Origin of the sequence: Sinimarinibacterium thermocellulolyticum, from assembly GCF_040327995.1 — a bacterium.
In the GTDB taxonomy this organism is placed as follows: Bacteria; Pseudomonadota; Gammaproteobacteria; order Nevskiales; family Nevskiaceae; genus Solimonas; species Solimonas thermocellulolyticum.
On record NZ_JBEPIJ010000002.1, the window covers coordinates 169,270 to 223,810 of the forward strand.

57 protein-coding genes, 2 tRNA genes, 3 rRNA genes and 1 riboswitch (2 of these 63 running past the window's edge) are annotated in these 54,541 nt (G+C 66.0%); of the genes, 36 read left to right on the forward strand and 26 right to left on the reverse strand.

Annotated features, from left to right (window positions below):
- Positions 1–400, reverse strand: partial view of a M16 family metallopeptidase gene (locus ABSH63_RS02615; protein ID WP_352887197.1) — the 5' portion only. 2,360 nt of this gene lie to the left of the window's left edge; the window shows 400 of its 2,760 coding nt (coding positions 1–400); it begins with the start codon at positions 398–400; its stop codon lies off the left edge, out of view.
- A 41-nt stretch (positions 401–441) separates the two neighbouring features.
- Between ABSH63_RS02615 and ampD the strand changes: the two genes are divergently transcribed.
- The 3 genes from ampD to ABSH63_RS02630 are packed head-to-tail and all read left to right on the forward strand — an operon-like array spanning position 442 to position 2,729.
- Entirely contained in the window at positions 442–1,023 is a 582-nt protein-coding gene (ampD, locus tag ABSH63_RS02620) for a 1,6-anhydro-N-acetylmuramyl-L-alanine amidase AmpD (protein WP_352887198.1), read from the forward strand.
- 9 nt (positions 1,024–1,032) lie between these two features.
- The gene (gene ampE, locus ABSH63_RS02625) at positions 1,033–1,896 is read left to right on the forward strand and encodes a regulatory signaling modulator protein AmpE (RefSeq protein ID WP_352887200.1); all 864 of its coding nucleotides are present in this window, start codon (positions 1,033–1,035) and stop codon (positions 1,894–1,896) included.
- A complete protein-coding gene (locus ABSH63_RS02630) occupies positions 1,896–2,729 on the forward strand; it encodes a helical backbone metal receptor (RefSeq protein WP_352887201.1) in 834 nt (277 codons plus the stop codon). The genes ampE and ABSH63_RS02630 overlap by 1 nt, the downstream gene beginning before the upstream one ends.
- On the opposite strand, the gene ABSH63_RS02635 is transcribed toward ABSH63_RS02630, so the two are convergent.
- Positions 2,713–3,249: a cob(I)yrinic acid a,c-diamide adenosyltransferase gene (locus ABSH63_RS02635; protein WP_352887202.1), complete on the reverse strand. Its 537-nt coding sequence runs from the start codon at positions 3,247–3,249 to the stop codon at positions 2,713–2,715. The two genes, ABSH63_RS02630 and ABSH63_RS02635, sit on opposite strands and share 17 nt — an antisense overlap.
- Before the next feature lie 56 nt (positions 3,250–3,305).
- The gene (locus ABSH63_RS02640) at positions 3,306–5,117 is read right to left on the reverse strand and encodes a TonB-dependent receptor domain-containing protein (RefSeq protein WP_352887203.1); all 1,812 of its coding nucleotides are present in this window, start codon (positions 5,115–5,117) and stop codon (positions 3,306–3,308) included.
- A gap of 55 nt (positions 5,118–5,172) precedes the next feature.
- Positions 5,173–5,406: riboswitch (cobalamin riboswitch) on the reverse strand.
- Between the two features lie 41 nt (positions 5,407–5,447).
- Here ABSH63_RS02640 and ABSH63_RS02645 point away from each other — a divergent pair.
- Entirely contained in the window at positions 5,448–6,254 is an 807-nt protein-coding gene (locus ABSH63_RS02645; protein WP_352887204.1) for an inositol monophosphatase family protein, read from the forward strand.
- A gap of 25 nt (positions 6,255–6,279) precedes the next feature.
- Here the strand turns inward: ABSH63_RS02645 and ABSH63_RS02650 are convergent, their stop codons facing one another.
- Positions 6,280–6,933 (reverse strand): histidinol-phosphatase, encoded by a 654-nt coding sequence (locus tag ABSH63_RS02650; protein ID WP_352887376.1) that lies wholly within the window; start codon positions 6,931–6,933, stop codon positions 6,280–6,282.
- 108 nt (positions 6,934–7,041) lie between these two features.
- Between ABSH63_RS02650 and ABSH63_RS02655 the strand changes: the two genes are divergently transcribed.
- The 3 genes from ABSH63_RS02655 (at position 7,042) to bfr (ending at position 8,474) form a co-directional block, all read left to right on the forward strand.
- Complete coding sequence (locus ABSH63_RS02655) at positions 7,042–7,554, forward strand: RNA pyrophosphohydrolase (protein ID WP_352887205.1); 513 nt, start codon at positions 7,042–7,044, stop codon at positions 7,552–7,554.
- 6 nt (positions 7,555–7,560) lie between these two features.
- Complete coding sequence (locus ABSH63_RS02660; RefSeq protein WP_352887206.1) at positions 7,561–7,860, forward strand: (2Fe-2S)-binding protein; 300 nt, start codon at positions 7,561–7,563, stop codon at positions 7,858–7,860.
- 131 nt (positions 7,861–7,991) lie between these two features.
- A complete protein-coding gene (bfr, locus tag ABSH63_RS02665) occupies positions 7,992–8,474 on the forward strand; it encodes a bacterioferritin (protein WP_352887208.1) in 483 nt (160 codons plus the stop codon).
- 45 nt (positions 8,475–8,519) lie between these two features.
- Here bfr and hemJ read toward each other — a convergent pair whose 3' ends face one another.
- Positions 8,520–8,936: a protoporphyrinogen oxidase HemJ gene (hemJ, locus tag ABSH63_RS02670; RefSeq protein ID WP_352887209.1), complete on the reverse strand. Its 417-nt coding sequence runs from the start codon at positions 8,934–8,936 to the stop codon at positions 8,520–8,522.
- Between the two features lie 100 nt (positions 8,937–9,036).
- On the opposite strand from hemJ, the gene argC reads away from it, so the two are divergent.
- From argC to erpA, 4 genes are read left to right on the forward strand one after another with little or no spacing between them, the layout of a single operon-like run.
- Positions 9,037–10,071 (forward strand): N-acetyl-gamma-glutamyl-phosphate reductase, encoded by a 1,035-nt coding sequence (gene argC / locus ABSH63_RS02675; protein WP_352887210.1) that lies wholly within the window; start codon positions 9,037–9,039, stop codon positions 10,069–10,071.
- A 7-nt stretch (positions 10,072–10,078) separates the two neighbouring features.
- Positions 10,079–10,834, forward strand: coding sequence for a DUF6776 family protein (locus tag ABSH63_RS02680; RefSeq protein ID WP_352887212.1), 756 nt, complete (start codon positions 10,079–10,081; stop codon positions 10,832–10,834).
- 2 nt (positions 10,835–10,836) lie between these two features.
- Entirely contained in the window at positions 10,837–11,343 is a 507-nt protein-coding gene (locus tag ABSH63_RS02685; RefSeq protein ID WP_352887213.1) for a bactofilin family protein, read from the forward strand.
- Between the two features lie 23 nt (positions 11,344–11,366).
- Positions 11,367–11,699: an iron-sulfur cluster insertion protein ErpA gene (gene erpA, locus ABSH63_RS02690; protein WP_352887214.1), complete on the forward strand. Its 333-nt coding sequence runs from the start codon at positions 11,367–11,369 to the stop codon at positions 11,697–11,699.
- A 17-nt stretch (positions 11,700–11,716) separates the two neighbouring features.
- On the opposite strand, the gene ABSH63_RS02695 is transcribed toward erpA, so the two are convergent.
- Together ABSH63_RS02695 and ABSH63_RS02700 are read right to left on the reverse strand one after the other, a co-directional pair.
- Complete coding sequence (locus tag ABSH63_RS02695) at positions 11,717–12,823, reverse strand: anhydro-N-acetylmuramic acid kinase (protein ID WP_352887216.1); 1,107 nt, start codon at positions 12,821–12,823, stop codon at positions 11,717–11,719.
- 161 nt (positions 12,824–12,984) lie between these two features.
- Positions 12,985–14,280: an OapA family protein gene (locus ABSH63_RS02700; protein ID WP_352887217.1), complete on the reverse strand. Its 1,296-nt coding sequence runs from the start codon at positions 14,278–14,280 to the stop codon at positions 12,985–12,987.
- Between the two features lie 296 nt (positions 14,281–14,576).
- On the opposite strand from ABSH63_RS02700, the gene tyrS reads away from it, so the two are divergent.
- From tyrS to ABSH63_RS02735, 7 genes are all read left to right on the forward strand, one after another.
- On the forward strand, positions 14,577–15,785 hold the full coding sequence (tyrS, locus tag ABSH63_RS02705; protein WP_352887219.1) for a tyrosine--tRNA ligase: 1,209 nt from the start codon (positions 14,577–14,579) through the stop codon (positions 15,783–15,785).
- A 374-nt stretch (positions 15,786–16,159) separates the two neighbouring features.
- Positions 16,160–17,689, forward strand: a 16S ribosomal RNA gene (locus tag ABSH63_RS02710).
- 100 nt (positions 17,690–17,789) lie between these two features.
- Positions 17,790–17,866: transfer RNA gene (locus tag ABSH63_RS02715), tRNA-Ile, on the forward strand.
- A 33-nt stretch (positions 17,867–17,899) separates the two neighbouring features.
- Positions 17,900–17,975, forward strand: a tRNA-Ala gene (locus ABSH63_RS02720).
- A 214-nt stretch (positions 17,976–18,189) separates the two neighbouring features.
- A 23S ribosomal RNA gene (locus ABSH63_RS02725) occupies positions 18,190–21,044 on the forward strand.
- Positions 21,045–21,155: 111 nt separating this feature from the next.
- Positions 21,156–21,270 (forward strand): 5S ribosomal RNA (gene rrf / locus ABSH63_RS02730).
- Together the 16S, 23S and 5S rRNA genes with 2 tRNA genes alongside form the textbook arrangement of a ribosomal RNA operon.
- A 184-nt stretch (positions 21,271–21,454) precedes the next feature.
- Positions 21,455–22,306 (forward strand): DUF4382 domain-containing protein, encoded by an 852-nt coding sequence (locus ABSH63_RS02735; protein WP_352887220.1) that lies wholly within the window; start codon positions 21,455–21,457, stop codon positions 22,304–22,306.
- Positions 22,307–22,321: 15 nt separating this feature from the next.
- On the opposite strand, the gene ABSH63_RS02740 is transcribed toward ABSH63_RS02735, so the two are convergent.
- Both ABSH63_RS02740 and ABSH63_RS02745 read right to left on the reverse strand, forming a co-directional pair.
- Entirely contained in the window at positions 22,322–23,530 is a 1,209-nt protein-coding gene (locus tag ABSH63_RS02740) for an acyl-CoA dehydrogenase family protein (RefSeq protein WP_352887222.1), read from the reverse strand.
- Positions 23,531–23,638: 108 nt separating this feature from the next.
- On the reverse strand, positions 23,639–24,430 hold the full coding sequence (locus ABSH63_RS02745) for a glutaminyl-peptide cyclotransferase (protein ID WP_352887223.1): 792 nt from the start codon (positions 24,428–24,430) through the stop codon (positions 23,639–23,641).
- Between the two features lie 156 nt (positions 24,431–24,586).
- On the opposite strand from ABSH63_RS02745, the gene ABSH63_RS02750 reads away from it, so the two are divergent.
- The 4 genes from ABSH63_RS02750 to rpoZ all read left to right on the forward strand — a co-directional run bounded on the left by ABSH63_RS02750 (position 24,587) and on the right by rpoZ (position 26,850).
- Positions 24,587–24,763 carry a hypothetical protein gene (locus ABSH63_RS02750; RefSeq protein ID WP_352887224.1) on the forward strand — a complete coding sequence of 59 codons (177 nt, stop codon included), beginning with the start codon at positions 24,587–24,589 and terminating at the stop codon, positions 24,761–24,763.
- Between the two features lie 232 nt (positions 24,764–24,995).
- Positions 24,996–25,862, forward strand: a complete 867-nt coding sequence (locus ABSH63_RS02755) for a YicC/YloC family endoribonuclease (protein ID WP_352887225.1) — start codon at positions 24,996–24,998, stop codon at positions 25,860–25,862.
- 4 nt (positions 25,863–25,866) lie between these two features.
- On the forward strand, positions 25,867–26,529 hold the full coding sequence (gene gmk, locus ABSH63_RS02760) for a guanylate kinase (RefSeq protein ID WP_352887227.1): 663 nt from the start codon (positions 25,867–25,869) through the stop codon (positions 26,527–26,529).
- A 57-nt stretch (positions 26,530–26,586) separates the two neighbouring features.
- Complete coding sequence (gene rpoZ / locus ABSH63_RS02765) at positions 26,587–26,850, forward strand: DNA-directed RNA polymerase subunit omega (protein ID WP_352887228.1); 264 nt, start codon at positions 26,587–26,589, stop codon at positions 26,848–26,850.
- A gap of 64 nt (positions 26,851–26,914) precedes the next feature.
- Here rpoZ and ABSH63_RS02770 read toward each other — a convergent pair whose 3' ends face one another.
- A complete protein-coding gene (locus tag ABSH63_RS02770; protein ID WP_352887230.1) occupies positions 26,915–27,622 on the reverse strand; it encodes an esterase/lipase family protein in 708 nt (235 codons plus the stop codon).
- Between the two features lie 103 nt (positions 27,623–27,725).
- Here ABSH63_RS02770 and ABSH63_RS02775 point away from each other — a divergent pair, with 103 nt between their 5' ends.
- The 7 genes from ABSH63_RS02775 to ABSH63_RS02805 all read left to right on the forward strand — a co-directional run bounded on the left by ABSH63_RS02775 (position 27,726) and on the right by ABSH63_RS02805 (position 34,788).
- A complete protein-coding gene (locus ABSH63_RS02775; RefSeq protein WP_352887378.1) occupies positions 27,726–28,694 on the forward strand; it encodes an MBL fold metallo-hydrolase in 969 nt (322 codons plus the stop codon).
- 28 nt (positions 28,695–28,722) lie between these two features.
- Positions 28,723–29,703, forward strand: a complete 981-nt coding sequence (dusB, locus tag ABSH63_RS02780; RefSeq protein ID WP_352887231.1) for a tRNA dihydrouridine synthase DusB — start codon at positions 28,723–28,725, stop codon at positions 29,701–29,703.
- Positions 29,704–29,844: 141 nt separating this feature from the next.
- Positions 29,845–30,582: an SRPBCC family protein gene (locus tag ABSH63_RS02785; protein WP_352887232.1), complete on the forward strand. Its 738-nt coding sequence runs from the start codon at positions 29,845–29,847 to the stop codon at positions 30,580–30,582.
- Positions 30,579–31,448, forward strand: coding sequence for an FAD binding domain-containing protein (locus ABSH63_RS02790; RefSeq protein ID WP_352887234.1), 870 nt, complete (start codon positions 30,579–30,581; stop codon positions 31,446–31,448). The genes ABSH63_RS02785 and ABSH63_RS02790 overlap by 4 nt, the downstream gene beginning before the upstream one ends.
- A 70-nt stretch (positions 31,449–31,518) precedes the next feature.
- Entirely contained in the window at positions 31,519–32,016 is a 498-nt protein-coding gene (locus ABSH63_RS02795; protein WP_352887236.1) for a (2Fe-2S)-binding protein, read from the forward strand.
- Positions 32,009–32,329 (forward strand): hypothetical protein, encoded by a 321-nt coding sequence (locus tag ABSH63_RS02800; RefSeq protein WP_352887239.1) that lies wholly within the window; start codon positions 32,009–32,011, stop codon positions 32,327–32,329. Before ABSH63_RS02795 ends, ABSH63_RS02800 begins: the two co-directional genes overlap by 8 nt.
- Complete coding sequence (locus ABSH63_RS02805; protein WP_352887240.1) at positions 32,293–34,788, forward strand: xanthine dehydrogenase family protein molybdopterin-binding subunit; 2,496 nt, start codon at positions 32,293–32,295, stop codon at positions 34,786–34,788. The genes ABSH63_RS02800 and ABSH63_RS02805 overlap by 37 nt, the downstream gene beginning before the upstream one ends.
- Here the strand turns inward: ABSH63_RS02805 and ABSH63_RS02810 are convergent.
- Positions 34,754–36,001, reverse strand: a complete 1,248-nt coding sequence (locus tag ABSH63_RS02810) for a GGDEF domain-containing protein (protein WP_352887242.1) — start codon at positions 35,999–36,001, stop codon at positions 34,754–34,756. The genes ABSH63_RS02805 and ABSH63_RS02810 overlap by 35 nt on opposite strands.
- 19 nt (positions 36,002–36,020) lie before the next feature.
- On the reverse strand, positions 36,021–36,572 hold the full coding sequence (locus tag ABSH63_RS02815; protein WP_352887243.1) for a glutathione peroxidase: 552 nt from the start codon (positions 36,570–36,572) through the stop codon (positions 36,021–36,023).
- Positions 36,573–36,661: 89 nt separating this feature from the next.
- On the opposite strand from ABSH63_RS02815, the gene ABSH63_RS02820 reads away from it, so the two are divergent.
- Both ABSH63_RS02820 and ABSH63_RS02825 read left to right on the forward strand, forming a co-directional pair.
- Positions 36,662–37,672, forward strand: coding sequence for a hydrolase (locus ABSH63_RS02820; RefSeq protein WP_352887245.1), 1,011 nt, complete (start codon positions 36,662–36,664; stop codon positions 37,670–37,672).
- Between the two features lie 133 nt (positions 37,673–37,805).
- A complete protein-coding gene (locus ABSH63_RS02825; protein WP_352887246.1) occupies positions 37,806–40,682 on the forward strand; it encodes a PAS domain S-box protein in 2,877 nt (958 codons plus the stop codon).
- On the opposite strand, the gene ABSH63_RS02830 is transcribed toward ABSH63_RS02825, so the two are convergent.
- From ABSH63_RS02830 to ABSH63_RS02870, 9 genes are all read right to left on the reverse strand, one after another.
- Positions 40,679–40,867, reverse strand: a complete 189-nt coding sequence (locus tag ABSH63_RS02830) for a hypothetical protein (protein ID WP_352887247.1) — start codon at positions 40,865–40,867, stop codon at positions 40,679–40,681. The genes ABSH63_RS02825 and ABSH63_RS02830 overlap by 4 nt on opposite strands.
- A 221-nt stretch (positions 40,868–41,088) precedes the next feature.
- Positions 41,089–41,754 (reverse strand): hypothetical protein, encoded by a 666-nt coding sequence (locus ABSH63_RS15760; RefSeq protein ID WP_434223239.1) that lies wholly within the window; start codon positions 41,752–41,754, stop codon positions 41,089–41,091.
- A 35-nt stretch (positions 41,755–41,789) separates the two neighbouring features.
- Positions 41,790–42,176, reverse strand: coding sequence for a lactoylglutathione lyase (gene gloA, locus ABSH63_RS02840; RefSeq protein WP_352887249.1), 387 nt, complete (start codon positions 42,174–42,176; stop codon positions 41,790–41,792).
- 81 nt (positions 42,177–42,257) lie between these two features.
- Complete coding sequence (locus tag ABSH63_RS02845) at positions 42,258–42,809, reverse strand: DNA-deoxyinosine glycosylase (protein WP_352887251.1); 552 nt, start codon at positions 42,807–42,809, stop codon at positions 42,258–42,260.
- Positions 42,806–43,633: an SDR family NAD(P)-dependent oxidoreductase gene (locus tag ABSH63_RS02850; RefSeq protein ID WP_352887253.1), complete on the reverse strand. Its 828-nt coding sequence runs from the start codon at positions 43,631–43,633 to the stop codon at positions 42,806–42,808. The genes ABSH63_RS02845 and ABSH63_RS02850 overlap by 4 nt, the downstream gene beginning before the upstream one ends.
- Before the next feature lie 128 nt (positions 43,634–43,761).
- Positions 43,762–44,508, reverse strand: a complete 747-nt coding sequence (locus ABSH63_RS02855) for an SDR family oxidoreductase (protein ID WP_352887254.1) — start codon at positions 44,506–44,508, stop codon at positions 43,762–43,764.
- A gap of 22 nt (positions 44,509–44,530) precedes the next feature.
- Positions 44,531–45,223: a histidine phosphatase family protein gene (locus ABSH63_RS02860; protein ID WP_352887255.1), complete on the reverse strand. Its 693-nt coding sequence runs from the start codon at positions 45,221–45,223 to the stop codon at positions 44,531–44,533.
- A gap of 9 nt (positions 45,224–45,232) precedes the next feature.
- On the reverse strand, positions 45,233–45,727 hold the full coding sequence (locus ABSH63_RS02865) for an alpha/beta fold hydrolase (RefSeq protein ID WP_352887257.1): 495 nt from the start codon (positions 45,725–45,727) through the stop codon (positions 45,233–45,235).
- 227 nt (positions 45,728–45,954) lie between these two features.
- Complete coding sequence (locus ABSH63_RS02870) at positions 45,955–46,851, reverse strand: recombination-associated protein RdgC (protein WP_352887258.1); 897 nt, start codon at positions 46,849–46,851, stop codon at positions 45,955–45,957.
- Positions 46,852–47,160: 309 nt separating this feature from the next.
- On the opposite strand from ABSH63_RS02870, the gene ABSH63_RS02875 reads away from it, so the two are divergent.
- Positions 47,161–47,373 (forward strand): cold-shock protein, encoded by a 213-nt coding sequence (locus ABSH63_RS02875; RefSeq protein WP_110264042.1) that lies wholly within the window; start codon positions 47,161–47,163, stop codon positions 47,371–47,373.
- Positions 47,374–47,443: 70 nt separating this feature from the next.
- Here the strand turns inward: ABSH63_RS02875 and ABSH63_RS02880 are convergent, their stop codons facing one another.
- Positions 47,444–47,875: a hypothetical protein gene (locus ABSH63_RS02880; protein WP_352887261.1), complete on the reverse strand. Its 432-nt coding sequence runs from the start codon at positions 47,873–47,875 to the stop codon at positions 47,444–47,446.
- Between the two features lie 158 nt (positions 47,876–48,033).
- On the opposite strand from ABSH63_RS02880, the gene ABSH63_RS02885 reads away from it, so the two are divergent.
- The 3 genes from ABSH63_RS02885 (at position 48,034) to pal (ending at position 50,772) form a co-directional block, all read left to right on the forward strand.
- Positions 48,034–49,416, forward strand: coding sequence for an ATP-binding protein (locus tag ABSH63_RS02885; RefSeq protein ID WP_352887263.1), 1,383 nt, complete (start codon positions 48,034–48,036; stop codon positions 49,414–49,416).
- Positions 49,413–50,138, forward strand: coding sequence for a response regulator (locus tag ABSH63_RS02890; protein WP_352887266.1), 726 nt, complete (start codon positions 49,413–49,415; stop codon positions 50,136–50,138). The genes ABSH63_RS02885 and ABSH63_RS02890 overlap by 4 nt, the downstream gene beginning before the upstream one ends.
- Positions 50,139–50,259: 121 nt before the next feature.
- Complete coding sequence (gene pal, locus ABSH63_RS02895) at positions 50,260–50,772, forward strand: peptidoglycan-associated lipoprotein Pal (RefSeq protein WP_352887268.1); 513 nt, start codon at positions 50,260–50,262, stop codon at positions 50,770–50,772.
- Here pal and ABSH63_RS02900 read toward each other — a convergent pair.
- A complete protein-coding gene (locus ABSH63_RS02900; protein WP_352887270.1) occupies positions 50,714–51,073 on the reverse strand; it encodes a hypothetical protein in 360 nt (119 codons plus the stop codon). The two genes, pal and ABSH63_RS02900, sit on opposite strands and share 59 nt — an antisense overlap.
- 47 nt (positions 51,074–51,120) lie before the next feature.
- Entirely contained in the window at positions 51,121–51,606 is a 486-nt protein-coding gene (locus ABSH63_RS02905) for an SET domain-containing protein (RefSeq protein ID WP_352887271.1), read from the reverse strand.
- 136 nt (positions 51,607–51,742) lie between these two features.
- On the opposite strand from ABSH63_RS02905, the gene ABSH63_RS02910 reads away from it, so the two are divergent.
- Positions 51,743–52,306 (forward strand): hypothetical protein, encoded by a 564-nt coding sequence (locus ABSH63_RS02910; RefSeq protein ID WP_352887272.1) that lies wholly within the window; start codon positions 51,743–51,745, stop codon positions 52,304–52,306.
- A gap of 30 nt (positions 52,307–52,336) precedes the next feature.
- On the opposite strand, the gene ABSH63_RS02915 is transcribed toward ABSH63_RS02910, so the two are convergent.
- Together ABSH63_RS02915 and ABSH63_RS02920 are read right to left on the reverse strand one after the other, a co-directional pair.
- Complete coding sequence (locus ABSH63_RS02915; RefSeq protein ID WP_352887274.1) at positions 52,337–52,795, reverse strand: flavodoxin family protein; 459 nt, start codon at positions 52,793–52,795, stop codon at positions 52,337–52,339.
- A protein-coding gene (locus tag ABSH63_RS02920) for a hydantoinase B/oxoprolinase family protein (protein ID WP_352887276.1) crosses the window boundary here: on the reverse strand, positions 52,792–54,541 show its 3' portion. 1,862 nt of this gene lie beyond the right edge of the window; the window shows 1,750 of its 3,612 coding nt (coding positions 1,863–3,612); its start codon lies off the right edge, out of view; its stop codon occupies positions 52,792–52,794. The genes ABSH63_RS02915 and ABSH63_RS02920 overlap by 4 nt, the downstream gene beginning before the upstream one ends.

Consider the following 54,541-nt stretch of genomic DNA (forward strand, 5'->3'; position numbering starts at 1 on the left):
GGGCGAGGTCGAGCGCATTGGTCGGCACGTTCTGGAAGTAGTTGGTACGGTCGTACCAGGTCGTGCCGTTGAGCTTGGTCGCGCCCGCGGCTTCGAGCGGGCGGAAGAACTCGTCGTTGTGGTTCTCCGAGCCGTTGAACATCAGGTGCTCGAACAGGTGGGCGAAGCCGGTGCGCCCCGGCCGTTCGTCCTTGCTGCCGACGTGGTACCAGACGTTCACGGCGACGATGGGGGCCTTGCGATCCTCATGGATCAGCAGCGTCAGGCCGTTGGGTAGCACGTGCCGCTGGTAGCTGATGCGGATGTCGGGAAACGCGTCCACGTCCGCTGCGCGTACACCGGACGCGACGAGCGCAAACGCCAAGACCGCGGTGACGGCCGCCATCCACTGCTTCATCATGAGCCCCAATCCTGTTCCTTCTTCCGCGTATTTATACGCCCATGAGTGCAAAGACGCGCGCGACCGGCAAAGGTTCCGCGGCGATCGTCGGCGAGGGCTGGCTCGCCGGCGCGCGCCGCCTGCCTTCGCCCAACTGCGATGCGCGCCCGCCGCGCGAACGCATCAGCCTGCTGGTGATCCACGGCATCTCGCTGCCGCCCGGCGTGTTCGGCGGGCCGTGGATCGATGCGCTGTTCCGCAATCGTCTCGACGCGTCGGCGCACCCGTACTTCGCCGAGATCGCCTCGCTGCGCGTGTCCGCGCATCTGCTGATCCGCCGCGACGGCCGGCTGACGCAGTACGTGCCCTTTAGCCGTCGCGCCTGGCATGCAGGGGTGTCGCGTTTCGGCGGACGCGAGCGCTGCAATGACTTCTCGATCGGCATCGAACTCGAAGGCACCGACACGCAGCCGTACACGACGCGACAGTACCGCCGCCTGGCGCGTGTGATCGCACAGATCCGCGCGCGCTACCCGGCGATCACGCCATCGAGAATCGTCGGCCACAGCGACATCGCGCCCGGACGCAAGACCGATCCGGGGCCGTCCTTCGACTGGCAGCGCCTGCACGCACTGCTCGCGTAAAGTAGCGGCATGAGCTTGATCGGCATCCTGCTCGCGCTGCTGCTGGAACGCGTGCTCGGTCAACTGCCCGGGTGGGGGCGGCCGGTGGTGTTCCTCGCGGCGATGCGCGCCCTGCATGCGCTCTCGCCGGCGCGGCTGTGGCGTTCGGTTCTGCTGCCGCCGCTCGTCGTCGCGCCGCCGGTGATCCTGACCTGGTGGGCGTTCGGCCGCATCGAAGGGCCGATCGTTTCCCTGCTGTTGTCGGCGACGGTGTTGCTGCTATGTCTGGGGCCGCGCGATCTGGCCGAAGACGTGCACGAATTGCTGCGCGCGCGCGCCGACGGCGACGAGGCACGCGCCGCCCAGCTCGCGCGCGCCCTGCAGCACGGACCCAATCCCGGCGAGACGCATCGCTCGCTGGTCGGCGCGCTGTTCGTGCAGTCGCACGAAAAACTGTTCGGCGTACTGCTGTGGTTCTTCGCATTCGGGCCGGCCGGCGCGGTGTTGTACCGGCTCGTCAGCCGCCTGCCGCGTTTCTTGGACGAAACCGCGCCGGGCTCGCCGGCGTTGCAGCTCGCAGACTGGCTGCACGCGGTGTCGGCGTGGCTGCCGGCGCGCATCACCGCACTGGTTTTCGGGCTCGCGGGCAGCCTCGACGATGCGCTCGCCGCCTGGCGTCAGCTCTGGCGTGAGCCCGAACACGGCTGGCGCACGCAGACCTGGGCCGTGCTCGCCGAAGTGCCGTCGGCGGCGCTGGGCGCCGAGGAGCAGGGCGGCGCCGTGGTGCCGGCCAGCCTCGAAGCGATGCTCGGCGAGGTGCTGCGCATGCAATGGCGGGCTTTGCTGATCATGCTGGCCGCGTTCGCGTTGACCGCGACCGGACAACTGCTCTGATGCGCTGGCTGCGTGGGCTGCTGCTGGTGCTGTGCTGTGCCGGCGCGCACGCGAGCGAGCGCATCGTCGCGCTCGCGCCGCACCTCGCAGAACTGACGTGCGCGGTCGGCGCCTGCGAACGTCTGGTCGGCGTCGTCGCCTATACCGATGCGCCGGCCCAGGCGGCGCGCCTGCCGCAGGTCGGCGATGCCTACGGCGTCAACCTCGAAGCGCTGCTGCGCCTGCAGCCCGATCTGGTGCTGGCCTGGGATGGCGGTACGCCGGCAGCCGTGATCGAGCGTCTGCGCGGACTCGGACTCGCCGTGGAGACGGTGGCGATCCGCGACCTCGATGGCATCGGCGCGGCCATGGTCCGGATCGGCGAGCGTATCGATGCGCCAGATACCGCGCGAGCGGCGGCGGACTATCGTCGGCGCCTGCACGAACTACGCGCGCGCTATCGCGACCGGCGCCGGCTGCGCGCCTTCTACCAGACCGAGACCGCACCGGCGTTCAGCATCAACCGGCGTAGTCCGATTCACGAAGCCCTGTCGCTGTGCGGCGCAAAGAACGTGTTCGCCGATCTGCCGGCGCTGGCGGCGGCCGTCAGCCTGGAGGCCGTGATCGCCGCGCGACCCGAGGTGGTCGTGCACACCCAGCAGGAAGACCAGCAGGCGATGGCGCGCTATTGGGCGCGTCTGCCGCAACTGCCGCCGTCCGATCCGCGGCGCCGCGTGGTCGTCGACGGCAACACGCTGACCCGGCAGTCGCCGCGCATGCTCGACGGCATCGCCGAGTTGTGCGAAGGGCTGGACCGCGTGCGCGCCCTGGAGCCGTTCAACGCTGCCAAGTGATCTCGCCGCCGTGATCGCGCGCGAGGTGGCGCGCGATCACGAACAGTAGATCCGACAGGCGGTTGAGGTAGCGCAGCGACGCGGCGTTGACGGTGGATACCTCGTTCGCGCGCCACAGCGCGCGCTCGGCGCGGCGTGCGATCGCGCGCGCCAGATGCGCCTGCGCGCCCAGCGGCCCACCGCCCGGCAGCACGAACTCCTTGAGTGGTGGCAGGTCGGCGTTGAAGTCGCTCAGCCAGGCATCGAGCTTGGCGACGTGTTCGTCGCCGATGACGGCGTACTCGGGCATGGCGATCTCGCCGCCGATATCGAACAGGCGATGCTGGATCTGCTGCAGTACGTCGACGAAGCGTGCGGGCGGCGACAGCGCCAGCAGCACGCCGATGGTGCTGTTGAGCTCGTCGAGATCGCCCATCGCCGCGAAGCGCACATCGGTTTTGGGCAGGCGCTCGCCGGTGGCCAGGCCCGAGGTGCCGCCATCACCGGTGCGTGTTGCGATCTTGCTGAGTCGGTGGCCCATGGTTCGTGTTCGGACGAGCCGCAGCAGCCGAAAGGGCTGCCGCGGCGTGGCGAGATCTACAGGCTAGCGCGCAGGCCGACGTAGATCGAGGCATCCGCTTGGTTGAAGCCGGCTGCCGTCTGGTACTCCTTGTCGAGCACGTTTTCGGCCCTGAGTCTCAGCTCGACCGACGAGCCCAGCCGGACGCCGGCCTGCAGGTTGAGTAGCGCGTAGCCAGGCGCGGTGACCGGGGCTGCCGTGTCCGCGGAGATGTCCGGGCGTTCGCCGCTGCCCAGCAGATCGAAGCCCGCGTCCCAGCGGCCGAAATCGCGATGCACACGCAGCGCCACGGACCGCTTGCTGCGGCGGAGCAGGGGGCGCTGCTGGGTGCGGTCGACCGGATCCTGGATCAGCCCGGTGAGCGTGGCCGACCAGGCGTCGGCGCGCAGGTGGTAGCCAAGCTCGATACCTTCGTTGCGATAGCGGTCCACATTGACGGCCGTGCAATTGAAGTTCTCGTCGCAGGACAGGTTGATCAGGTCGTTGACATCGCTGCGGAACAGGCGCAGGTCGACGCGGTGGATCTGGCCGAAGCCCTGCTGCCACCCCAGCTCGAAGTTGCGGGCGCGCTCCGGGTCGAGCTCGGGATTGCCGCCGAAGCCGAAGCGATCGGTGGCATCCGGTGCGCGAAAGCCGGTGCCGGCGGAGGCGACGAGGCGCGCCGAGTCGGTGACATCGAAGCCGTAGTCCACAGAGCCGTCCCAGCGGCTGCCGAAGCCGTCGTACTCGCTCCAGCTCGCACCGGCGACGGCGCGATGACGTCCGAGGTTGAGCTCGTCCTGCAAGCGTACGGTCGTGATGTCGCGACGCTCGTCGATCGCGCTGCCAAAGCTCAGGGCCTCGACGTCTTCGCGCACCACGCCGACGCTGCCGCTGATCCGCTGACTGTTGCCGCGCCAGACCAGTTCCGCGTCGGTGCCCAGACGCACCGTCTCGACGTAGTCGCTGCTCTGCCGTTGCTCGATGTCGTCCTGCATGCGGCTGACGCGCAACTGCACCTGCAGGCGCTCGTCGACCGGCAGGGTTGCGTCGACGGCGGCGACCTGGTTGCGGTAATCCTGCTCCACCACCACGCGACTGAAGTCCGTCGGATCGAAGCCGTAGTACTCGGCCGTGCCGGCGCTGTCCCAGATCCGCGCGCCGAGGTTCACCGAGCCGACGCGCCAGTGCGAGCCGAGGTTAAGACTGGTGCGATCATATCCGGTGTCTTCGGACTGACCGGCGAGCGCCGGAAAGCCATCGGTTCTCAGGTGCTGCGCCTGCAGCGAGATGCCGCCGCGGTCGCTGCCCCAGGCGCCATACACGTTCGCCTCCCGGGTGGCGTCGCTGCCGGCGCGCAGGCTCAGATCCGCCGTTGTGGAACGCGTGGCTCGACGCGTGATGACGTTGACCACGCCCGCGATCGCATCGGATCCGTATAGCGTCGCGCGCGGGCCTTTGACGATCTCGATGCGTTCGATCATCTCCGGTGGGATGTTCTGCACGGCGCCGCCGCCCGCGGTCGCCGGGTTCATGCGCACGCCGTCGATCAGGATCAGCGTATGGTTGGACTCGCCACCGCGGACGAACAGCGAGGTGACCGCGCCCGGGCCCCCGTTGCGACCGAGCTCGATGCCCGCGAAGAAGCGCAAAAGCTCGGCGAGATCCGTGGCTTGTGCACGCACGATGTCCTCGCGCGTAAGGATCAACAGGGGTGCCAGCGTATCGCCCAGCGCGGTGGGTTGGCCGGTCGCCGTGACGACGATGGGATCGAGAGCGGTCGGCGCCGGCGGCTGCGCGAGCGCGACAACTGGCGCCGTCAGGGCGCCAAGGAAGAACAACGCTTTCATGCCTGTACTCCTGCGGCCTGCGTCCCCGCAGCCGCTTGGTCGGTGACCGGCGAAGATGCGCCGGCGTCATGCAGGCCGGTCTCCGGGCTTACAGGTTGCATCGGCGCCCGGGAGACGAAGACCGGATGCCGGATGCGGAATCGGCAGCCTTCCCGGAAGCGGGGTTCCAGTGGCTGCTGAGCCGATTCGCGACCTGATGACCGTTGCGGGGGCAGCGTCCGATTCGCACGGACTTCCCGTTTCACCCGCGGCACCGTGATGCCGCGGACACCTGCGCCGTCGATTCTAGCCGAGCCGCTAAGATGCGCGCTCGTCGAACCGGAGTAGGCGATGACGGACGAGTTACTCGGGGCTGCGCTTTCGGCGGCACGTGCCGCCAGCGACATCATCCGCAAGGCGTTTCGCGGCAATTTCGACGTGCGCTACAAGGCCGACGCCAGTCCGGTCACCGAGGTCGACGTCGCCGCCGAGCGCGCGATCAAGGCCGTGCTGCAGGCGCGTTTTCCCGACTTCGGTTTCTACGGCGAGGAGACCGGCGCCCAGAAGATGGACGCCGAGGCGCTGTGGCTGGTCGATCCGATCGACGGCACCAAGGCCTTCGTGCGCGGCTATCCGGTGTTTTCGGTGCAGATCGCGCTGATGCTCGGCGGTGAGCTGGTACTGGGCGTGTCCTGTGCGCCGTGCTGGAACGAAGGTCTGGGCGAGCTCGCATGGGCGGCGCGCGGCCGCGGGGCCTGGCGTGGGTTGCTCGACACCCCACTCGCGCAGTTCGAGCGCCTGCAGGTGTCGAGGGTCGACACGCTGGCCCAGGCGACGCTCTCGACCGGCAATCTGGCGACGCTCGCGCGTGCGCCTCAGTGGGCCGAGCTGGGACGCCTGATCCCGCAGTTGCACCGCATTCGCGGCTATGGCGACTTTTTGCACTACCACTATCTCGCTGCCGGCAAGATCGACGCGGTGATCGAGTCTGACGTCAACATCCTGGACATCGCCGCACTCGCCGTGATCGTGCGCGAGGCGGGGGGGCAGTTCACCGATCTCGGCGGCCGGCCGCTTGATCTGCAGACGCGCAGCGTGCTCGCCAGCAACGGCGTGCTGCACCCGGCGTTCGCCGGGCTTGCGCCGTCGGTGGGCTGAGCCGCGATGCGGCGCAAGTCAGCGTCTATCGCAGACTGATCACGTCCCAGCCGCGCTCCTGCGCGGCCGCGCGCAGTCGCGGGTCGGGATCGACGGCGACCGCGCGATCGGCCATTTCGAGCAGCGGCAAATCGTTGTGCGAGTCGCTGTAGGCGGTGATGCGCCCGCGGGGTTTGCGCTGTTCATCGAGCCAAGCCCGTAGCCGGGCCACTTTACCAGTCTGGAAGTTCGGCGTGCCCTGTAGTCGGCCGGTGTAGCGCCCGTCGACGATTTCGGGTTCGGTGGCGAGCAGATGCGGTACGCCGAGCAGCGCCGCGATCGGCTCGACCACGAAGCGGTTGGTCGCGGTGGTGATCAGGAGCGTATCGCCGGCGCGGCGGTGCCGCTCCAACAGCGCGGGAGCCCCCGGCGCGACCATCGGCACCACGCGCTCGTCGATGAAGCGCTTGCGCAGCTCCTGCATGACGTGCAGTTCGTGCTCGACCAGGGGCTGCAGCACGAACGCCCCATACGCATGAATGTCGAGCGTGCCGGCCTCGTACTCGCGATAGAAGCGCTCGTTGCTGCGGGCGTAATGATCGGCGTCGACCACACCGTTCTCGACCAGGAACACGCCCCACAGATAGTCGCTGTCGCCGGCGAGCAGGGTGTTGTCGAGGTCGAAGACGGCGAGGTTCATCGCGACGCGCGGCGAGGCGGCAGGCACGGAGTCTTCGAGCATAGCAGCATTGCCGATCTGCGCCGCACTGTGGAAAAATCCCACAAGACACCTTAGCGATAATCGTAAGTGATTGATTCAGACGGTTTTCGTCCGAACGTCGGTATCGTGCTCTGCAGCGCGGGCGGCCGTCTTTTGTGGGCCAAACGGATCAATCAGGATGCCTGGCAGTTTCCGCAGGGTGGCATTCAGCGCGGCGAGTCGCCGCGTGAGGCCTTGTTTCGCGAACTGCACGAGGAGTTGGGCCTGCTGCCCGAGCATGTGCAAATCCTCGGCGTGACCAAGGGATGGCTGCGTTACCGCCTGCCCGGTCGCTATCTGCGGCGCGGCCGCGGGCGCCTGTGCATTGGCCAGAAGCAGAAGTGGTTTGCGCTGCGCCTGGTCGGCGACGAAAGCGCAGTGCGCTTCGATACAACCTGCAAGCCCGAGTTCGATGGCTGGCGCTGGGTCGATTACTGGCAGCCGCTCGACGAGGTCGTCGAATTCAAGCGCGAGGTGTATCGCCGCGCGCTCAACGAGCTCGCGCCCCTGATCGGGGTGCAGCCGCGCGAGCCCCTCCGCCGCAACGCCATTGCCGCCTGAGCGGCCGTGGACGTCCGCAAGCAGGCGCTTGCTGGATTCGCGTTGACAATCGTTCTCATTCGATTTTACGATTGCGGCGCCATGTACCTCTGCGTCTGCAAGGCCGTTTCCGAACGCACCGCCCGCCGCGCGATTCGCGAGCAGGGGGTGGTGTCGCTGCGCGAGCTGACGCGCACGCACGGCATCGGCACCTGTTGCGGCAAGTGCGTCCCTGCCGCGCGCGCGTTGCTCGAGGAGGAGTTGGCGGCGTCGACCCCGCTGGCCGCGCCGCCGCTACCGCTCTCCGCGGGTGCCGTCGCCGTCTAATTCATGACCGGCGACGCTGCGCCGGTGATGCTGCGACTGAGAATCCGACGCGCTTGTTCTCCCGTCGAGATTCCGTCATCGAAATTTTTCGCTGCCTATACTCGCTCCGACACAAATCCCGGAGCGAAACCATGCGCGGCGACGCCAAAGTCATCGAGTATCTCAACCAGGCGCTCAAGAACGAGCTGACCTCGATCAACCAGTACTTCCTGCATGCACGCATGCTGAGCAACTGGGGCATGAAGCGTCTCGGCAAGCACGAGTACGAGGAATCCATCGACGAGATGAAGCATGCCGACAAGCTCATCGCGCGCATCCTGTTTCTCGAAGGGCTGCCGAACCTGCAGGATCTGGGCAAGCTCTACATCGGCGAGGATGTAAAGGAAATCCTCGAGTGCGACCTCAAGCGCGAGAAAGAAGCGCATCCGTTGTATAAGGATGCGATCGCCTACTGCGAGAGCGTGCGCGATTACGTCACGCGCGAGCTGCTGGTCGAGATCCAGCAAAGCGAGGAGGCACACATCGACTGGATCGAGGAGCAGCTTGGTCTGATCGAGCGCATGGGCCTGCAGAACTTCGTGCAGTTCGCCTGCGGCGAGATGACCGAGAGCTGATCGTAACTGGTGACACGCGAAACGCCCCGGACAGCGGGGCGTTTTTCAGAACGGCTTGACGATCACCAGGATGACGATCGCAAGCAGTGCCAGCGCAGGCACTTCGTTGGCGATCCGATAAAACCGAGCACTGTGCGCATTGCGCCGCTCGGCGAAAGCGCGCACGCGCGTCTTCAGCCAGCCGTGATAGGCGGACAGGCCGATGACCAGCGCCAGCTTGGTGTGCAGCCAGCCCATTTGCAGATGGCCCGGTACGAGCCACAGCAGCCACAGACCGAAGACCCAGGTGCCGACCATCCCCAGCGTGGTGATGCGGTAGAGGCGGCGCTCCATCACGCAGAAGCGCTCATGGCCCGGCTCGTCTGTAGTGTCGGCGTGATAGACGAACAGACGCGGCAGGTAGAACAGCCCCGCGAACCAGGCGACGACGAAGAACACGTGGAAGGCTTTGATCCATAGCATGGCGGCACCTCGGGCGCGCAGTGTAGGACATACCGCTGCCGCTAGAATGCAAGGCTCGCCGCCGGCACGGGGTCTGCGGCAATCGTGGCGAAGCTGAACAATGATCAAGGTGGGTATCGTCGGCGGCACCGGCTACACTGGCGCCGAGCTTTTGCGCCTCTTGGCGCAGCACCCGCAGGCACAAGTGAGCGTGCTGACCTCGCGCAAGGAGGCTGGCGAGCGCGCGGATGCGCTGTTCCCGCACTTGCGCGGACAGACCGATCTTCACTTCGAGGCGCCCGATACGGCGCGGCTCCAGCAGTGCGATGCCGTGTTCTTCGCCACGCCGCACGGCACGGCGATGACGATGGCACGGGAGCTCTTGGACAGCGGTGTGCGCATCATCGACCTGTCCGCGGACTTTCGCCTGCGCGACCCGGCGGCGTTCAGGCAGTGGTATGGCCTCGAACATGCATGTCCGGACGTGCTCGAAGAAGCGGTCTACGGCCTGCCGGAAGTGAATCGCGAGCGCATCCGCTCGGCGCGCGTCGTCGCCAATCCCGGCTGCTATCCGACGGCGGTGCAGCTCGGCTTTCTGCCGCTGATCGAGGCCGGTCTGGTGGCCGAAGGCGCGGCCTTGGTCGCCGATTGCAAGTCCGGCGTCAGCGGTGCCGGACGCGAAGCCAAGCTCGGCTCGCTGTACTGCGAGGCCGGTGATTCGTTCAAGGCCTATGGCGTGTCGGGGCATCGGCACTGGCCGGAGATCGCGCAAGGGCTCGCCCAGATCGCCGGGCGCAAGCTCGACGTCTGCTTCGTACCACACCTGGTGCCGATGATCCGTGGCATCCACGCGACTCTGTACGTGCCGATGGACCGCGTGCCCGACGATCTGCAGGCGGTGTTCGAGCGCCGCTACGCCGGAGAGCCTTTCGTCGACGTGATGCCGGCCGGCGCGCACCCGGAAACCAGGAGCGTGCGCGCGAGCAACGTATGCCGGATCGCCGTGCATCGCTCGGTAGATGGTCGCCACGCGATCGTCCTTAGCGTGATCGACAATCTGGTCAAGGGTGCTTCCGGACAGGCGGTACAGAACCTCAATCTGATGTTCGGTCTGGACGAGCGCTGCGCGCTCGACGTGCCGCCGCTGGCACCCTGAGTCGTCGATGCAGCCGCGTATCGTCGTCGCGCGCCAACGCCCGTGGTGGCTGAAACCGGTGCTGATCGGCGGGGGGAGCTTCGCCTTGGCGCTCGGTGCCTGGGGCTTGTATCTCTACACGCGCGCAGCGACGGTGACGGATTTCGAGCGCGCTCAGCTCGAAGTCGAGCAGCTGCGCGAGGAGCGGCGTAGCCTGACACGCGATCTGCGCATGGCGCGCGACGAGATTCGCCGGCTGCAGGAGCAGGTGGCCTACGTGGAGCGTTCGCGTCAGATCGATGCCGAGGCCTGTGAGGCGGTGCGCGCGTCGCTGGTCGATCTGCAGGCGGAGGCCTCCGATCTACGCGAACAACTGGCGTTCTATCGTGGGATCGTCGCGCCCGAGCAGTCGCGGGCCGGCGTGCGGGTGTACGAGTTCAAGCTCAGACCGGGTGTTCAGCCGCGGCGCTACATCTACGAGCTGGTGCTGATCCAGTCCGTGCGCCACGACAGACGTGTCGCCGGTCGTATCGAGCTCGAACTGATCGCAAAGCAAAGCGACGCCGAGATGCGCCTGCCATGGCAGACGCTCACAGTGGGTGACGCCGGGGCGAATCTGGTATTTTCCCTGAAGTACTTCGAGGAGTTTTCCGGCGAGATCGAGATCCCAGCGCGTGTTGTGCCGGAGCGCGTGCGCGTGACGTTGATGCCCGAAGGCAGTGACGCGCCGCGCGTCGACGAGTCATTCGACTGGGCGCGCCTGGTCGGACAAGGAGATGGCTAGCGATGTTTGGCAGTAGCAGCAGCAACAACAGTAGCAGCAAGGCTGCGTCCAATAGCAGCGTCGGCGTCGACACGCTGATCGGCCGGCAGACCGAGATTCTGGGCGATGTCCGCTTCACCGGCGGCTTGCACGTCGATGGCAAGATCAAGGGCAAGGTGATCGCGTCCGCCGACAAGGCGGCGGCGCTGTCGGTGAGCGAGCATGGCACGATCGAGGGCGATGTACGTGTGCCGAACGTCGTGCTCAACGGCGTCGTGACCGGTGACGTTCACGCCTCGCAAAAGATCGCGCTGTCGTCCAAGGCGCGCATCACCGGCAACGTGTTCTACCGCCTCATCGAGATGGAGAGCGGCGCCAAGGTCAATGGCCAGCTCGTGCACGATGACGGCACCGGCGCGTCGGCGAACTTCAGCGCCACGGCGGCAGCGCCGGCCGAATCCGACGGTGCACGCGGCGCCGCCGACGAACTCAGCGAGGCGCGCCGGGTCAAAGGCATCGTCAACGGCTGATGATCGATCACCGGGTGTGCGAGATGGATGATCCTGTCATCTTCACCGAAGCCGCTGCGCAAAAGGTCTACGCCTTGCTGCAGGAAGAGGACAATCCGCAGCAGATGCTGCGGGTTTTCGTCAGCGGCGGTGGCTGTTCGGGATTCCAGTACGGGTTCCGCTTCGAGACGCAGGCCGAGGAGGACGACACCCGTGTGCATCGTGCCGGGGTGACGCTGCTGGTCGATCCGATGAGCCTGCAGTACTTACAGGGTGCGGAGATCGACTACAAGGAAACCGTGGAGGGCGCGCAGTTCGTGATCCGCAATCCGAACGCCAGCACCACCTGCGGTTGTGGTAACTCCTTCACCGTCTGAGTCGTAGACCGCCCGCGTCAGGGCAGATACAGACCCCCGAGCACGGCCTCGCGTGCCGCGCCGGTGACGGAAGGTACATTGCCGGGCAACCGCGCGACCCGACGCCAGGCCAGCCAGGCGAACGCTGCCGCCTCCACCAAGTCGCCGTCGATGCCCAGCTCGTCCGTGAGCTCGAGTCGAGTCTGTGGCAGCCGGGACTGCAGGGTTTCCCTCAGTAGGGCATTACGCCGCCCGCCGCCGCAGAGCAACAGCCGGCCGATCGTCGGTGCATGACGGCTCAGCGCGGCTGCGACACCGGCCGCGGTCAGCTCGCAGAGCGTGCGCTGCACGTCCGCGGCGGGCAACTCGTCGAGCCGAGGGTAGCGATCGCGCAGCCAGCTCAGGTTGAAATAGTCGCGCCCGGTGCTCTTGGGCGGTGGTTTCGCGAAGTAGGCATCAGCCAGACAGGCCTGCAGCAGCCCCGGGTGGATCGTGCCGCTGCGCGCCCATTCGCCGTCCCGGTCGAAAGGCAGCCCGCGATGCTGGGCGACCCACAGGTCCATCAGAGCATTCGCCGGGCCGGTGTCGAAGCCACAAACCTGCCCGTCGACCGTCAGCAGCGTAACGTTGGCGATGCCGCCGAGATTGAGGATCGCGCACGGCGCGTGCGCTACGAAGCAAGCGCGATGGAAGGCGGAAACCAGCGGCGCACCCTGGCCGCCGAGAGCCAGATCGCCGCGGCGGAAATCCGCGACGACGGCGATGCCGCAACGGGCGGCGATCAGCGCCGGGTCGCCGAGTTGCAGGCTGTTGCGGCTCGCGAGCGGGTCATGGAACAGCGTCTGGCCGTGTGATCCGATCACGGCGACCGCATCCTGATCGATCCGGGCTCGGTTCATCAGCGTGAGCGCGGCATGCGCGAAATGCTCGGCGATGGCGTGATCCAGATCCGCCAGTTCGCGCAGACTCAGCGGCCGCTCGGGCTCGGTCTGTAGCGCCAGCAGCCGCGCGCGTAAGGGCGCCACGTACTCGACGCGCGCGTGGCTCGCGATGGTAATGCTGCCGCTCGCCGCATCGATGTCGCACAGCACGGCATCGATGCCGTCCATGCTGGTGCCCGACATCAGGCCGATGCACCTGGGCATCGGTGCGCTCAGAGTCCGTGAAGAAATGCACGCCCTGTGCATTTCTTCTGTCGCAAGTCCGGCACACGCCCGGACTTGCTCGCACGCATCAAGCCCTTGCGGGCCAGATGCGCGTCCGGCCATCCCTGGCCGCCCCGAGAGCCTGAAACATTCACGGGTGCTCAGGGCGTGGCGGTGGTCGCGGTCGCCTGAACTCGCGCGAGGTGCTGCTCGGCCATCGCGTCAAGCCGAGCCAGAATCGGCGCGGATTCGAGTTTCCACTGCGCGAGTACGGAGCGCGGCAGCGGATTGGCGCGCGGCAGTGGTACCGTGACCGGATCCTTGTGCACGCCGTTGACGCGGAACTCATAGTGCAGATGCGGGGCGGTGGCGAGGCCGGAAGCGCCGACGTAACCGATGACCTGTCCCTGACGCACCGTCAAACCGGCGCGCAGACCGCTGCGGAAGCGCGACATGTGTGCGTAGAGTGTCGTGTACTGTGAACCGTGTTTGAGGATCACCACGCGGCCGTAACCGCCCTTGACGCCGATGAACTCGACTTTCCCGTCGGCCGTCGCGCGTATCGGGGTGCCGGCACTGGCCGCGTAGTCCACGCCCTTGTGCGCGCGGATGGTGTTGAGGATGGGATGGCGGCGCCGCAGGTTGAAGTGCGAGCTGATGCGGGCGAAATCGACGGGCGTACGCAAGAAGGCCTTGCGGATCGAGTCGCCCTCGGGGGTGTAGTAGGCCGTGTTGCCGGATTGATCGATGTAGCGGACGGCGCGGAAGCTGCGTCCGCGGTTGACGAACTCGGCGGCGATGATGTCGCCGTCGCGCAGCTTTTCGTCGTCGCGATACAACTCCTCGTAGATCACGGCGAAACGATCGCCGACGCGCAGGTCCAGCGCGAAATCGATGTCGTAGCCGAATATCTCGGCGAGCTGCATCAGCAGCCGGTTGGACAGGCCGGCGCGCTGGCCGTCGAGGAACAAGGAGTTCTCGATGATGCCCATCGCCTGCGCCTGACGGCGTTCGTACTCGATCGCCGTGGTCACGGCTTCGAGCTGGTTCTCGGTATCGCGGCGCACGTGCAACGTGGCTTTACCGTCGAGCTCGAAGCGCAGCTCTGCGAGGCGGCTTTCCGGCGTTTTGCGGAGTTGCAGCTTGTCGCCGGCGCGCAGGTTCTTGAGGCGAGCCGATTCCGGGCTGAGCTTGGTGACGGCGATCGCCTCTGAGAAGCCCAGGCCATGGGCCTCGAAGATCTGCGACAGCGTTTGTCCGCGCTGCACCTCCACCGTCACCCAGTCGCTGGGCTCCGGCGGCGGCAGCGTGTCGGCCAGTGCGGCCTGGATCGATTCGGTGAATGCCGCGTCCGTGCTGCTCAGCGTCGCCGCGATATCGCTCGGCAAGGCGCCATCGACGATGGCGCTCTGGCGTTTGGCGACGCCTTCGCGCGTGGCGACGGCAGCGAGCAGCACGGCACACAGTGAGGCGATCAATACGGACCGCTTGACCGAACGGCGGGGTGCCGGCTCGGCTGGGCTATAATCGAATCTCATCTCTGACCCAAAAAAAACGAACAAGTGCCGTGGCTTGACGCCGTGGCCCGCACCCTGAGCGTCCTATCGTCGTTATGGTTGTTGACCCACTTGTGCGGCGTAAGGAAACACAGTTTCGTGCGCCTTGGCAAGCACTTCCCTGCAGTCGCTCCCGCACGGCGTAAAGTTCTGGTGGTTTTTCCGGTGCGTCCGTGCCGTCACAGCAGCCTTGGAACATGAGCAGCGAATTCGCCGAACTCGAGCGTGGTACCGAAGAGATCCTCCCCAAAGACGAGTTTCGTGCGCGTCTGCGCGAAGCGGCGGCACGAGGGCGTCGCCTGCGGATCAAAGCCGGCTTCGACCCGACGGCGAGAGATCTGCATCTGGGGCACACCCTGCTGCTGAACCGGCTCCGCGCCTTCCAAGAGGCCGGGCACGAGGCCGTCTTTCTGATCGGCGACTTCACCGGCATGATCGGCGATCCCACCGGGAAGAACGAGACGCGCAAGCCGCTGAGCCGCGAGCAGGTCGCGGAGAATGCCAAGACCTATACCGAACAGGTCTTCAAAATCCTCGATCCGGCGCGCACGACGATCGAGTTCAATAGCCGCTGGCTCGATGCGCTGGGCGCGGAAGGGATCATTCGGATCGCTGCGCAGCACACCGTCGCACGCATGCTCGAGCGTGACGACTTCGCCAAGCGCTACGCCGGCGGACAGCCGATCGCGATCCACGAGTTCCTCTACCCGCTGCTCCAAGGCTACGACTCGGTGGCTCTGCGGGCCGATGTCGAGCTCGGTGGCACCGACCAGAAGTTCAACCTGCTGGTCGGACGTCACCTGCAGCAGGCCTTTGGGCAAAGACCGCAATGCATCATGACCGTGCCGATCCTCGAGGGTCTGGACGGCGTGCAGAAGATGTCGAAATCGCTCGGCAACTACATCGGCGTCAACGACCCGCCAGCGGAGATGTTCGGCAAGATCATGTCGATCTCCGACAGCTTGATGTGGCGGTACTACGACTTACTGTCGTTCGAGCCACTCTCCACCGTTCGTGAGCTGCGCGCGAGCGTCGAGGCGGGCGCCAACCCGCGCGACGTCAAGATGCGTCTGGGCGTCGAAATCGTGAGCCGCTTCCACGGCGCGGCGTCCGCCGAGGCTGCGCGTGCAGCGTTCATCCAGCAGTTCTCCAAGGGCGGGCTGCCGCAGGACATTCCGGAGGTGAGTGTCGCGGTGCCGGCACAAGGCATCTCCATTGCGCGCTTGCTGCGCGAAGCCGGGCTGGTCGGCAGCAATGCCGAAGGCGCACGCATGGTGGAGCAGCGCGCGGTGCGGCTCGATCAGCAAAGGGTGGAAGACCGCGGGCTGATGCTGTCGGCGGGTGGTACCCACCTGCTGCAAGTGGGGACCAGGCGCTACGCCCGCGTCAGGCTGGTCGCATCGTGATCGAAAATTGACCGCAAAACGGGCAGAAAATGCCCACATTTTGCGCACGACGATCTCGTCAGAACGTCATTGAGAAACAAAAAATCGAGCAAAAACAATATCTTAATAACATATTGGCAAAGCCGCGTTGACGCCCCTCAAAAAAACCCTATCATTCGCCTCCCCGCTGACGGCGGCGGCGCAAAAGACGCCCAGTCAGCCAGCTCCTTAAAAGAACAAGCAAGTGATTTGTGTGGGTGCTCCCGTGAGCGTGGCGAAGCCACGCAACATCGAGAGTATCAACGTAAGCCAAGTCGATTGAGCTTCGAAGATATCTCTTCAGTGCCGTAGGCGTTTAGCCGCGCCGAAAGCAATAGGTTCAAGCTTTACACCTTAAAGTGGAGAGTTTGATCCTGGCTCAGATTGAACGCTGGCGGCATGCCTAACACATGCAAGTCGAACGAGGTGTAGCAATACACCTAGTGGCGGACGGGTGAGGAATACGTAGGAATCTGCCTCAGAGTGGGGGATAGCCCGGGGAAACTCGGATTAATACCGCATGATCTCGCAAGAGCAAAGCAGGGGACCGCAAGGCCTTGCGCTCTGAGAGGAGCCTACGTCTGATTAGCTAGTTGGTGGGGTAATGGCCTACCAAGGCGACGATCAGTAGCTGGTCTGAGAGGACGATCAGCCACACCGGAACTGAGACACGGTCCGGACTCCTACGGGAGGCAGCAGTGGGGAATATTGGACAATGGGCGCAAGCCTGATCCAGCAATGCCGCGTGTGTGAAGAAGGCCTTCGGGTTGTAAAGCACTTTAGCCAGGGAAGAAAACGCTCGGCCTAATACGTCGAGTCTTGACGGTACCTGGAGAATAAGCACCGGCTAACTCTGTGCCAGCAGCCGCGGTAATACAGAGGGTGCTAGCGTTAATCGGATTTACTGGGCGTAAAGCGTGTGTAGGCGGCTGTTCAAGTCGGTTGTGAAAGCCCTGGGCTCAACCTGGGAATTGCTTCCGAGACTGAACGGCTAGAGTACGGTAGAGGGCGGTGGAATTTCCGGTGTAGCGGTGAAATGCGTAGATATCGGAAGGAACACCAATGGCGAAGGCAGCCGCCTGGGCCTGTACTGACGCTGAGACACGAAAGCGTGGGGATCAAACAGGATTAGATACCCTGGTAGTCCACGCCGTAAACGATGAGAACTTGACGTCGGCATGCTCTGCGTGTCGGTGTCGCAGCTAACGCGATAAGTTCTCCGCCTGGGGAGTACGGCCGCAAGGTTGAAACTCAAAGGAATTGACGGGGGCCCGCACAAGCGGTGGAGTATGTGGTTTAATTCGATGCAACGCGAAGAACCTTACCTGGCCTTGACATGCTAGGAATCCTGCAGAGATGTGGGAGTGCCCGCAAGGGAACCTAGACACAGGTGCTGCATGGCTGTCGTCAGCTCGTGTCGTGAGATGTTGGGTTAAGTCCCGCAACGAGCGCAACCCTTGCCCTTAGTTGCCACCATTTAGTTGAGCACTCTAAGGGGACCGCCGGTGACAAACCGGAGGAAGGTGGGGATGACGTCAAGTCATCATGGCCCTTATGGCCAGGGCTACACACGTACTACAATGGCCGGTACAGAGGGTCGCCAACCCGCGAGGGGGAGCTAATCCCAGAAAGCCGGTCGTAGTCCGGATCGGAGTCTGCAACTCGACTCCGTGAAGTCGGAATCGCTAGTAATCGCCGATCAGCATTTGCGGCGGTGAATACGTTCCCGGGCCTTGTACACACCGCCCGTCACACCATGGAAGTCTGTTGCACCAGAAGTGGGTAGTCTAACCGCAAGGAGGGCGCCTACCACGGTGTGGCCGATGACTGGGGTGAAGTCGTAACAAGGTAGCCGTAGGGGAACCTGCGGCTGGATCACCTCCTTTCAAGTATGCTTCAAAGCGCCTCGGGAGTGCCCACACAAATCACTTGCGCACAGTCGGAATCGCCGAGCCGGCGATCTCCACCCGGAACAGGTACTGCCTGGGGTCTGTAGCTCAGCTGGTCAGAGCACACGCTTGATAAGCGTGGGGTCGCTGGTTCAAATCCAGCCAGACCCACCATCGCCGACGCAGACTCGCTTCGGGGCGGACTTCGGGGCCATAGCTCAGCTGGGAGAGCACCTGCTTTGCAAGCAGGGGGTCGTCGGTTCGATCCCGACTGGCTCCACCACGTTGATTCAAGAAAGCCTGTTTGGCAGGCTTTCTTGAGTCCACCTCATGTGGTCCAGTTCTTTAACAATACGGTTTGTAGTTGAACACTGTAAGACATTACTGGTTGACGCGAGTCAATCAGACTCAATGCCTAAGGTGCTTGACGGCGTAAATGTTGTTGAGGTTGCGGTCCATGTAACTGAATGCCTTCACAAGAATGCTTGAGGTTATATGGTCAAGTGACCAAGCGCATCTGGTGGATGCCTTGGCGGCAACAGGCGATGAAGGACGTAGTAGCCTGCGATAAGCCTCGGGGAGCTGGCAAACAAGCTTTGATCCGAGGATTTCCGAATGGGGCAACCCAGCCCGCAAGGGCTATCTGCAGCTGAATCCATAGGCTGTAGAGGCGAACCCGGGGAACTGAAACATCTAAGTACCCGGAGGAAAAGAAATCAACCGAGATTCCGTAAGTAGTGGCGAGCGAACGCGGAGTAGCCCTTAAGCTTTTCATGTTCTAGCAGAAGATTCTGGAAAGTTTCGCCATAGTGGGTGATAGCCCCGTATGCGAAAGGACATGGGAAGTGAAATCGAGTAAGGCGAGGCACGTGAAACCTTGTCTGAACATGGGGGGACCATCCTCCAAGGCTAAATACTCGTTGCCGACCGATAGTGAACCAGTACCGTGAGGGAAAGGCGAAAAGAACCCCGGCGAGGGGAGTGAAATAGAACCTGAAACCGGATGCGTACAAGCAGTCAGAGCCCGAAAGGGTGATGGCGTACCTTTTGTATAATGGGTCAGCGACTTACTAGTCTGTAGCGAGCCTAACCGTATAGGGGAGGCGTAGGGAAACCGAGTCTGAATAGGGCGACTAGTTGCAGGCTGTAGACCCGAAACCCGTCGATCTATCCATGGCCAGGATGAAGAGTGGGTAACACCACTTGGAGGTCCGAACACACGTCTGTTGAAAAAGACGGTGATGAGCTGTGGATAGGAGTGAAAGGCTAATCAAGGCGGGTGATAGCTGGTTCTCCTCGAAAGCTATTTAGGTAGCGCCTCGTGTATCACTGTAGGGGGTAGAGCACTGTTACGGTCTGGGGGGAGCACAAGCTCCTACCCAACTGTTGCAAACTCCGAATACCTGCAAGTGCAATCACGGGAGACACACGGCGGGAGCTAAATTCCGTCGTGAAAAGGGAAACAGCCCTGACCACCAGCTAAGGTCCCCAAATCATCGCTAAGTGGTGAACGATGTGGGAAGGCTAAGACAGCCAGGATGTTGGCTTAGAAGCAGCCACCATTTAAAGAAAGCGTAATAGCTCACTGGTCGAGTCGGCCCGCGCGGAAGATGTAACGGGGCTCAAGCGATGTACCGAAGCTGTGGGTGCACACTCTGTGTGCGCGGTAGAGGAGCGTTCCGTAAGCCTGCGAAGGTGGATCGAGAGGTCTGCTGGAGGTATCGGAAGTGCGAATGCTGACATGAGTAACGACAATACGGGTGAAAAACCCGTTCGCCGTAAGCCCAAGGGTTCCAGCGCAACGGTAATCGGCGCTGGGTGAGTCGGATCCTAAGGCGAGGCCGAAAGGCGTAGTCGATGGGAAGCAGGCTAATATTCCTGCACTCGCTTATGCTGCGATGGGGTGACGGAGAAGGTTAGGGTAGCTGCCTGTTGGATGGTAGTTTAAGCCCGTAGGAAGATCCCTTAGGCAAATCCGGGGGGTCAATTCTGAAAGGTGATGACGAGTCGCTTCGGCGACGAAGTACCTGATACCCCGCTTCCAAGAAAAGCCTCTAAGCTTCAGGCATAAGTGATCCGTACCCGAAACCGACACAGGTGGGCGAGGAGAGTATCCTCAGGCGTTTGAGACAACTCGGATGAAGGAACTCGGCAAAATAGTGCAGTAACTTCGGGAGAAGGCACGCCTGCGCGAGCAGGCCGCAGTGAAGAGGGAGCTGAGACTGTTTATCAAAAACACAGGACTCTGCAAACACGAAAGTGGACGTATAGGGTCTGACACCTGCCCGGTGCCGGAAGGTTAATTGATGGGGTCAGCGAAAGCGAAGCTCTTGATCGAAGCCCCGGTAAACGGCGGCCGTAACTATAACGGTCCTAAGGTAGCGAAATTCCTTGTCGGGTAAGTTCCGACCTGCACGAATGGTGTAACGATGGCTCCACTGTCTCCATCCGAGGCTCAGTGAAATTGAAATCGCTGTGACGATGCAGTGTTCCCGCGGCAAGACGGAAAGACCCCGTGAACCTTTACTACAACTTCACATTGGATTTTGAGTTTGTTTGTGTAGGATAGGTGGGAGCCTTTGAAGTGCCGGCGCCAGCTGGCATGGAGGCAACCTTGAAATACCACCCTGATAAACTCGAAGTTCTAACCTCGTCCCGTGATCCGGGACAGGGACAATGTGTGGCGGGTAGTTTGACTGGGGCGGTCTCCTCCCAAAGCGTAACGGAGGAGTGCGAAGGTTAGCTCAGCGCGGTCGGAAATCGCGCTCTTGAGTGCATAGGCATAAGCTAGCTTGACTGCGAGACAAACAAGTCGAGCAGGTACGAAAGTAGGTCTAAGTGATCCGGTGGTTCTGTATGGAAGGGCCATCGCTCAACGGATAAAAGGTACTCCGGGGATAACAGGCTGATACTGCCCAAGAGTCCATATCGACGGCAGTGTTTGGCACCTCGATGTCGGCTCATCTCATCCTGGGGCTGTAGTCGGTCCCAAGGGTCCGGCTGTTCGCCGGTTAAAGAGGTACGCGAGCTGGGTTCAGAACGTCGTGAGACAGTTCGGTCCCTATCTGCCGTGGGCGTTCGAGATTTGAGGGGAGTTCACCTTAGTACGAGAGGACCGGGTGGAACGTACCTCTGGTGTTCCAGTTGTCACGCCAGTGGCATCGCTGGGTAGCTATGTACGGACGGGATAACCGCTGAAAGCATCTAAGCGGGAAGCCCACCCCAAGATGAGATCTCGCGAGGCGTAAGCCTCCTAAAGAGCCCTTGTAGACGACAAGGTTGATAGGCGCGGTGTGGAAGTGCAGTAATGCATGTAGCTAACGCGTACTAATTGCTCGTGCGGCTTGACCATATAACGCTCAAGCATTTTTGACGTTGAGTGCTGAGGCATTGAGTGTTTCAGTGTTCAAACTACAAACCAAATTCGGCGAAGCGCGACACTCGCGCTTTGCCAGCCGGTCTCCCTGGCGGCCATAGCGAGTTGGAACCACCCGTTCCCATCCCGAACACGGAAGTGAAACGACTCAGCGCCGATGATAGTGTGGCAGCTGCCATGTGAAAGTAGGACACTGCCAGGGTTTTAATCGTAGGACCCCGGAGCTTCGGCTCCGGGGTTTTCGTTTTCGGCGTACGGCACTTTCGGCTCTTGCCGCTGGTCAAGTCGCAACCAGGCACGATAATGACTGGCTGGCGACCGGAGTCGCCCCGCGTTCATCCGGCCGCGTGGTTCAGCCGGATTCACACCTGTCGGATATCGAGCCGATGAAACTTTCCCGTTCGCTGCTCCTGTGCGGCGGAGTGGCCCTGCTAACAGCTTGCGACAGTGGCCGTATCACGCTCTCGGTCACGGATGCGCCGATCGATTTCGCGGAGGAGGTCGTCGTGCAGTTCAGATCGGTGGCCTTCGAGCGCGACGACGGCACGCGCCACATCGTCGAGTTCAACACACCGGTGCGCGTCGATCTGTCGCGTTTGACCGGCGAGCTTAGTGAGGTGCTGGTTGAGGATCGCCCACTGCCGGCTGCGGACTATCGGGCGATCGAGTTCGCGATCGACGGCGGACAGACGCAGCTGACATCCTACGTCCAACTGATCGATGGCCGCCGCCTACCGCTGTTCGTGCCAGAGCGGTTCGCCGACGATCTGCGTGTGTCCGCCGATTTCTCGGTCGAGGCAAAAGAATCGGTTGCGGCAACGGTCGACTTCGATCTGCGGCGTTCACTGGTCATCGTCGACGACTCAAGAGTGGAGTTCCGGCCGAATCTGCGCTTCATCCTCGACGAGAACGCGCACAGCGTATCCGGCACGATTGCGGGCGCACTGCTGCAGCCGCCCTGTGTGCCGGCGGTCTATGTCTACGCAGGGCACGACGTCCAGCCCGACGATGTCGGCGGCACCGATGACGAGCCGCTGAGTTCGGCGATCGTTTTCACTGAAGCAGGCAGCGGCGAGCGCCGCTACACCGTCGGCTTCTTGGAGGCAGGCGACTACACCCTGGCGCTGACCTGCGACGCGGGCAGCGACGATGCCGACCGCGATGACGGCACCGAGTTCGTGCGCGTGCGCGAGGTCGAGCTTCGCGCCGGCAGGCGTGAGACGGTGAACTTCCAGTAGAGGTTGTACGCGGCGTCAAGCCGCGGCTTGCGCCTGCGCCGCCTTGCGCGCGTCGAGCTTTCGTTTGCTCGGCAGGATGCCCATCGCCTTGCAGATGATGCCGAGCATGATCTCGTCGGCGCCGCCGCCGATCGACACCAGGCGGGTGTCGCGATAGGCGCGCGCGACGGGATTCGCCCACATGTACCCCTGGCCGCCCCAGAACTGCATCAGTGCGTCCGTCACCTCGCGCGAGACGCGCCCGATCTTGAGCTTGCACATCGACGCGAGCATCGCGATGTGCTCCGGCGTGTGTTTGCCGCTGATGTACTCCTGCGTCGTCTGGTAGACCAGGGCTTTGACCGCCTCGACTTCTGTGCGCAGCTCGGCGAGGCGGAAGTGTACGTATTGGTTGTCGAGGATCGACTGACCGAAGGCCTGGCGCTGACCGGTGTAGTCGATGGTCTGTTGGATTAGGTTGAGCAGACCATCGATGCCGCTCGCGGCACCGAACAGCCGCTCCTCCTGGAACTGCATCATCTGATAAACGAACCCCATGCCCTCCTGACCGATGAGGTTGCGCTGCGGCACACGCACGTTGTCGAGGAAGATCATGGCCGTATCGGAGGCACGCATACCCAGCTTGTCGAGCTTGGTGCGACGGTCTATGCCCTTCGCATCCATCGGAACGATGAGCAGGCTCTTGTTCAGATGCGGCTTGCCCTCGGAGGTGTTGACCAGCATGCACGCCCAGTCCGACTGCGTGCCGTTGGTGATCCACATCTTTGAGCCGTTGATGACGTAGTCGCCGCCGACTTTACGTGCCTGGGTCTTGATTCCAGCGACGTCGGATCCGGCGCCGGCCTCGGACACCGCGATGGACACGCAGACATCGCCGGCAATCGCGGGTGCCAGATACTCACGCTTGAGCTCAGCCGAACCGAAACGTGCGAGCGCGGGTGTGGCCATGTCGGTCTGCACGCCGATACCCATGGGAATGCCGCCGCAGCTGCAGTTGCCGAGCGCCTGCGCAAACATCACCTCGTAGCTGTAATCGAGCCCCATGCCGCCGAACTCGACTGGCTTGGTCACACCGAGCAGGCCGAGATCGCCCATCTTCTTGAGCACCTCGCGGGCGGGCCAGATACCTGCGGCTTCCCACTCTTCCACATGGGGATTGATCTCATCCTCGACGAACTTCTTGGTCGTGCGATACAGCTCCAGGTGCTCGTGGGTAATGATCATTTCCACTTTCCTCGATCGTGTCTTCGCCGATTCTATCCTCAGCGGCGCACGGACCGGCAAGTCGGAGCCGCTGTCAAGCGGCCGAATGGAACGGATGATTACCTATATTCAACGGCCGCAGTCGGCGGGTTCGACCTCGAGCTCGAACAGCGCCGGCCAGTTCTTGCCGGTGACGTAGAAGCGGTCGCTCGCAGCATCGTAGGCGATGCCGTTGAGCACATGCTCGCGCGCGTTCCAGTTGGCGGGCTTGTCGAAGTGCAGCTTCAGCGCCTGCAGATCGAGCCACGCGCAGACGTTGCCCGTGAGTGGATCGATCACGGCGATGCGATCGGTTTGCCACACGTTGGCGTAGATCAGTCCACGCGCATACTCCAACTCGTTGAGGCCGCGCAACGCGTGATTTGCGTCGCGTACCTCGCGCTCATGTATCACTGAGAAATCTTCCGCACGGCGAAAGCGCAGTGTCGCGCTCCCATCGCTGGTGATCAGGTGCGTGCCATCGTGAGTGATGCCCCAGCCTTCGCCGCCATAGGTCATACGCGACAGCGGCTTAAGATCCAGATCGAACCACTGCGCGATTCGCTCACGCCAGGTCAGCATCACGATCTTGCCGCGCCAGACGGTCGCCCCCTCGGCAAACCAGTTCGCCGGCAGCGCGCGTGAGCGCAACACCTCGCCGGTGCGCTTCGACTTGATCATTAGTCGAGATCGGCCATACAGACCGCTCGATTCGATCAGCACATCGTCGTGAACGACGAGGCCTTGAGTGAAGTGATCCGTTCCGTGCGCGAGCGTCGCCGTGATGCGCCACGACAACGACGCAACGTCGTCTTTCGCTGCGCATGCGCATGCGAGAAGCGAGCAAGTGATGAATGCGATCGTGATCGGAAGTCGTTGCATGGCGCTGCTCCGAGCGGGCGAGCTTCATTGTGCTCGAATACAAAGGCGTTGCATTAATTTTTTTTATTCGGTAAAAATTCACACCGTGGAAATGCATCGTGCGTTTCCAAAACCGCGCGGAGTGTTCCGCGACCACTGAAGCACGGAGGATGTGTGATGGCGATGAAGAAGGCTGCTGCTGCGAAAAAGCCGGCGAAGAAGGCTGCGAAAAAAGCGACGAGGAAGGTCGCCAAGAAGGCTGCCGTGAAAAAGGCGGTGAAGAAGGCCGTCAAGACCGTCAAGAAGGCTGCCAAGAAGGTCGTGAAGAAGGCCAAGGCCGCGGCGAAGAAGTGAGCGGGCTGTGAACCGCACGGGCGGTCCGCTTCGAACCGCACGCAAGGTGACGGTTGCTCGCCGCCCGACCTTTGAAGCGCCGACAGCGAACGCTTGAGCTTTGCGCCGCGGCTACGCGATCCGGTCGAGTAGCCGCGCTTTTTTCCGGCGCATTATTCGCGTGACGTGATTCCATCGCTCGGGTATCCGCAAGCCTGCGGCTACAATGCCGCGCCGGGTTGAGGATGTCACGATGATCAAAAGCATGACCGGTTACGCACGCGTGGAGCGTGTGGGGGACTGGGGGCGCATGACTTGGGAGCTGCGCTCGGTCAATCACCGCTATCTCGACGTGCAGTTCCGCCTGCCGGATGAGTTCCGCGCGCTCGAAGCCGAGCTGCGCGGTGTCGCCGGTGCGCGCATCTCGCGCGGCAAGATCGAATGTGCGCTGCGCTACCAGCGCGAGGCGGCGGGTACCGAGCGCATCGAACTCGACGCGCAGCGGCTGCAGCAACTCAAGCAGGCGCTCGACGAGGTGAACCTTGCCTTCGGTGCGACCACGGCGCCCGAGCCGACGCGGCTACTCGCGTTTCCCGGTGTGATACGCGAAGCGCAATCCGATTTCGCGCCGCTGCTGACGCAGGCGCGCAGTCTGTTCGACGAAGCCATCGGCCAGTTCACCGCCGCGCGCGAGAGCGAGGGGGCGCGCCTGTCGCAGTTCCTGGTCGAACGCTGTGAGGCGCTTGCCGATCTGGTTGCGCAGATCCGGGCGCGACAACCGGAGGTCCGCGAGCAGTGGCTCGAACGCCTGCAGCAGCGCTGTCGCGATCTTGGCGTAGAAGTCGATGCGCAGCGACTCGCGCAGGAGATCGTGCTGGCTGCGCAGCGGCTCGACGTCGAAGAGGAAATGTCGCGGCTCGCGAGCCACCTGATCGAGGTGCGTCAGGTTCTCGATCGCGACGAGGCCGTGGGCCGGCGCCTCGACTTCCTGATGCAGGAACTCAATCGTGAGGCGAACACCACCGCGTCGAAGTCGCAGGACGCCCAGATGACGCGCTGCGCGGTCGACATGAAGGTGATCATCGAGCAGATGCGGGAGCAGGTGCAGAACATCGAGTGAAGCGATGGCGACCGACCCGAACCCGATTCCCGGCCGTCTGACGATCGTCTCGGCGCCCAGTGGCGGCGGCAAGACCAGCCTCACCCGCGCGCTGCTGCCGCGGCTGGCGGCCCATGGCGTGCGCGCGTGCATCTCGGTGTCTTACACGACGCGGGCGCCGCGTAGCGGCGAGGTCGACGGCGAGCACTATCACTTCATCGACGAGCCGCGCTTCTTGGAGATGATCGCCGCCGACGCGTTTCTCGAGCATGCGCAGGTCTTCGGGCGTCGTTATGGTACCGGACGCGCACGCACGCAGGCGCTGCTCGATCAAGGTTTTGACGTGATTCTCGACATCGACTGGCAGGGGGCGCGTCAGGTCCGGCGGGTGATGCCAGAGTCGTGCTCGGTGTTCATCCTGCCGCCGTCCTTGGCCGAACTGGAGCGGCGTCTGCGCGCCCGCAGCCAGGATGATGACGCGACCATTGCCCGGCGCATGGGCGATGCGCAACGCGAGATGTCGCACTACGACGAGTACGATCATCTGATCGTCAATGACGACTTCGACCGGGCGCTGGAGGCGCTCACGGCAGTGTTCCTGTCACCGCACCTGCGGCGTCCGCTGCAGGCGGCGCGGCACGCGCATTTGATCCGCGAGTTGCTGGCGAATTCATCACCAGTCCGCTAAACTGCGCGGCCCCGAAAGGACCCCGGTCCGTGGGGGTTACCCGAATCTGGTGAAATCATGGCTCGCGTCACCGTAGAAGACTGTCTCCAGAAGATCCCCAACCAGTTCGACCTGACCCTGGTGGCTGCCAAACGTGCGCGCCAGCTCGCCCGCGGTGCCGACGCGCATCTGCCCTGGGGCAACCACAAGTCGACGGTGTTGTCGCTGCGCGAGATCGCCGAGGGCTACATCGACCGCGGGGTCCTCGACGAGGTCGATCTGCCGGCGGTGCAGCAGCCGAAGATGGAGCTCGAAGCCCTCGACCCGTCATTCGACGCCTGAGCTGCGACTGCACGTCGCGCCGAGCCCGCCGCAAGGCGGGCTTCGTCGTTAGAAGCTTCGTCGTTTACGGGCGCGCGAGGCGTTCGGCGATCGCGCGGATCACTTGCGGATTGCACGGCAGGCCCATGTGCGAGCCGCGCACCTCGACGTTCTCGGTGTGATCGGTCTCGGGTTCCAGGCAGCACGGCCAGGCGACGATGCCGTCCTCGCGCGTGTAGATCGCGGTGCACGGCACCGGCGGCGGCGTGATGCGGCGCAGGAAGCCGTCGAGATCGAGATTCACCGGCCGGCCGGCATTCACCAGCCGGAACATCGCCATCATGTTGTTGGCATCGGGGCGCAGGTTGATCGGACTGCCGAGCGTGAACACGCGGCGCACGCGCTGCGGATGATGCCGTGCGAGTTCACGCACGAACACACCGCCCAGACTCCAGCCGATCAGGCTCACCGGACCGTGTCGCTCATGCAGCTCGGCGAGCCGGGCGTTGAGGGAGTCCTTGATCGTAGGCCGCATACCGAGATTGACACCCAGTCCCCAGCCATAGGCGGCGTAGTTGAGCGCGCGCAGCACACGGCGCAGCGGGGCAGTGGCGGCATCCCCGGCGCCGAAGCCGGGCACGACGATCAGCGCATGGCCGTCTCCGGCCGGCAAGCGCCGGTGGAGGCCGCGCAGCCGCAGCGGTGCGAGCGCAAACTCATACGCGGCACGCGCTTCGAGTAGCAACAGGCGCGCGGAAGGCGCGCGGACATTCTCGGCAGTGGTCGTGCTCATCGGCGCAACGGCGGTGTGGACGCCGCATTATGCCGCCGTGCTTGCGCGGCCGGCGGCGCGTCGCTAGCGTGGCCGCACCAACCCCGGCCGTGACGTGAACCCGATGATGCGCGCCGTTTCCTGGATTCTGGTGGTGGCCGTCGGCATCGGCATCGGTGCGCTGGTGTGGAGTTTCGCGCCGCGCACGCTGCCGCTGTCGCCGAGCGCACCGCTGACCTTGTCGCTGATGATCCCGCCGCAGCCGCCGCCGACGATGCGCGTCGGCGTGTTGCACACCGGATTGATGCGTTCGCGCGGCCTGTTCGCCTATCGCGGCGGCGATGCCGGCGAGCGCGTATTCGGCATGGACGTAGTGATCGTCGAGCATCCGCAGGGGACGCTGCTGTTCGACGCCGGCTTTGGTCGCAGGCTGCATGAACATCTGCGCACGATTCCGTGGCTGATGCGGTTGCTGTCGGCGGTCGAGTTGCAAGCCCCGGTCGTCGATCAGCTCGTCGATGCCAGCATCGCGCCCGCATCGATCGACGGTGTGGTGCTGACCCATGCGCACTGGGATCACGTGTCCGGACTCGACGATCTGCCGGGCGTTCCGGTGTGGATCAATCAGGCGGAGCTCGACTTCATCCGCAGTGGTCACCCGGCGACGCGGCTCGCGCGTGAACTCGGTGAGCGCGATTACCGGATCTACGCCTTCGATGGCCCGCCGTACTGGGGTTTCGATGCGAGTCATGACGTGTTCGGCGACGGTTCGGTGGTGCTCGTGCCGGCAGGCGGGCACACGCCGGGTTCGACGATCGCCTTCATCCATGCACCCGATGGCCGCAGCTACGCGCTGATCGGCGATCTGGCCTGGCAGCGCGAAGGTGTGGACCTGCCCGCCGAGCGTCCGTGGCTGCTGCGCAAGCTGGTCGACGGCGACGACGCGCGCGTGCGCGAGGTGCTGGTGCGCCTGCATCTGCTGCAGCGCGCGATGCCGCAGCTCGTGATCGTGCCCGCGCACGATCGTCGCGTGATGCAGCGCCTGCCGCCGGCGCGACACGACGAGGCGCTGCATCGCGGCCACCCGGCATAGCGTCGGCGGATCAGGCGACAATACGCCGATGCAGATCGGCCCCTTCCTGATCGACCCGCCGCTGGTGCTGGCGCCGATGGCCGGTGTCACCGACCGGCCGTTCCGGCAACTGTGCCGGCACCTCGGTGCCGGCCTCGCGGTGTCGGAGATGACCACCTCGGACGCCAGTCTCTGGCACACCGACAAGTCTCGCCTGCGCCGCGACCACGCCGGTGAGCCCGGACCGATCTCGGTGCAGATCGCCGGCTACGATCCGCAGCAGATGGCGGACGCGGCACGCTTCAACGTCGAGCACGGCGCGCAGATCATCGACATCAACATGGGCTGTCCGGCGAAGAAGGTCTGCCGCGTCGATGCCGGTTCGGCGCTGCTGCGCGATGAGGGCCTGGTCGCGCGCATCTGCCAGACCGTGGTGCGCGCGGTCAACGTGCCGGTGACGCTGAAGATTCGCACCGGCTACTCGCCGACGCAGCGCAACGGACTGCGCATCGCGCGCATCGCCGAGGACTGCGGTATCCGCGCGCTCGCGGTGCACGGGCGCACGCGCGATCAGCAGTTCACGGGCAACGCCGAACACGACACCTGTGCGGCGATCAAGCAGGCGCTGCGCATACCGGTGATCGTCAACGGCGACATCGACTCGCCCCAGCGTGCGCGCGCGATCCTGCAGGCGACCGGCGCCGACGCCGTCATGATCGGCCGCGCCGCACAGGGCAGGCCGTGGCTGTTCCGCGAGATCGGCCACTACCTGCGCACCGGCGAGCTGCTCGCCGCACCGACCCGTTTCGAAGTGCGGCGCTGGCTGCTCGAACATCTCGACGCCTTGTACGCCTTCTACGGCGAGGGCCGCGGCGTGCGCGTCGCGCGCAAGCATATCCAGTGGTACTGCCGCGATCACCCCGGCAGCGAGGTGTTCTGGCAGGCGGTCAATCGTCTGACCGATGCGGCGGATCAGCGCGCCGCGGTCGCCGCCTTCTTCGAAGCGCCCGCGCCGCAGTGCGCTGCCTGAGCATTCCGCCGCCCGGTTCGGCATCGACATTTCGCGCAAGACCCTTGTCGTCCGGTCGCCCGCCGATAAGCTCAAAAGATTCGGGCGATCGTGCTGCCGCCGCGCAGCACCGCATCGCCCGGGTCCACGAGGAGCCAGTCGATGAAGATGTCCGGAGAGCAGCGGATCGCCGCGTCGCGCGATGAGGTCTGGAAGGCACTCAACGATCCCGACGTGCTCAGGCGCTGCATCCCCGGCTGCCAGTCGCTGAGCAAGGAATCGGACACGCGCATGGTCGCGACGGTCGAGATCAAGATCGGTCCGATCGGCGCGCGCTTCGATGGCGCAGTCGAGCTCGCCGATGTCGATGCGCCGAATGCCTACACCTTGATCATCGAGGGGCACGGCGGCACCGTCGGTTCGGTCAAGAGTATCGCCAAGGTGCAGCTCAGGGACGACGGCGGTGCGACCGTGCTCAGCTACGACGTCGATGCCAAGGTCAGCGGACGTCTGGCCCAGCTCGGCGGCCCGATCATGGACGCCACCGCCAAGCAGCTTGCCGCACGCTTCTTTGGCGGCTTCGCCAAGGTGCTCGCGCCGGAGAAGCCGGCCGCGGCGCCGGCTGCGGCCGGTGCTGCGCCGGTTCACGCGGCGGCGAGCGCGCGCGCCGCGCCGATGGCCTGGCTGCTCGGCATCGTCGTCGCCGCGCTGCTCGGCTACGTCTTCGGACGCGGCGTCGGCGCCGAAGGCGTCGCCTCGGAGTGGGCGGGCATTGCCATCGGCCTGCTGCTGGTCATCGTCGGCCTGCTCGGTTTCGAGTACGGACGCCGTAGCGCGGCGCCCGTCGTCACCCTCGACGCCAAGCTGCTCGCCCGCCTGTTGTCCGAGGAGCGGCCGTGAAGCCGGCGCCGTTCGATTACTACGCGCCAACGACCGTCGACGAGGCCTGTCAGCTGCTGGCCGATGCCGGCGGTGGCGCGACGGTGCTTGCCGGCGGTCAGACGCTGATGCCGCTGCTGGCGCTGCGCATGAGCCAGCCATTCATCCTGGTCGACATCAACCGTATCGACGCGCTCAAGGGCGTGCGCGAGGACGGCGGCGTGACCCACATCGGTCCGGTCACGCGGCAGAACCAGGCGATCGCCGATGCCACGCTCAATCGCGTGCAGCCGCTGATCGTGCAGGCGACGCGGCATGTCGGCCATCACCAGACGCGCAATCGCGGCACCATCGGCGGTTCGATTGCGCTCGGCGAGCCGGCCGCAGAGCTGCCGGCCACTGCGGTCGCGCTCGGCGCCAGCGTGCAGCTCTGCTCGGTGCGCGGCACGCGCACGATCAGGGCCGAGGATTTCTACCTCGGGCCCTATGCCACGGCGCTGGAGTCGGACGAGTTGCTGACGGCGATCGAGGTCCCGCAGTGGGCGGAGGGAACACTTCCACTGTTCCGCGAGGTGGCGATGCGCCCCGGCGATTTCGCGCTCGTCGGTCTGACGGGTGCGCTGACGGTGCGGGACGGCCGTATCGAGCGCGCCGGCATCGCCTGGTTCGGCATGGGGCCGACGCCGATCAAGGCGCGACGGGTCGAAGCGGCGCTGCTCGGCCAGCGCATCGATGGTCTCGACGTGCAGGGGCTTGCCGAGCTCGCCGTGGCCGACACCGCGCCCTTCGACGATCTGCACGCCACTGCCGAGTACCGTCGTACCGTCGGCCGATACGTCTTCGCCGATGCGCTGCGCGATGCCCTGGCATTGAGGAAGGCCGCATGAGCCGGGGGCAGGTCCGTCACCGCACACGATCGAAGCTCGCCCAGCGCGGTGGCACAGTGGGAGCGGCGTCATGAGTCGGCACGACATCCAGGTCCACATCAATGGCCGCACGCAACATGCCACCGTCGAGGGACGGCTCACGCTCAGTGATTTTCTGCGCGGTGTGGCCGGCTGCACGGGCGTGCACGTCGGTTGCGAGCACGGGGTCTGCGGCGCCTGCACGGTCATCGTCGACGGTGCGGCGGTGCGTTCCTGCCTGATGCTCGCGGTGCAGGCCGACGGCACGCGCATCACCACGGTGGAAGGTCTCGCCGATGCCGACGGCACGCTGCATCCGGTGCAGCAGGCGCTGCGCGACGAGTACGGCCTGCAGTGCGGGTTCTGCACGCCGGGCATCGTCATGACCCTGGCGGCACTGACCGCCGGAGCGACCCGGCCCGAGCCGGCGCAAGTGATGAATGCGCTGTCGGGGCACATCTGCCGCTGCACCGGCTACCAGGGCATCCGCCGCGCCGCGCTGAGACTCTGCGGGATCGCGCCATCGTCACCGGAGCAGGCTCATGGATGACGCCCGTACGGCAACCATGACCGGTCGCTACATCGGCCAGCGCGTGCCGCGCAAGGAAGATGCGCGCCTGCTCACCGGGCGCGGCACCTATGTCGACGACGTCGGCGTGCCGGGCATGTTGCAGGTTGCCTTCCATCGCAGCCCGATCGCCCGCGGCCGCATCAAGGCCATCGACCTGTCGGCGGCACGCGCGCTGCCCGGCGTCCACGCGGTGCTGACCGCGGAGGATCTCGCCGGCTACAAGGTCGACATGCTGAGTTTTTCCTGGCCAAGCCGGTGGTGCCGGTGCCGGTGCTGGCCAGCGGCCGCGTGACGTATGTGGGCGATCCGGTGGCCATGGTCGTCGCCCAGGATCGCTACATCGCCGAGGACGCCGCGGGTCTGATCGTCGTCGACTACGACGAGGAAGATCCGGTGGTCACGATCGACGATGCGAAGACTGGGCCGCTGGTGCATCCGGACACCGACTCCAACGTTTGCGCCGCCACCGGCAACGAGGACGGCGACGAGGAACTCGAAGCCACACTTGCCGCCGCGCCGCATCTGGTCACGCTGGCGTTCGAGCACCAGCGTATCTCGCAGTCGCCGATGGAGACGCGCGGCGTCGTCGTCGCGCCGCAGGGCAACGGCGAGTTGACGATCTATCTGTCCTGCCAGGGTCCGCAGCTCAATGCGCGCTGGTTTGCCGAAGCCTTGGGGCTACCGCGCACGGCGATCCGCGTGATCGCCAAGGACGTCGGCGGCTCCTTCGGCCTCAAGGGTCAGCCGTGGCGCGAGGAGGTCGCGGTGGTGCTGGCGGCGATGCATCTGAGGCGCCCGCTCAAGTGGATCGAGGATCGTCTGGAGAATCTCACCGCCGCCAACCAGGCGCGCGAGCAGCAGATCCGGGTGCGCGCCGCCTTCGACCATGACGGCCGGCTCTTGGCCTCGCATGCCGAGTACCACCTCAACAACGGTGCCTGGCCGCAGGGCGCCGACAGCAACATCGCGGTGATGATGTTCCTGTGGGGCGCGCACAAGCTGCCCAAGTTCGACTTTTACTCGCGCGGCTGGTTCACCAACACCGTCGGGCTCGCGGCCTACCGTGGCCCCTGGGCGATCGAGTCGCTGGCGCGCGAGGTGCTGCTCGATCGCGCGGCGCGCCAGATCGGCATCGATCCGATCGAGATCCGGCGGCGCAACCTGATCCGCAGAACCGATCTGCCGTGGACCACGCCGATGGGTCTGGAACTCACCGACATCAGTCCGGCGGAATGTCTCGACGTGCTGGTGAGCAAGATCGACGTTGCCGCGTTTCGCGCCGAGCAGGCAAAGGCGCGCGAGCAGGGCCGCTATCTCGGTCTGGGCGTGGCCACTTACATCGAGCCGACCGCCGGCAGCACCGGCGTCGCCGTGCTGATGAGTGAGTCCGCGCACATCCGCGTGGAGCCGACCGGTATGATCACCGCGGTCGTGTCCACGCATTCGCAGGGACACGGCACGCAGACCACCATGGCGCAGGTCATCGCCGACCGCCTGGGCGTTCCCTATGAGCACGTCAGCGTCTACGAGGACGACAGCTCGCGCGGCGGTTACGGCTCTGGCGCCTATGGCAGCCGTCAGGCAGTGGCCGGCGGCGGCGCCTGCATCCGCGCGGCCGAGCTGCTGCTCGAACGGATCAAGCGCGCCGCGGCGCACATCCTCGGTGCGCGCACCGAAGACATCGAGTTGCGCGAGGGCATGCTGCATGTCCTCGGCGACAGGCCGCAGACGGTGAGCCTGCGCGATCTCGCCGACATCGCCTACGGCGATCCCGATCGCATGCCGGACGGCGAGGCGGGTCTCGAAGTGCAGTACCGCTATCGCCCGCCGCCGATCACGATGACCAGTGCCGCGCACGCGTGCATCGTCGAGGTCGATGCGCAGACCGGCTTCGTCCAGATCAAGCGCTGGGTGACCAGCGAGGATTGCGGCGTGCTGATCAATCCGGCCGTGGTCGAGGGCCAGATCGCCGGCGGGCTGGCGCAGGCGATCGGTAGTGTGCTGCTGGAGGAAGTCTCGTTCGACGCGCGCGGCAACCCGACCGCGGCGACCTACAAGGACTATCTGCTGCCGACGATCTTCGACGTGCCGGACTTCGAATACCACCACGACGCCTCGATGCCGTCGCAGGCCGAAGGCGGCTTTCGCGGCGTCGGCGAGGGCGGTTGCATCGTCGGACCACCGACGCTGGTCAATGCGATCGCCGACGCGCTGATTCCGTTCGGCGAGATCGCGCTCGAACTGCCGCTGACGCCGGCGCGCCTGCTCGCGCACATCGAGGGGCGCCGCGAAATCGCCGAACGCGCGAAGCCTGCCGAGGCGTCCACACCGCCGCCGGCAGACCAATCCGCGGGCGCGGCCGCCGAGCCCGCGCGCAACGAAGCGACGCCATCCGCGCCGCAGGAGCCGGTCGTATCCGCGGCGGCGGCGACGATCGACGGCGACTGGACCTTCGTGCTGTCGACGCCGATGGGGCCGCAGGCCTTCAACGGCAGGCTCAGCACCGACGGCGACAGGCTCACCGGCGTGTTCATCATGAACATGGATGAGGCGCACTTCACCGGTACCGTCGACGGCAACCACCTGAAGTGGGACCTCAAGGTCACCAAGCCGATGTCGATCACCCTGAAGTACGAAGCGACGGTCGACGGCGACACGCTGACCGGCAAATGCAAGATGGGCATCTTCGGCAGCGCCAAGCTCAGCGGCAAGCGCGTCAGTTCGGCGGCGTCTGCGCAGGGTCGTGGATGACGACGCGGTTGCGGCCCGCGCGCTTGGCCTGATACAGGGCCTGGTCGGCTTTCTCGTAGCTCGCCGACACCGGCTCGGGCCGTGTGATCGTCACTGCGCCGATGCTGGCGGTGACTACGGCGTGCGGGCTGTCCACGTTTTCCAGGCCCAGTGCCTCGATGGTGGCGCGTAGCCGTTCGAGGCGCCGCGCGGCGGCGTCGCGGTCGCAGCCATAGAGGAACAGCACGAATTCCTCGCCGCCGACGCGTGCGGCGAGGTCGCCCGGACGTCGTGCGAACTGCTCGAGCGTCAGCGCCACTTCGCGCAACACGCCGTCACCGTGCTGATGGCCGTAGCGGTCATTGATGCGCTTGAAGTAGTCGAGATCGACCACGGCCATGGTGTAGGGCTTGCCCTCGCGCCGGCCCAGGCGCGTCCAGCGCTCGACGTGGGCTTCGTAGGCGCTGCGGTTCGCCAGGCCGGTGAGAAAATCCACCAGCGCACCGGCGCGCATGAGCTGCAGCAGCGCCCAGTTCTGACGGCGCGTGTGCTGCGCAAAGGCGCTGGAGACCAGCGCCACGCTGAGCAGGATCGCGATCGTCAGCGTCTCGGTCGGTGTGCGCGCCCAGGGCGCGGCCGTCGCCAGGCGATCCCCGGCGACGAGTATGACGACGTAGAGCGCCACGAACACCAGGCTGCGCAACAGCGACAGCCGTGCCAGCGCCAGCGCGGCGACCGGCACCGCGACCGAGATCACCGGCGTCACCCTATAGCCGGCCAGCACCGCGTCGTGACGCAGCACTTCGATCGCGACCGCTTCGAGCAGGAAGGCCGCGATGAAGACGTTCTCCACCATCACGTTGCGCGGCCACAGGTAAATCAGCGCGGTCACGATGGCGAAGGCCGGGGCGAGGGCGAGCACGCTGATCCACAGCGTCAGCGTGCGCGTGGACTCGGGTACGCCGAGCATGGACGCGCTCCACAGCGGCGCGCCGAGAAACAGTAGCGCGGTGATCAGCGTCGTCGTGATCCGCGCCGGCGCCGCCTGCTCGCGCGAATAGGCCTTGAACGCGGCTTCGAGGTCCACCGGAAAGCGCAACAGCCGCGATTCGCCGCGCGAGACGCGGCTCAGCAGCAGGCGGTGCTCGGTCGCGGCGCGTACCGGCAGCAACTCGGCGGCGTCCGCATCGGCGCGGTGCCGGTTGCGGCGCAGCCGTTCGCGCCAATGCGACACGACCGGGTGGTCTCGGAGTTCAGCGTGCCGTCGTCAGTGCCGCCTCGATGGCGCCGCGCAGTTGGTTGCTGTCGGGTGTCACGCGACTGTCGAAAGCCTGCACGGTCTTGCCGTCGGGGGCGATCAGATACTTGTGGAAGTTCCACTTCGGGGCCTCGCCGGTGGCGTCGATCAGGCCGCGGTACAGGGGTATCGCATCCTCGCCCTTGACCGAGGACTTGGTATACATCGGGAAGCTGACCCCGTAGTTGAGCTTGCAGAACTCGGCGATCTCGGCATCGCTGCCGGGTTCCTGCCCGCCGAACTGGTCCGACGGAAAGCCGAGCACGACCAGGCCGTCGTCGCGATAGCGTCTCCACAGCGCTTCGAGCCCTTCGTACTGCGGCGTGAAGCCGCAAGCGCTCGCGGTGTTGACGACCAGCACGGCCTTGCCCGCGTACTGGCATAGCGACTCCTCGGGGCCGACCAGGCGCTTGGCCGTGGTGTCGAGTAGCGGGCTGTCGCAGGCGGCGTGCACGGCGGCGGGTGTCAGCAACAGCGCGGCGAGCAGGGACGGCATCCGACGTGGCATGAATCGACCTCCTGTGTTCTGGGGCCATGTTACGCTGACTCGGCCGCAGCGGTTGCAGCGGCGTTCCAGACTATGCTGTCGCCCTGGCCTTGAACCGCGATTCGGGCATGTACGAGCGCTCGTCACACGGACGTATCCTCGTCAGCGACTTCGAACCGCACCCCCTGTTGCGCGGGCCGCATGCGCAGACCATGGTGCCGGCGCTGTTGCGGCCGACGCCGAAGCTTGCGCTGCGCCGCGAGCGCCTGGAACTGCCGGACGGCGATTTCGTCGATCTGGCCTGGGCCGGACCGGCACGGGGCTCGCGTCTCGCGGTGCTGGTCCACGGCCTCACCGGCGGTTTTCAGTCCAAGTATCTGCGCGGTACCGCGCGCGAGCTGATCGCACGCGGCTGGCGCGTGGTCATCCTGCAACTGCGCGGCGGCGGCGACGAACCCAATCGCCACGCGCGCTGCTACCACCACGGCGATACCGGCGATCTGCGTCACCTGTGGCGCGTGCTGCGGCAGCGAGACCCCGGCGTGCGCCTGGCGGCGGCCGGATGGTCGCTGGGCGCCAATGTGCTGCTCAAGGCCCTCGGCGAGGAGGGCACGACCGCGCCGGTGGAGGCTGCGGCCGCGGCCTGCGCCCCGTTCCGGCTCCTGCCGTGCGCCGAGAAGCTGCGCCGCGGTACGGCGCGCCTGTATCAGGCGCGCCTGCTGCGCGATCTCAAGGCCATCGTCGCGCGCAAGCACGCCGCGGTGCCGGCCCCGGTGGACATGGACGCGGTGCTCGCCGCGCGCGACTTCATCGAGTTCGACGACCGCTACACCGCGCCGCTGAACGGATTTCGCGATGCGCGCGACTACTACGAGCGCTGCGAGTGCGGCGGCTTCGTCGGCGCCATCCGCCGGCCGACGCTGATCGTCAATGCGCGTGACGATCCGTTCATGACGCCCGCGGTGCTGCCGCGGGCGAGCGCGCTGGCGCCGCCGGTCACGCTGGAGGTGTCGCGTCGCGGCGGGCATGTGGGTTTCATCGCCGCCGATGCGCACGGACGGCCCTACTGCTGGCTGGAGCCGCATCTGGCCGACTTTCTCGACCGCACGGTTGCGTGCTGAAGCGCGCTCGGCGCGTCGGGCGGACCGTCTGTCCGGCATTCCCCGACGCGCGGCACGCGCCGTGCGAGTCTGGCCGCCTATCCAGTCTCGGCAGCGGCCTGCGCTTCCTGAGGAGACCGAGCACCCGATGCCCATGCCTGCCTTAGCCTCGTCGATGCGCGTCGCCGCATTGCCCGCCGCAGCGCCCGCCGAGCCGGCGGAACGCTGGCGCGCCGCGGTCGAGGCCTCGGGCATCGGCGTTTGGGACTGGTGCGTGACGAGCGGTGAGGTCTACTACTCACCCGAATGGAAGGCGATGCTCGGCTATGCCGATGACGAGATCGGCGCGCGCTTCGAGGAATGGCAGGACCGCGTGCATGCCGATGATCTCGACGCCGCGCTCGCCGCGATCGATGCGCACCTAAAAGGGCACACCGCGATGTACGTCTGCGAGCACCGCCTGCGTGGTCGCGACGGTGGCTACCGCTGGATACTCGCGCGTGGGCGCGTGATCGAACGCGATGCCGCGGGTCGGGCCACGCGCGTCGTCGGCACACACACCGACATCACCGCGCAGCGCCGGGCGTTGGCGCAGATGCAGGAACGCGAAGCGCGCTACGCCGCCGCTTTTCATTCGACCTTCCAGTTGATGGGTGTGGTCGACGTCGACGGGCGCGTGATCGAAGGCAACGACACCGCGCTGGCCTTCGCCGGACTGCGCGCCGAAGACGTGAGCGGCCGCTGGATCTGGGAGTTGCCGTACTTTCAGGCGTCGCCGCAGACCGTCGCGCTCGTGCGTGAGGCAGTGCAGCAGGCCGCGTCCGGCCAACTGGTGCGTGCGGAGTTCGAGATTCTCGGCGCGCACGACGCGCGCATGATGGTCGACTTCTCGCTCAAGCCGGTACGGGATGCTAAAGGTCGCATCACCATGCTGATCGCCGAGGGGCACGACGTGTCCGAGCGCCGTCGCGCCGCGATCGAGCTCGGTGCGCGCGAGCGCGCGCTGCGTCTGACCATCCAGGCGTCGCCGATCGGTCTGGCCATGGTGGGGCTGGACGGACGCTGGCTGATGGTCAATCGGGCGCTCTGCGAGATTGTCGGCTATGGCCAGCAAGAGCTGATGTCGATGACCTTCCAGGACATCACGCACCCGGACGATCTCGCACCCGATCTGGAGCTGGTGCGAAGGACCATCGACGGCGAGATTGCCGGGTATCGTCTGTCCAAGCGCTATCTCCGCAAGGACGGCGGCATCGTGCCCATCCAGCTCGACGTCAGCCTGGTGCGCGATGCCGACGGTCATCCCCTGCATTTTCTGTCGCACGTCCAGGACGTTTCGGCACGGCTGCGCTACGAGCAGCTTCTGCAGCAGGAGAAGGAGCGCTTCCAGGTGGCGCTCTCGGCGATCACCGATGCCGTCGTGATCACTGACACGCAGGGCAGGATCGACTTCGTCAATCCGATCGCGGAGCGGCTGCTCGGTGTCGTGTCGAGCGCGCTGATCGGGCAGCGGCTGGGCGATGTCGTCGACCTGCGCGAGGAGGCGGGCGAACGCCTGCCGCTGCTCGACGCGCTGCCAGACCAGCACGCATCCTTCGTGCAGGGACTCGCCAATCTGTATCGCGGCTCGCTGCCGCGGTTGTGGATCGAATACGCGCTGGCGCCCCTCAAGGACGGCGGCGGCGAGCCGATCGGCTACGTCTTCATGCTGCACGACGTGACCCAGGCGCGTGCGCTGACCCGCGCGCTCGAACACCAGGCGACGCACGATGCGCTCACCGGGCTACTCAACCGCTCGGGTTTCGAGCGGCAGCTCGAACAGCAGCGGCGCGCCGTGGTCCAGCAACCGCGGCCGTGGTGCCTGCTCTATCTAGATCTCGATCGCTTCAAGATCGTCAACGACACCATCGGTCACGATGCCGGGGACGAACTGCTGCGCGCGCTGGCCCTGCGCCTGCGCTCGGTGCTGCGCAGCACCGATGTCTTCGCCAGACTCGGTGGCGACGAGTTCGGCGTGATTCTCGACCGGTGTGCGGTTGACGAGGCCGAGCTCGTCGCCGCCAAGCTGATCGACGCCGTCGAGCATTTTCGCTTCCGCCGCGACGAGCAGCAGTTCCAGCTCGGCTTGTCGATCGGCATCGCCGAGCCGCCGGATGCGGTCTGTAGCGTTGCCGATCTGCTGCGCATGGCCGATGCGGCCTGCTATGTCGCCAAGCGCACCGGCCGCAACCGCGCCTGTGTCTATCGCGATTCGGGCATCGACGGCTTCACACCGGCGGTCGAGTTTGACGCCGTGAACGCCTTGCAGCGTGCATTCGATGACGATCGCCTTGCGGTGTACGCGCAGAAGATCGTCGACCTCGACAGCCGGCGCGTGGTCGGCATCGAGCTCTTGACCCGCCTGATCGGTCCTGACGGCAGCGTCATCACCCCTGACCGTTTCCTGCCGGCGGCCGAGCGCAACGATCTGATCACGCGCCTCGACGGCTGGATGCTGCGCCGTGCCGCGACACTGCTCGCGGAACGGAAGCCTTGCGTGCCGAAGGAGTGGTACGTGACCATCAACGTCTCGGGCCTGTCGCTGTCGGATCTGCGGTTTCACCGCGTGATCAGCGAGGTGCTGTCGACGAGCGCCGGGTTGCGCGACCGCATCTGCTTCGAAATCACCGAGTCGGCGGCGCCGTCGAACTGGCACGTCACGCTGCAGGGCATCGAGCTGCTGCGTTCGCACGGCTGTCGCGTGCTGCTCGACGACTTCGGTTCCGGCTTTACTGCGTTCAACTACCTGCGCCATCTGCGCGTCGACGGCATCAAGATCGCGCAGGACTTCACCACGGCGATCCGCGGCGACCCGGTCAACGAGCCGGTGGTGTCGATGATCGCGCAGATCGGGCGCAAGCTCGGCATCAAGGTGATCGCCGAAGGTGTCGAAGACGAGGCGACGGCCTCGCAACTGCACGCTCTGGGCATACGCCGCGGGCAAGGCTTTTACTTCCACCATCCCCAGCCGGTCACCGAGCTGCTGGTCTAGCTACGCTCCGGAATCCAGTCGCGCAAGAAGTCCTCTGCCGAAAGCTGCGCGAGCGTCGCCGCCGGCAGGCAGACCATGTCCGCGTCGTAGGAGACGGCGAGAATCACCCAGCAGCACTGGGTTTCATCCCAGCGCATCTCGCAGCTGCGTTCGGCGGCCAGGCGCATGGCCTCGGATTCGAGCATGCCGCCAGTCTACGCCTGCAGCGCGGTCATGCCACCGGCGCGCCATCGGGCACTGTGCCGTCCGGCGCGAGCAGTTGCACGGTGCCGTCCGGCTGCAGCGCGCCGAGGATCAGGAACTGGCTGGTGAAGCCGGCGATGTTCTTCTCGCCGAGATTCAGCGCACCGACGACGCGGCGGCCGATCAGGGCGTCGATGGCGTAGTTCGTGACCTGCGCGCTGGTCTACAGCACCCCCACGACCGGGCCGAAGTCGACCTTGAGCCGGTATGCCGGCTTGCGTGCCTTGGCAAAGGGTTCGGCGGCGATGACCGTGCCGACGCGCAGGTCCACGGCGAAGAAACCGTCGGCACCGCAGACCGCTTTGCGCGGCCGCTTCGCCAGCAGCGAATGCTCGGGCGAGCGGGCCGCGGTGTGCAGCACCTCGTAGAGCAGGTAGTGGCTCATGCCGCCGATCATCCACGCCCAGCCGGCGTTGGCGCCGAAGGCCACAGCCCACAAGCCGCCGAACAGCGCGTGAATCAGCGCGATGCCGACGATGGCGTAGGCCGGAAACAGGATGATGCGGTACTCGCGCTGCGAGTCCACGCTCATCCGCGTCTCGGTGAAGTAGTGGTGATGCTCGATCGTATGCCGGTGCCACAAGGCCTTGAGCGCATCGATGCGCCGGTGCAGGGCGTTCTTGTGCAGCCACCACTCGCCGAGATTGGCGACGAGCAGGGCGGGGATCACACTGAGCCAGGCCCAGCCGCCGTTCTCGACACGGCTTGCGCACCAGGCGATGAAGACGGCGCCGAAGCCGAAGATCCAGGCGCCGTGCAGCCAACCGTTGTACAGCGGCGAGATCTTCGCCTGATACGCGGCGCGGAACTGCTGCAGGCGGTCTTCCATCGCTCCTCGGGTCGCACGAGGCCGCCTGCGGGAACTTATGCGGCGGCCTTCTTCTGGATGAACTCGATCTTATACCCGTCCGGATCCTCGACGAAGGCGATGACCGTCGTGCCGTGCTTCATCGGACCGGCCTCGCGGGTCACGCGACCGCCGCGACGCCTGACCTCTTCGCAGGCAGCGTAGGCGTCGTCGACTTCGATCGCGATGTGGCCGAAGGCGTTGCCCAGCTCGTAGCGGTCGACGCCGTAGTTGTAGGTCAGCTCGATCTCGGCATCGCCATCGCCGTAGCCGACGAAGGCGAGCGTGAACTGGCCGTCCGGATAGTCCTTGCGGCGCAGCAGCTTCATGCCGAGCACCTCGGTGTAGAACGCGATCGAGCGTTCGAGATCGCCGACGCGGAGCATCGTGTGCAGGATGCGCATGGGTGGGGTGATGAGCGAAAAGGGGCGCTACTGTGCCGCCATCTGCGACGTGTCACAAGGGTGCGATCCCCTTGGGCCTGGTCATCGCAGCGTCATCGGCGAGCGCGCGGCGGGGTGGCTCGTGCTGGCCAGTGCATCGGTCAGTGCGCGCCAGCGCGCCAGCTTGCCGGTGAGACTGTGCGCGGCGTTGGCTGGGCTCGTGGAGGGCAGGCGCGTGGTGTGCAGCGACAGGGCCTGCGGCAGCGTCGGTGTGACGTGGCGGCGGAAGGCCTCGGCGGCCTTGGCGCCGTTGAAGAACACCTGGGTGATGCGGCGATGACGCGCGAAGAAGCCCGCGAAGTCATTGGGCACGATCGAGTCCTCGTCGATCGCCGCATCGAGGCTGCCCGGACGCACGCAGGCGGCCATCACGTCCCAGAGCGCGATGCCGGCGTCGGTCAGCGCGCGCAGGCGCGCATCGTAAGGCGCGTCCGGCGCAAAGCCCAGCAGCGCGCCCATGATCGGCCAGAACGCATTGCGCGGATGCGCGTAGTAACGCTGCGCGTTCAGCGAGGCGACGCCGGGCATGCTGCCGAGGATCAGCACGCGCGCATCGGGCGTTGCGACCGGCGCGAAGCTTTTGACCAGGCTCACGCGCCGCCGTTGGCCCGCTCGCGGTCGGCGCGCCGCTGCAGGCGTTCGCCGACGATCTTGAACAGCCGTCCAGTCCATTTCACCGTCGGGTCCGGGGCCAGTGCCGTCGCCGCATTCCAGGCCTCACCGAGACGATTGGTGATGCGGTAGCGCCGGGTTTCGATCGCCTTGACGATCCAGCCCGCGGCCTTGTCGGTACTCATCTGCGGCAGATAGTTATAGACCGCGGTCGGTGCGGTCATCGCCGTCTTCACCAGCGGAAAGTTGATCACGCTGACGGCAATGTCGCGACCGGCCATCTCCGCAGCGAGCGTACGCGAGAAGCCCTCGAGCGCGCACTTGCTGGCGACGTAGGCCGAGAAGCGTGGCGTCGGCATCAGCGCCGACAGGCTCGACACATTGACGATGTGGCCGTCGTTGCGTTCGAGCATGCCCGGCAGCAAGCGCAGCGTCAGGCGCACGGCGGCGAAGTAGTTCAGCGCCATCGTGCGCTCGTAGTCGTGCATGCGCTCGAAGGATTCGCTCACGCGACGGCGGATCGAGCGGCCGGCGTTGTTGACCAGCACGTCGATGCGCGCGTGCTCGGCGAGCAGCGCATCGGCTAAGGCCTCGACCTCGCCGGCCTGGCTGAGGTCGGTCGGGTAGATCCACGCCTCGGCGCCGAGCGCGTGCACCAGGTTCTGCACCCGCCTCAGCTCGTCGGCGCGGCGCGCCACCAGGCACAGCCGCGCGCCGGCGCGCGCAAGGCGCAGCGCGGTGGCTTCGCCGATGCCGCTCGACGCGCCGGTGATGACGATGGTGCGACCGCGGATCATCGCGGACATGATCAATCCCCTTGCCGGCAGCGGCGCCGCCCGAGGCTGCGTAGTATGGCGCCGCCGTGCGCGAAATTCGCGTGACCGTGACCATCCCGCGCGGCTTTGAGAGTCGGCGGCGTTCGGGTTTTGTGGGCTCAAGCCATCTTGGCGACGATGGCCAGCGGCAGGTGGCGCAGCAAAAACGCGAGCGGCGCCCACGGCCAGGCCGGCACGCAGGCGCTTGCCGGCTCGCGCTCGATCGCGCGCACCAGTGCCCGCGAACCGGTCTGGGTGTCGACGATGAACGGCGTCTTCTTCACCTTCTCGTTGATCTCGGAGCGGATGTAGCCGGGGAAGATGGTCGTCACCTTGATCGGCGTGCGCGCCAGATCCGCGCGGATGCCTTCGGTGAGCGTCGCCAGGCCGGCCTTGGTCGCGGCATAGGTGGTCAGATTGCGCGGAAAACCGCGCATGGCGCTGATCGACGAGATCGTCACCAGATGGCCGGCGTTCTGCTCGCGGAAGATTTCGACCGCGGCCTCGCACTGCGCCAGCGCCGAGACGAAGTTGGTCTGCGCGGTCTGGCGGTTGGCGTAGAAGTAGCCGGTGCCGATCGGCTGGCCCTTGCCGATGCCGGCATTGACGATCACGCGATCGAGCGTGCCGAGCTCCTCGCGGAACTCGCGAAACACGCGGAACACCGCGTCGTGGTCGTCGACGTCGAGCGCACGCAGCGCGACGTGGATGCCCGGATGCGCGGCAGTGAGTTCGGCCTTGAGTTCTTCGAGGCGTTCGGTGCGGCGCGCGCACAGCGCGAGGTTGCAGCCGAGTCTGGCGAACTCGCGCGCCATGCCGCGGCCGATGCCGGAGCTGGCGCCGGTGATCAGGATGTTTTTACGCATAGGGCAGTAGTGATGGATCGGATTAGCGGTAGGTGATGAGATCGGCCCGTGCGCCTTCGAAGTGCGCATGGTCATTGAGCGTCGACAGATACAACGCGCGCTCGGAGTAGATCAGCTTGCTGATCGCCGCATTGGCCAGCGTCCAGTTCAAGCGCAGCGTGTTCGCATCGCTCAGGTGTAGTAGCTGCTGCGCCACCGCGCTGATCGGTCCACCCGAGGTGAACACCAGCGCGGTCTGTGACTTGCCCAGGCGCGCGTGCAGGCGCTGCAAAGCCTGCTGCACGCGCACGCAGAACGCACGCCAGCTTTCCGGATAGTTGTCGTCGTGCAGGCCGCCGATCCAGCGTGCGGTGGCCTGCTCGAATTCCTGCTGGAAGGCGCGACGCGGATTCGGCAGCTTATTGAGCTCGGCCATCATCCGCGTCTGGTCGGCCCACTCGGGGCGGTGCGCGGCGATGACCGCGACGTGGTCGTACTCGGCCCAGCCGGCGTCGTCCTCGATCTTGGTGTCGACGCCCATGGCCGCGAGTGCAGTCTCGGCCGTCTGGCGATGACGGCGCATACCGCCAGTGAGCACCTGATCGACCTTGAGCACGCGCTGCTTGAGACTCTCGCCGAGCACACGCGACTGGGTGAAGCCGGTTGCGGAAAGCTGGTCGTAGTCGCCGGCCCCGAACGAGGCCTGGCCGTGACGGATCAGAAGAATGGCGCCCATGTTTGGTGGTCAGTGTGTCGGCAGGCCGCAGGCTTCGCGCATCACCGCGGCGTGGGTATCGGCTTGCTCTAGATCGGGGAAATGACCGATCGCGTCGAAGCGCGCCGGCGCCGTGGCCGCCGCGGCGATCGCATAGAAGCCGTCGATGCAGGAAAAGCACAGGGTCGCACGCTCGATGCCGAGGGCATCGAGCACGCCGAGGATCACCGCCGCGCCCTGCTCAAGGCGATGTGCATAGCCTGGCGACGGCGCGCTCAGGCCGAAGCCCGGCAGATCGAAGACGACCACGCGAAAGTCCGCGCGCAATGTTTCGACCAGCGCCGCATAGTGCTCGATCACGCACGGCCCGTCCGGCGCGAACAGCAGCACCGAGTGGTCGCCGCCAGTGTCGAGCACGCGCAGCGCACCGTGCGCGGTCGCGAGCCAGCGCCAGGGCCCGTCGACGCGCTGGCGGCGCGCCCGAAGAGGCCGGTACAGCAGGTGATCGCTCAGCGCCCCGATCATGTCGACCTATGCCATCCGGTGTTGCCGCAGTCACGGCGGGAGCGCAGACCCTACGCGGGACGATGCCATCATTCCATTGATAGTTCTGCATGGTTGGATATTCATGCAGTGCATGGATGAGGCTGCGAGGGTTCAGCGTCTTCGCGTGCGCGCAGTTTCGGCGATGCCGAATCGTGTCCCGTCGGAATTACATGTAACCTGGCACGATCGTTGAAGCGTCGTGAGCGTCACTCGCGCGCCGCGTTCACTGCCGCTGCCAGATCCTCGAGCAGCGCGCCGAGTTCGCCGCTGAACAGGGCGAAGTCGATTTCGAACTGCTGCTCGGGCGGCAGGACGTCCGATTCTTCGCGCACGCGCTCGATATCGAGCGCCTTGAAGCGGCGGATCTGCAGCTTGTCATCGACGACGAAGCCGATGCGATCCTTCCAGGTCAGGGCGAGGCGTTTGACGATCTTGCCGCTGGACAGGTGACCGGCGATGTCCTTGCCGTCCAGCGCGTGACGCAAGTAGCGCACGGTGGATTTGTTCGCGTCGGCGCTCGTCAGCTCCGCCTCGTCATCGAGCGCGAAGGGTCGCGGCGCCTGGCCGCTGGCGAGCCAGCCGGTCATCAACGTATCCATCGACGGCTCCGACTGCAGTGGCGTCACCGGCAGTTCGCCGAGCGCATCGCGTAGGGTCTGGGTGAACTCGTCGGCGCGGTTCGCCGAGGCGGTGTCGACGACGAGCCAGCCGCCGGCGAAGTCGAACCAGCCGCGTAGCTCGGTGCGGCGCGAGAACGCGCGCGGCGTGAGTTCGACGGCGACTTGCTCGCGGATCTCACGCCTGGCTTTGCGGCCGAGCTTGAAGCCCTTGTCGTTCTCCAGATTGGCGATGCGCTCGCCGGCGACCTGGTTGACCACGGAAGCGGGCAACAGCTTCTCGTCGGTGCCCATCGCGATCAGCACCTGCCGTTCCTGGCCGTAGGCAAACTGGCCTGCATCGTTGACCGGCACCCAGCCGCGCGACCGCAGCGCGAGGCCAGAACAGGGCTGTAACGGGAACGCGGCCAGCGTGGTCTCGAGTGCGCCGGGTGTTCGGGTCCAGCCGGGCGGCAGGCGGTAGATGGAAAGGTTTTTGAACCACATGATGACAAGGTGCGGGCCAGGGCGGCGCGAGCGGGCGGCGATGATAGCAATGCCGCCTGCGGGGCAGGCGCCTCGCCGCACACCAAGGCCCCGTATTCGCAGGGAAAATGTCGCTGCAGTGCACATTCGACAGCCTCTTGCGGACGGTGTAGAGTCTTGCTCGCATCCGTTTTAAGGCAGTGTTCACTGCGGGTTTGTTCGGTCCGCTTTGGGGGCGGTGTCGTGCGACATGCCCGGACAGCTTCCTTGATCGCTTGCACCCACCGGGCGGGGGTTGCCCGATTTCAATCTGTTTTAAAGGAAGGTCGTATGTCGAATGTTGCAACGGGCACGGTGAAGTGGTTCAACGAAGCCAAGGGCTTTGGCTTCATCACGCCGGAAGGCGGCGGTGAGGATCTGTTCGCGCACTTCCGCGAGATTCAGGGCACGGGATTCAAGACGCTCAAGGAAGGACAGAAGGTCCAGTTCGAAGTCCGCCGTGGCCCCAAGGGCCTGCAGGCGGCGCAGATCCGCGCGCTCTGATCCGCGATTTCGGATTACCGGAACCCCGGCCTTTCTGCCGGGGTTTTTTTGTTCCTGGCACCGCGCAGCGTCAGTCGGCTTGGTCCGCCTTTCGATGTGGACGCGGCCCCTTGCCGTCGAATCGCGGCTTGGCCTCGCGCAGCGTCTGCGCCTGCTCGGCGGTGATCATCTGCGCCGCCTGCGCCTTCGCGATGAGCGTCAGACGCGCCGCCATCATCGCCTCTTTCATGGTCTCGCGATCGAGTCCGAGCGTCTCGGCGGCCTTGCGCGGGCCGCCATCCTCGAACAGTGCGCGAATCTCCTCGGCGCTGCGACCGGTGCGGTTGGCCAGTTCGGCGGCCAGCGCGTTGCCGAACGCCATGCGTTCCAAAGAGGGGCCGTGCATGCGGTGCATGCGCTTGCCGTCGTGGCCTGCGTTGTCGCCATCTCCGGCGTACACGGCGCCCGCGCCGAGCGCAAGGCAGGTCAGAGCGGCGGCTGCGGCGAGCTTGAGTGATGTCATCGTCGACTCCTGTGTGATGAAGGGGATGTTGCGGACGCGCATCGTCTGTGCGCCACGCCGTAGAGACTAGGCGGCGAATGTGGGGATTTCGTGGAGAAAGTCTGCGAACAATCCGCAGAGTCGCGCGGAGCGTGCATGCGGGCGCTTAAGATGCCGGCATGTCCTTGTTCTGGAAGCTGTTCGGGGTGCAGGTCCTCTCCGCCGCGACGCTGGTGGCCGGCGTGCTGCTGCTGATGCGCCACCAGACCGCGACCAGCTTCGCTGCCTACGTCGAGGCGCGCGAGCGCCAGCGGCTCGAAGAGGTCGCCGAGCGCATCGCCGAGCAGTACGTGCAGACGGGCGATCTGGCCGTTGCCGCGCGGGCTTTGCGCGAGTTCCGTCGGCGCGGCGCGCTGCCGCCGTTCACGCCCGCGGGTGAGCGCTGGCGCGAGCCCCGCCCCCACCGACTGCGCGCGCCGCTGACGCTGCTCGATGCGCGGCAGCAGTATCTGGCGGGCGCGCCGTTGCCGGACGGCGAGGGGCTGCGCGTGCCGATCGTCGATGGTGAGGTCACGCTGGGCTACGTCGCGCGGCCGCCGCTGCCGGACTGGATCGCCCCGGACGAGGCCGGGTTCTGGAAACGGCAGAGGCAGGCCCTGCTGCGCGCCGCGGCGATCGGTCTGCCGCTGGCGGCGCTGTTCGCGGCACTGATCGCGGCGATGGTGCAGCGTCCGCTGCGGCGCTTGTCGGCCGCCACCGCGGCGCTGGCGCGGCGTGAGTTCGGGTTGCGCCTGAACGCCGATCGGCGCGACGAGTTCGGCCGCCTGGCTGCGGACTTCAACACGCTGGCGGCGGCACTCGAGCGTTTCGACCGCAACCAGCGTCAATGGCTCGCCGATATCGCCCACGAACTGCGCACGCCGCTCGCGGTCTTGCGCGGCGAGCTCGAAGCCTTGCTCGACGGTGTGCGGCCGATCCAGCCGGCGCAACTGCGCTCGATGCAGCAGGAGGTACAGCGTCTCGGCAGCCTGATCGACGACCTGCATCTGCTGTCGGTGGTCGAGTCCGGCGGTCTGCGTCTGCAGCGCGAGCGCTGCGACATCAACGCGCTGGTGCAGGCCGCGGCCGCGCGCTTCGACGCGGCCTTGCGCGAGGCCGGATTCGCGCTGGAATTGCGGCTCGCCGAGGCCGAACTGCCGGTGCACGTCGATGCCCAGCGCATCGAACAGGTGCTCGGCAATCTGATCAACAATGCGCTGCGCCACGCACATGCGCCCGGGCCATTGCGGATCACCACCGCAGGCGCCGGCGAGCGCATCCACATCAGCGTCTGCGATGCCGGCCCCGGCGTGCCGGTCGAAGCGCTGCCGCGACTGTTCGAGCGGCTCTACCGCGTCGAGGCGGCGCGCTCGCGCACCGAGGGCGGAGCCGGCACCGGTCTGGGGCTGGCGATCTGTCGTTCGATCGTCGAGGCGCACGGCGGGCGCATCGCGGCGCAGGCCAATGTCGATGGCGGCCTGTGCATCCAGATCGACTTGCCGGGCGCGGAGCGCGACCCATGAGCGGACCGCGCGTAATGATCGTCGAGGACGAGGCCAAGCTCGCCGCCTTGCTGCGCGACTACTTCGTCCATGCCGGCTTCGAGGTCGAGGTCGTATACCGTGGTGACGAGGTGCAGGCGGCTCTGCAACGGCGTCCGGCGGATCTCGTGGTGCTGGACCTGCAACTGCCCGGCAAGGACGGTCTAGACCTGTGCCGCGAACTGCGCGCCGCCGGGACGCAGCCGGCGATCATGATCGTCACCGCGCGCGTCGACGAGATCGACCGACTGCTCGGGCTCGAACTCGGTGCCGACGACTATGTCTGCAAGCCGTTCAGCCCACGTGAAGTGGTCGCGCGGGCACGTGCGATCCTGCGTCGCATGATGCCTCAGGCTGCACCCGGCAACGGGCGCATCACTCTCGGTCCGCTCGAACTCGATCGCGACGCACACCGTGTACGCATCGCCGGCGAGGCACTGGCGCTGACGCCGATCGAGTTCCGCATCCTCGCAGCCATGCTCGAACAGCCGCAGCGCGTGTGGTCGCGCACGCAACTGCTCGAACGTGCCCGTGGCACCGACTTTTCCGGCTACGAGCGCAACATCGACAGTCATGTGAAGAACCTGCGCCGCAAGCTGCGCGACAGGCTCGGCGGCCGCGATCCGCTGCGCAGCGTCTACGGCGTCGGCTACGGCCTGGACAGCGAGGTGCTTGCGGTAGGGTCAATCGATCCGCTGAATTGATTGGATCGCCATCAATCGAAAAATATCAGCGGCGCGGAGGAGTGAGGCGGATGCGGCCGCGTGATCTAATGCGCCGCCCTCCGGGCACCCCCTCCCCATTTCATTGCAAAGGCAGTTCTTCATGGCTAGCAAGGCCCTGGTTCTTTCCGTGTTTGTGCTCGGCGCAATGCTGAGCGGATGCGCGAGCACGCGCGATCGTCAGGACGCCGCCGCGGCGAGCCGCGACAGCGGCGCCTATGCGCCGACGCCGGTCGCCGGCGGCGTGAGGCTGAGCGCGGGCGGCGATGCCGCCGGCCTGCCTGCCGGCGTGGGCGACGCGACCATCTACTTTGCCTACGACAGCGACATGATCGACGCCGCCGGCCAGAGCAAGATCGTGGCGTGGGCGCGTTATCTGAGCGCCAACCCATCGGTGACGGTGCGTTTGGAAGGCCACGCCGACGAGCGCGGCACCAGCGAGTACAACCAGGCGCTGGGCGAGCGGCGTGCGCTGGCGGTGCGGGATGCGCTCGCCGCCGCCGGTGTGTCCGAGGCGCAGATGTCGACGCTCAGTTACGGCGAGAGCCGTCCGGCGGTCAGCGGTCACGACGAGCGGGCCTACGCGCAGAACCGCCGCGTCGAGATCGTGCGCTAAGCGCTCGTCGCGGTTTCCGGAGCCCCGCCCAGGCGGGGCTCCTTCGTTTTCGCCCTCGGTTGACGAGTAAGGCCACGCTGTTGTCGGCATCGGCGCGGCGCACCTGACCGCGCACGTTCTCGGCGACGAACAGGATCGAGCGATATCGGTAGCGTAGTGGGTCGCGCAACTGTTGTTCGACCTTGTCCAGATCCTCTTCTCGGGGACGCGGGAACTGCGCCCGGATGATCGCCCGCACCTGTTCGAGGGCATCGCGATTGGCGGGCGAGACGGCGTCGTGGATCTTGCGGATGCGGAACATGAACGGCTCCGACCTGGAGCCGCCGGCGCATCCCGTCGCACCGTTCCTTACGAGCGTCGGGCGCTTCGACGCTTGGGTTTGAGCATCGTTCCGGTGCAGTTCCTGGCGCCGCAACGGCAAGCCCAGATCTTTTTCAGCCTGGGCGTGTGCGCCTCGTCGAGGACGATGCCGTAGTCGTAGGTGAGCTCCTCGCCGGCGCGGATCGCCCGTTTGGTCTCGATGAACACGCGGTCCTTGCGGCGATCGCCGCCGGCATCCTCGTAGAGCACGGCTTCGCAGTTGGGTTTGCAGCTGTGATTGATCCAGCGTGCGCTGTTGCCGCCGACGTTGGCGTCGATGACCCAGTCGTCGTTGAGCGTGAACAGGAAGGTGTGGCCGCTGTCAGCGTCGCCGCCATAGCAGCGGTCGATCTCGTCGTGCGGACGCAGCGCACCCCGATACTGGATCACGCGCAGCCCCTTGGGCAGATCGCGCGCGGCAAAGACGCCATTACCGTGGATCGGCGAACGGCGGACGAGGATGTTGCGGGCCATGACGTCTCGCTCGGATGGGGCGCGAAATTATGCCAAGCGCTGCGTGCGGCGCGGCGCGCGACGTTCAGAGCCGAGTCAGCGATCGAGCGCATCATGGGCGGCCGCACGGCGTCGTGCGACCAAGATAAGGACTGTCGTGCTCGCGAGTACCCGCAAGACCCTTAAGACCGTGTGGCTCACGCTGGCCCTGCCTGTGCTGAGCTTGCCCGGGGCCGCGCTGGCCCACAGCGACAACTACATCGAGGGCGGCTTCATCGACCGCGATCTCGAAGGCCGCGACGATTCCGGCGTGCGCATCGCCGGCTCCGGACAGGTGCATCGCCAGCTCGCGTTGATCGGCGAGTATGTGGATACCGGGCAGCTCGAGCAGATGGGCCTCGGCGGGCGCGTGTTCGGCCCGCTGCAGCGCGACCTCGACTGGACCGCGGCGGCGACCATCGAGTTCGTCGATGTCGGTCGTGAGGACGACACCGGCTACGGCCTGCGCGGCGGTTTGCGCTGGCGTTTCGCCCGCGCTTTCGAGTTGAGCCCGGAGATCGTGCACTTCGACGCCTTCGACGAGGGCTTTACCTCGCTGCGCATCGCCGGTTCGTTCGCTTTCGATCGGAATCTCGCGATCCAGGCGGCGCTGCAGGGCGGCGACGATGACCGCATCGAGGCCGGCATCCGCTACCGCTTTGCGCCGGGTTCGCTGCGTTAGCGCGGCGCCGAAGCCTGCGCGGGCAACGGCTCAGAACAAACCCAGCGCGAGACCGGCCGCCATCGTCTGTCCGAGCTCGCGCGCCTGATCGAGCGCGCCCGGCGCAAGTCCGCCGCGGCTGATCAGCGGCTCGGCGACGGCTTTCCAGCCGTAGCCGGTGGCGATGCGCTCGATCGCGCGCACGGCGCCACTGCCGTCGTTGTCGCAGCTGATGAACACGGCGTAGGGCAAGCCGACGGTCTTGTTCTGGGCCGGATAGTAGGTGCGATCCATGAAGTCCTTCATCGCCCCGGACATGTAGCCGAAGTTCTCCGGCGTGCCGAGCAGCAGGCCCTGCGCCCACAACAGGTCGTCGAGCGTCGCGTCGAAGGCATGGCGCATGCGCAGCTCGACCTCGTCGGCAAACGCGCGCGCGCCTTCGGCCGCCGCATCGGCGAGCCGGCGCGTGTGGCCGGACTGGCTGTGCCAGACGAGCAGCAGGTGCTTCATGTGTCGCCGCGACCGTAGCCGCCGCCGCCCGGCGTGTCGATGACGAACACGTCGCCGGCCTGCATCTCGACCTGCGCCGTGGCACCGAGCGGCTCGACGCGCCCGTCGGCGCGTTCCACGCGGTTGCGGCCGGGCAGCCCGTCGCCACCGCCGGCGAGCCCGGGTGCCGCGGTGCGGCGCCGGTTCGACAGGATCGCCGCGGTCATCGGCGCCAGAAAGCGGATGCGGCGCTCGACGCCGTCGCCGCCGCGCCGGCGGCCGCGCCCGCCGGAGCCGGCGCGGATCGCGAAGCGCTCGACGCGCACCGGATAGCGCGCTTCGAGCACTTCCGCATCGGTGAGCCGGCTGTTGGTCATGTGCGTGTGCACGGCGCTGGCGCCGTCGAAGTCCGCGCCGGCACCGGCGCCGCCGCAGATCGTCTCGTAGTACTGCTGCGCGCCGTCGCCGAAGGTGAGGTTGTTCATCGTGCCCTGCGATCCGGCGAGCGCGCCGAAGGCAGCGAACAGCGTATCGACGATGACCTGGCTGGTCTCGACATTGCCGGCAGCGACCGCCGCGGGATACCGCGGATTGAGCATCGAGCCCTCGGGCACGATCAGGTCCACCGCGCGCAGGCAGCCGTCGTTGAGCGGAATGTCGTCGTCGAGCAGGCAGCGGATCACGTAGAGCACGGCGGCGCGGCACACCGGCAGCGGCGCGTTGAAGTTGTCCGGCCGCTGCGCGCTCGAACCGCTGAAGTCGATGCACAGACGTTCGCGCCGGCGATCGAGCGTGATGGCGACGGCGATGCGCGCGCCGTTGTCCATGGTGCAGACGTACCGGCCGTCGTGCAGACGCGGCAACAGACGCCGCACCGCGGCCTCGGCGTGATCGAGCACGTGTGCCATGTATGCCAGTACGGTGTCGCGGCCGTGCTGATGCACGAGCTGCCGCAGGGCCTGTGCGCCGCGCATGCAGGCGGCAAGCTGGGCCTGCAGGTCGGCGAGGTTCTGATCCGGATTGCGCGCCGGATGCGCGCCGGATGCGAGTAGCGCCCGCACTTCGGCCTCGCGCAGCCGCCCGCCGTCGAGCAGCCTGAAGTCGTCGATCAGCACGCCCTCGTCGTCGATGCAGCGGCTTTGCGGCGGCATCGAGCCCGGCGTCATGCCGCCGATGTCGGCGTGGTGGCCGCGCGCGGCGACGAAGCCGAGTAGCCGCGTGTCGCGGTCGAACACCGGCATCACCACGGTGACGTCCGGCAGATGGGTGCCGCCGTTGTACGGCGAATTGAGCATCCACGCCTCGCCGGGCGCGAACGCGCGTCGTTCGCGCGTGCGGCCGTGGATCACCGCGCGTACGCAATCGCCCATCGAGCCCAGGTGCACCGGGATGTGCGGCGCGTTGGCGACGAGCTGGCCCTGCGCATCGAACAGCGCGCAGGAGAAGTCCATGCGCTCCTTGATGTTCACCGAGTGTGCGGTGTTCTGCAGCGCATCGCCCATCTGCTCGGCAACCGCCATGAACAGCTTGTTGAAGACTTCGAGCCGGATCGGATCGAAGGTGGCGCCGGTGTCGTCGCGGCGCGGCGCGGCGATGCGTTCGAGAATCAGATTTCGCATCGCATCGACGCGGGCGCGCCAGCGCGGTTCGACGACGGTGGTCGCGGTGGCCTCGCAGATGATCGCCGGACCGTCGATCTGTGTACCGGCACGAAGCGCTTCGCGACGCAGCACCGGCACCTCGCGCTCGGCGCCGTCGAACCAGACA

Bases quoted from the DNA above. Each gene is read 5' to 3' on its own strand.
- ampD (WP_352887198.1), top strand. From the start codon at position 442: ATGAGTGCAAAGACGCGCGCGACCGGCAAAGGTTCCGCGGCGATCGTC.
- ampE (WP_352887200.1), top strand. From the start codon at position 1,033: ATGAGCTTGATCGGCATCCTGCTCGCGCTGCTGCTGGAACGCGTGCTC.
- ABSH63_RS02630 (WP_352887201.1), top strand. From the start codon at position 1,896: ATGCGCTGGCTGCGTGGGCTGCTGCTGGTGCTGTGCTGTGCCGGCGCG.
- ABSH63_RS02635 (WP_352887202.1), bottom strand. From the start codon at position 3,249: ATGGGCCACCGACTCAGCAAGATCGCAACACGCACCGGTGATGGCGGC.
- ABSH63_RS02640 (WP_352887203.1), bottom strand. From the start codon at position 5,117: ATGAAAGCGTTGTTCTTCCTTGGCGCCCTGACGGCGCCAGTTGTCGCG.
- ABSH63_RS02645 (WP_352887204.1), top strand. From the start codon at position 5,448: ATGACGGACGAGTTACTCGGGGCTGCGCTTTCGGCGGCACGTGCCGCC.
- ABSH63_RS02650 (WP_352887376.1), bottom strand. From the start codon at position 6,933: ATGAACCTCGCCGTCTTCGACCTCGACAACACCCTGCTCGCCGGCGAC.
- bfr (WP_352887208.1), top strand. From the start codon at position 7,992: ATGCGCGGCGACGCCAAAGTCATCGAGTATCTCAACCAGGCGCTCAAG.
- hemJ (WP_352887209.1), bottom strand. From the start codon at position 8,936: ATGCTATGGATCAAAGCCTTCCACGTGTTCTTCGTCGTCGCCTGGTTC.
- argC (WP_352887210.1), top strand. From the start codon at position 9,037: ATGATCAAGGTGGGTATCGTCGGCGGCACCGGCTACACTGGCGCCGAG.
- ABSH63_RS02680 (WP_352887212.1), top strand. From the start codon at position 10,079: ATGCAGCCGCGTATCGTCGTCGCGCGCCAACGCCCGTGGTGGCTGAAA.
- ABSH63_RS02685 (WP_352887213.1), top strand. From the start codon at position 10,837: ATGTTTGGCAGTAGCAGCAGCAACAACAGTAGCAGCAAGGCTGCGTCC.
- erpA (WP_352887214.1), top strand. From the start codon at position 11,367: ATGGATGATCCTGTCATCTTCACCGAAGCCGCTGCGCAAAAGGTCTAC.
- ABSH63_RS02695 (WP_352887216.1), bottom strand. From the start codon at position 12,823: ATGCCCAGGTGCATCGGCCTGATGTCGGGCACCAGCATGGACGGCATC.
- tyrS (WP_352887219.1), top strand. From the start codon at position 14,577: ATGAGCAGCGAATTCGCCGAACTCGAGCGTGGTACCGAAGAGATCCTC.
- ABSH63_RS02735 (WP_352887220.1), top strand. From the start codon at position 21,455: ATGAAACTTTCCCGTTCGCTGCTCCTGTGCGGCGGAGTGGCCCTGCTA.
- ABSH63_RS02740 (WP_352887222.1), bottom strand. From the start codon at position 23,530: ATGATCATTACCCACGAGCACCTGGAGCTGTATCGCACGACCAAGAAG.
- ABSH63_RS02745 (WP_352887223.1), bottom strand. From the start codon at position 24,430: ATGCAACGACTTCCGATCACGATCGCATTCATCACTTGCTCGCTTCTC.
- ABSH63_RS02750 (WP_352887224.1), top strand. From the start codon at position 24,587: ATGGCGATGAAGAAGGCTGCTGCTGCGAAAAAGCCGGCGAAGAAGGCT.
- ABSH63_RS02755 (WP_352887225.1), top strand. From the start codon at position 24,996: ATGATCAAAAGCATGACCGGTTACGCACGCGTGGAGCGTGTGGGGGAC.
- gmk (WP_352887227.1), top strand. From the start codon at position 25,867: ATGGCGACCGACCCGAACCCGATTCCCGGCCGTCTGACGATCGTCTCG.
- rpoZ (WP_352887228.1), top strand. From the start codon at position 26,587: ATGGCTCGCGTCACCGTAGAAGACTGTCTCCAGAAGATCCCCAACCAG.
- ABSH63_RS02770 (WP_352887230.1), bottom strand. From the start codon at position 27,622: ATGAGCACGACCACTGCCGAGAATGTCCGCGCGCCTTCCGCGCGCCTG.
- ABSH63_RS02775 (WP_352887378.1), top strand. From the start codon at position 27,726: ATGATGCGCGCCGTTTCCTGGATTCTGGTGGTGGCCGTCGGCATCGGC.
- dusB (WP_352887231.1), top strand. From the start codon at position 28,723: ATGCAGATCGGCCCCTTCCTGATCGACCCGCCGCTGGTGCTGGCGCCG.
- ABSH63_RS02785 (WP_352887232.1), top strand. From the start codon at position 29,845: ATGAAGATGTCCGGAGAGCAGCGGATCGCCGCGTCGCGCGATGAGGTC.
- ABSH63_RS02795 (WP_352887236.1), top strand. From the start codon at position 31,519: ATGAGTCGGCACGACATCCAGGTCCACATCAATGGCCGCACGCAACAT.
- ABSH63_RS02800 (WP_352887239.1), top strand. From the start codon at position 32,009: ATGGATGACGCCCGTACGGCAACCATGACCGGTCGCTACATCGGCCAG.
- ABSH63_RS02815 (WP_352887243.1), bottom strand. From the start codon at position 36,572: ATGCCACGTCGGATGCCGTCCCTGCTCGCCGCGCTGTTGCTGACACCC.
- ABSH63_RS02825 (WP_352887246.1), top strand. From the start codon at position 37,806: ATGCCTGCCTTAGCCTCGTCGATGCGCGTCGCCGCATTGCCCGCCGCA.
- ABSH63_RS02830 (WP_352887247.1), bottom strand. From the start codon at position 40,867: ATGCTCGAATCCGAGGCCATGCGCCTGGCCGCCGAACGCAGCTGCGAG.
- ABSH63_RS15760 (WP_434223239.1), bottom strand. From the start codon at position 41,754: ATGGAAGACCGCCTGCAGCAGTTCCGCGCCGCGTATCAGGCGAAGATC.
- gloA (WP_352887249.1), bottom strand. From the start codon at position 42,176: ATGCGCATCCTGCACACGATGCTCCGCGTCGGCGATCTCGAACGCTCG.
- ABSH63_RS02850 (WP_352887253.1), bottom strand. From the start codon at position 43,633: ATGTCCGCGATGATCCGCGGTCGCACCATCGTCATCACCGGCGCGTCG.
- ABSH63_RS02855 (WP_352887254.1), bottom strand. From the start codon at position 44,508: ATGCGTAAAAACATCCTGATCACCGGCGCCAGCTCCGGCATCGGCCGC.
- ABSH63_RS02860 (WP_352887255.1), bottom strand. From the start codon at position 45,223: ATGGGCGCCATTCTTCTGATCCGTCACGGCCAGGCCTCGTTCGGGGCC.
- ABSH63_RS02865 (WP_352887257.1), bottom strand. From the start codon at position 45,727: ATGATCGGGGCGCTGAGCGATCACCTGCTGTACCGGCCTCTTCGGGCG.
- ABSH63_RS02870 (WP_352887258.1), bottom strand. From the start codon at position 46,851: ATGTGGTTCAAAAACCTTTCCATCTACCGCCTGCCGCCCGGCTGGACC.
- ABSH63_RS02875 (WP_110264042.1), top strand. From the start codon at position 47,161: ATGTCGAATGTTGCAACGGGCACGGTGAAGTGGTTCAACGAAGCCAAG.
- ABSH63_RS02880 (WP_352887261.1), bottom strand. From the start codon at position 47,875: ATGACATCACTCAAGCTCGCCGCAGCCGCCGCTCTGACCTGCCTTGCG.
- ABSH63_RS02885 (WP_352887263.1), top strand. From the start codon at position 48,034: ATGTCCTTGTTCTGGAAGCTGTTCGGGGTGCAGGTCCTCTCCGCCGCG.
- ABSH63_RS02890 (WP_352887266.1), top strand. From the start codon at position 49,413: ATGAGCGGACCGCGCGTAATGATCGTCGAGGACGAGGCCAAGCTCGCC.
- pal (WP_352887268.1), top strand. From the start codon at position 50,260: ATGGCTAGCAAGGCCCTGGTTCTTTCCGTGTTTGTGCTCGGCGCAATG.
- ABSH63_RS02900 (WP_352887270.1), bottom strand. From the start codon at position 51,073: ATGTTCCGCATCCGCAAGATCCACGACGCCGTCTCGCCCGCCAATCGC.
- ABSH63_RS02905 (WP_352887271.1), bottom strand. From the start codon at position 51,606: ATGGCCCGCAACATCCTCGTCCGCCGTTCGCCGATCCACGGTAATGGC.
- ABSH63_RS02915 (WP_352887274.1), bottom strand. From the start codon at position 52,795: ATGAAGCACCTGCTGCTCGTCTGGCACAGCCAGTCCGGCCACACGCGC.